The following is a 57,671-nucleotide window of genomic DNA, read 5'->3' as shown; positions in this document are numbered from 1 at the left end:
TCAGTGGCGCTGGCCCTGTCGCTACCGGTAGGGCCGGAACGGGACCTGATCCTGACCATCACCTATATACTGGTGTTGTTCTCCATCCTCATGCAGGGCCTGACCATCGGCCGAGTCGTACGTCGCGTGACGGGTAACGCTCCCTCGGAGCCTGATCAGCACGGGCACTAAGCGTTACCGGTGCTACGGCCGTCCTGACCGTAGCACCGCCCGGGTGGCCTTTCGTCGGTCACCCAGCCATTCCTCCCGCCTATTGAGCCAGGTCAGTATGCACTGACGGCTACCTGTCTATCCTTGCGCTAATCAAGGCGTACTCCGCGCCCGCACTGACTGTCAGGGAGGTGTTATGACAGACCTCAGCGCCCGCGTGACCATCAACGGCCACAGTATTGAGACTTCAATCAGCCGCTCGCTTCTAGAGGCGGTGATCGACTCCGGACAGCCGCTCACCGATGGTGTCGGCTGCATGGGCCAAGGTGTATGCGGCTCCTGCCGCGTGCTGCTGCGCCGCAAGGATTCACGTGAAGTCACGACGGCCCTGGCTTGTGAAACCGCCGTGGAGGACGGCATGCAGGTCAGCTTTCTGGATCATCTGCCGATGAACCGCCATCACACCTACACCACCAACGACTGGGACGATACCTGGAACCTGCTGGATCGCATCAACAGCGCCTTTCCCGAAGCCAGCCACTGTCGGCACTGCGGCGGATGCGACCGTGCCTGTCCCAAGCACCTTGAGGTCCAGAAAGGCGTAAACCTGGCCGCGTCGGGCGATTTGAGCGCAGCCAAGGTGTTCGATGAATGCATCATGTGCAACCTCTGCACCATTGCCTGCCCGGAACACATCTCGCCCAACCACCTGGGGCTGTACATTCGCCGGATGACGGCATCCGTGATGTTGCGTCCTTCCGACCTACTGCTGCGACTACGTCAGATCGACCTGGGCGTCATGCCGGTCGATCCAAACGTCGAGCTCACCTGAGGATTTGGCCATGAGCGGAATTGCCTACGAACTTGCCCTGGCGAACCTGAGCCGGTGCGACGGCATGGCGCCCCCGGCAGTGGACAAAACACCATTGTTGCAACGCTATCACCCGGACTACCAGGAGGGCACTCGTATTCGCCTGAGCATCGGGGCCAACCGCGGTGATGAATGCCCCTCCCGGCTGGCCGCTCTACTGCAGAGCAATGCGCAGATCAGTGATGCCGATCTGGCAGGTGCACCGGTCATCAATACCGAAGTACTGGTCATCGGAGGCGGCGGTGCAGGCTGTGCGGCCGCGCTGACAGCCGCCGAACAGGGGCGACGCGTCATCCTGGCGACCAAGCTACGCCTGGGTGACAGCAATACCGTCATGGCGGAAGGCGGGATCCAGGCCGCTGTCGGTGAAGAGGACAGCCTGCAGCGTCACTTCGAGGATACTCTACGCGCCGGCCACCTGTGTGCCGACCGTACGCTGGTGGCTCGCCTGGCAGAGTCGGGACCTGATTGCATTCGTTGGCTGATTAGCCGCGGCATGCTGTTCGACCTGGCCGAAGGCAGCCCGGTAGGTGGCAAACTCTTGCGCAAGAAACCCGGCGGTGCAACATGCGCCCGCATCCTTTCCTACCGCGACTATACCGGCCTTGAGCTGATGCGCGTCCTGCGTGAGGCCGTGGAGCTGGATGACCGTATCTCGCTGTGGAATCGCTGCCCGCTGGTAGAGCTGCTCTCCGACGAGAGCGGCCAATGCGTAGGAGCCGTGCTGTACAACCTCGACTGGCATGGGTTCATTCTGGTACGCGCCAGCCGGGTAATCCTGGCGACAGGCGGCGCGGGACGGCTGCACCTGAACGACTTCCCAACATCCAACCACTACGGTGCAACCGCAGACGGACTGGTGCTCGCGTATCGGATGGGTGCTCGACTGCGGGAGCTGGATTCGTTCCAGTACCACCCGACCGGCCTAGCCTGGCCTTCGCACCTGGTTGGCGGCTTGATTTCCGAGGCGGCGCGCTCTGCTGGCGCCTGGCTGATCAATGGTGAAGGCAGGCGCTTTGTTGATGAGCTGCAACCACGCGATGTAGTGGCCGCTGCCATTCTCAAGGAGTGCGCAGAGGGCCGTGGGGTGGAGCGTGACGGTAATCTGGGCGTCTTCCTGGATACCCCCGGTCTTGAGCGCAGGCATCCGGGCATCCTGGAAGAGCGACTGGTCAGTCTGGGGCATCTGGCCCATCGCTGCGGAATCGATCCCAAGGTCAAGCCCATGATGGTACGGCCTACCCTGCACTACCAGAACGGCGGTGTGGAAATCGACGAACACGGCGCGACAGCCATACCCGGCCTGTATTGCGCAGGCGAAATCAGCGGTGGCATCCACGGCCGTAACCGCATGATGGGCAATGCCTTGCTGGAAATCATCGCGTTCGGCCGCCGGGCGGGGCAGCATGCAGGCGCGACAGCCAGTCCGAAACCCGCCCCCAAGGTAGGTCTTTATCACCTGTACGACTGGCAGCGGCAAATCACATTGGCAGGGCTGCCCACCCATGTCTGCGGCCCCTGTCTGTTTCCTGATTACGGCAATTTCGATCTGCGCCGCGATGTGGCCCTGCGTGCCAGCGCACCCGGTGCCGTTCAGGCCATGCTGGCCGGCATGACGCCGTCCTGAGGAGTACCGTCATGAGTTTCACACCTGTTCTGCTCTCACCCTCAGCCCAGGTCGGAGCCAATCTGCAAGCCTGGTTCGCTCAGGGCGGCGGCCAGGGATTACGTCAGGCACTGGCCGCGCCGCACGCCATCATCCCCCTTCTGGAGGAAGCCGGCCTAAGGGGTATGGGAGGTGCCGGCTTTCCTACCCATCGCAAATGGGCACCTGCGGCTGCGCAACCGTCATACCTGGATAAATACGTCGTCTGCAACGGCAATGAAGATGAACCCGGTACCTTCAAGGATCGCGTACTGCTGGAAAAATCCCCACATCAGGTCATCGAAGGTGCACTGATTGCCGCCACGGCCATTGGGGCCAACCATGTACTGCTCTATGTGAATCCCCATCAGCACGCGTCCGTCGTGTCATTGGGACAGGCCGTACAGCAATGGCAGACAGAGCCGCTCTTTCAGGAGCTGGCAGCTCTGCAGGGTCGACCAATTGACCTGCGCGTAGTGGAAAGCTCGGGGCTGTACATTGGGGGCGAAGAAACAGCCGTTATTGCCACCCTCGACGGAGGCTTTCCCTTCCCCCATCGCAAGCCGCCTTACCCGGCCGAGTGCGGGATGGATAACAAGCCTACCCTTATCAACAACACCGAGACGCTGGCCAACGTCTCGCATATCCTGCGGCACGGTGCAGACTGGTATCGCCATCTGGGTATGGGCAGCGCTGCAGGTACCAAGCTCTACTCGCTTTCCGGCGATGTGCTCAAGCCGGGGCTGTACGAACTGCCGATGGGTACGTCGCTGCGCGCGCTCATTTTCGAGCACGGCGGCGGCATGCTGCAGGGCCGCGCCTTCAAGGCCGTCTTTACCGGCGGCCCATCTAATACACTGTTAACCGAACAGCACCTTGATGTAGCGCTGGATTTCGATTCTGTGAAGGCACGCGGGTCCAGCCTGGGGACCGGGGCCATGATTGTGATCTCCGAAGGCACCAGCATCGTACGCAAGGTGGCCGAGTATGTGGACTTCTTTGCTGCAGGTTCCTGCGGGCAATGTCCACCTTGTAAAACAGGTACTTATCAGCTGTCTCGCCTGCTGCGACGGATCGATACCGGTGGCGGCCTGCACAGTGATCTGCGTGCCCTGGAAAGCTTGTGCGAGTTACTGCCCGGCAGCGGGCGCTGCGGCTTGATCGACGGCGCAGTAACAGTCGTGCGTAGCTCACTGATGCAGTTCAGGGAAGATTATCAGCGGCAACTGATCGACTAATCTGCGACAATTGGCCGCTCTAGCGCGCTTATCAATGGGGCAGAATACGACCTATTGATTAGGGCGCTAACGTTAGTTTTGGTCTACGGTGCCCGCAGCTCCGCCCCGTCATGACAATGATAAGACTGGAAAGCGGGCATGCTTCTATCCTTGCTGTGAGGTTCCACTGATGAGTGATCGCATCCGCCACCCCGCGTTCGCTGCCCTACGCATGTCTGCCGAGCAGGCAGCTCGCCATATTCGCCATGGCATGACCGTTGGCATGAGCGGTTTTACCGGCGCAGGTTACCCCAAGGCCGTTCCTGGTGCCCTGGCCCAGCACATTACCGAAGTCCATGGCCGAGGCGAGCCGTTTCGTATTCGTGTCCTGACGGGCGCATCCACTGCACCTGAACTGGACGGTGCGCTGGCCCGCGTCGACGGTATCGAGTTGCGTGTACCGTTCCAGTCCGACCCCGAGCTGCGCAGCCGCATCAATGCCGGCCAGCTGGATTACATGGATATTCATCTGGGGCAACTGGCCGAAAAGGTTCGCTACGGCTTTTTCGGCAAGGTTGACATTGCCGTGGTGGAAGTAACCGCCATTCGTGAAGACGGCAGCCTGGTGCCCTCCTCCTCGGTCGGCAACAACAAGACCTGGCTGGACATGGCCGATGCCGTGATTCTGGAGGTGAACCGCTGGCAGCCGGATGCGCTCGACGGTATGCACGACATCTTCTATGACACCGCCTTGCCGCCCAACCGTACCCCTATCCCACTGACCCATCCGGGTGAGCGTGTAGGTGAGCCTTATTTGCAGGTGCCGTTGGAGAAAGTAGTGGCCGTGGTCGAGACCGACGCGCCAGACCGCAACAGCCCGTTCAAGGCACCGGATGCTGCCTCCAAAGCCATTGCCGAGCATATGATCGATTTCCTGCGCTTCGAAGTGCGTCAGGGTCGTATTCCGGCCAACCTGCTACCGATCCAGTCCGGGGTCGGCAACATCGCCAATGCCTTCATGCAGGGGCTGGGCGAAAGCGAATTCGCGGGCCTGACCGCCTTTACCGAAGTAATCCAGGACGGCATGCTCGAACTCCTGATCAGCGGCAAGATGGACCTGGCGGCCGCTACCTCGTTCTCCCTGAGCCCCGCCGGTATCGACCGCTTCCTCGAACACTCGGAGATGCTGCGCAAGAAAATCATCCTGCGCCAGCAAGGCGTGAGCAACCACCCCGAGCTGGTGCGTCGCCTGGGCTGTATCGCACTCAACGGAATGATCGAGGCCGACATTTACGGCAACGTGAACTCCACGCACCTCATGGGCACCCAGATGATGAACGGCATCGGTGGCTCGGGCGACTTTGCCCGTAATGCCTACCTGTCTGTCTTTATGGCGCCGAGCACGGCAAAGAATGGCCTGATCTCCACGATTGTGCCGATGGTGAGTCACGTCGATCACACTGAGCACGATGTCAGTGTCATCGTGACCGATCAGGGTCTGGCTGATCTGCGCATGCTCAGTCCTAAGCAGCGGGCCAAGGTCATCCTGGAAAAATGCGTTCACCCCAGCTACCGCGACATGCTGGCGGACTACATCGATCGGGCCAACAGTGGCAGCTATGGCAAACATACGCCTCACCTGTTGCCGGAAGCCCTCTCCTGGCATGAGCGCTATCTGGTGACGGGTAGCATGTTCCGCCCGGAAGCCAATCAGGCACAGGATTGATTCTGCCCTGACGAAAAAGCCCCAGCGTCTATTAGGCGCTGGGGCTTTTTATACGCTCAAAGTGGGGCAGGGTCACCTAATGCGCCAGCTGCTCCCGCACAGACCACATACCTACGGTATGCAGAAGAGGTCTGTGTAACTCGAAATCGGGTTGGTCAGCTCAGGGCCTTGATCAACTCGTCTTTCTTCATGCGCGAGCGACCGGTAACGCCTTGCTCTGCGGCTTTCTTCATTAGTTCATCACGTGTCATGTCACTCAGCGATGTACTGCCGCGACGTCCGCGCGTCGACGCGCTACGACTGGGTGAGCGTCCTGAATTCGGCGAATGCCCATGCTTGGTTGCGACCGCACGGCGAGCAGAGTCCTTACGATCGGCGCGCTTGGCCGTCTCGCTTTTCTGTTTGCCGGAGCCACTCTTGTTGCCGCCACCAGACTGCTTGTTGACGGTAGCCCAGGCACGCGCCTCCGCCTGATCTTCCGACATGCCCTTGGCTTCGTAGCTTTCCTCAATGTGCTCGGCCTTGCGCTTTTGTTTATCGCTGTAGGTTGACTTGTCGCCGCGTGGCATAGGTGCCTCCTATTCAGACGGATCAGTCTTCGGCTTTGATCGTTGCTACGTCATCAGCCCGGACGCGAATCTGGCGGCCGGAAACGTCTTTGAATTCATAGAAACCATCGGCAGTTTTAGTGTTGGGTTTGTCCTGGGTGATGTACTCGGTACCATCCTGCAGGGTCACAACCGTGGCGGTGGAACAACCGCCCAAAACAACAGCGCTCAACAGCAGTAATACACCCGCAAAACTCTGTGTCAGGTTTTCCCTGAATGCGCGAATCATTGCGCTACTCCATCATCCAGTCGGTGGATCGAAACATCACTGATGCCCACGATAGGCAAGCCCGGTTCGAGATCGAACAGCAGGTACTGTGCATCGTTGACAGCAATCAGATGCTTGACGGCCAGCTCACGAACCACATCGGTGACCGGTACGTTCAGGTCGGCAATGCGGTCGGTGTGGGGCTCGCCCAGCAATTTGTAGTGAATTTCATACTCCTGGCCCATATCGCTCATGGCTTCGGTCTCCCTGAGTGAGATACACCTGTTTTGAGAGGTATAACCCTTCACTTGTTCTGTCACGCCCGCTGAACGGTCGCTTCGTTGCGGCCTGACAGATAAACGGTAAAGCCTGATTAGTTCCCTCTTCTCATCTGCTGAAGCAGAGCTTTGCACTGGTTGTCCTGACTGTTATTGCTCGGGGCCACAAGTGCCAGCAGGCCCGCAGCCGGGGCGGCAAATGTGGCAAGCAGTGCGGCAGCGGCGCCCCGTGCAGCCAAGGGCAAGGGTTTGACGCCTGGCGAAGGATTCTTCAATGTTCCCCGCACATACAAAGGCGAGCGGAGCGAGAAGATGCGATAGCCCTTGCTGTGCGGCTCAATGGACAGGTCAATCTGCTCGTTAGCAAAGTTGACGGTGCCGTCGATGTTGATCAAAGCGTTTTCCGTATCGAATACGAAGACACGCGTCTTCATCAGTCCATTCGTGACCTGCAGATCCGACGCAGCGCAATTGATCGCCACCTCATCGTCACCAAACAGGCGGCTGACCAGATAGTTGCCCACATTAAGGCCAGCGATTTCCATCAGACTACGACTGATGGAGCCATCATTCATCAGCACCTTGAGTTCACCATTGCTGCTGCCCAGCAGTGCTGCGACCGAGTTACCCGTTCCCGTCAGGGTGGCATCACCGTTGAGTTCGCCAAAGCTGTCACGCATAGCTTCAACCGTAGGGAACAGCTGCTTGAGTTTGACGCCCCGTATGTGCAGATCCATCCGGGCGGGCATGGGGCTCTTGTCTCCTTCCAGGCGAACCGTGCTATTCAGCGCACCGCCTGCGGCGCCAAAGCGCAGTGGATCGATGAGCAGGACGCCATCGGTCAGCTTCAGATGCAGATACAGATCAGACAGCGGCAATGAGGCATTCTGAACGATGCGCTGGCCGGTAAACTTCACGTCGGCATCCATGGCGCGCCACCGTTCGGTACGAAACTCGGAAACAGGTAGCGCCTTGTTTGCGGGCTGCTTATTCTCTTCACCGCGGGCCTGCTTCTGCTCGGCAGAGTCGGCGCCGATAAGAGGCGCCAGATCAGCAAAAAGCAGCTGATTTGAGGTCAGTTCGCCGGTCAGTTTTGGCCGTGGCTTGCCCCCTGTATATTGCAGATCTCCATGAAGATCGCTCTGCCCTACCTTTCCAGAAAAGTCCTCGTATTGGAAACGTGGCCCCGCCGGGTCGTTGAGGACAACGGTAAGGTGTCCATCAGTCGAGTACGGCGCCGTTTCCGGGAGCGTTACGCCCGTCAGGCGATAGAGCTGCCCCAGGCTCTGTCCGGACAGTTTGAGCCGCAGATCCAGAGCCCCCAACTTGAGCGGTTCGGTCAGCGTTCCGAAGACATTCAGGTGCGTGGCACCCGCGCGGACATCGGCCTGAATGGGAAAGGGTGCGTCCGGATCATGCAATGCCAGTAGCCCACCGATCTTGCCGCTGCCCTCCACGGCTTGCTCCTTGTACCGGCCCTTCACGGTCCAGCCAAATTGCAGTGCCTGGGTCTGTTTGACATTGGCCCGCTGCCGCTGAGTCCCGGCCTGCCCAACGATGTCGGCATAGGCAATGGGAGCATCCAGTGAGGTGATCATGGTTTTGACGTGGGCCTGTACGATGTCATCGTCATAGGCGACCTGGCCTGCATCAAAACCAATGGTGCCGATGTCCACGGTCCAGGCTGAGGATGCTTCGTTCGGATTCTTTTCCTGTTTGTCGCCTTGGTCAAAGGTCCAGGTATTACGGCCATCGGCCAGGCGTTGCAGGTTGGCTTCCGGCTTGGTCACGTCGATACGTGGGATATAGACCTGCTTGCTCAAAAGCGCCAGAGGCGAGATCCGCAACTGTACCCGGTCCAGGTGTACGAAGCGTGGATTGCTTGCCCAGGAAGGATTGCCGATCTCGATGTTTTCCGCCGAGATGTGCGGCCACGGGACCCAGGCCCGCCAGCCGCCCTGATCCGTTTCGCGGCGCCAGTCCACACCCAGGTTGCCATTGATGGCAAACGAACGGTTGAGCGCGGCTGACGCTTTGTCGTTGATGGTAGGCTTGAGCCGGTTCCAGTCGAACGTCGAGACGAAGACGATCATTACGACGATTAACGCCACCAGGATGCCTAGCGTCCAGACGATGATTTTCCGGGTCCGTGTCACGCCTTTTCTCCGTTTCGCCAGCCATCAGAAGGTCACGGCGTTATGCCATGTACCTACTACGTCAACGACGAACGGCAGTGGTTCAACCGCTCGCTCAGCGACCTCCAGAAATGTCGAGTATCGCACCGCTGGCATAAGAGGCCTCATCCGACAGCAACCAGATGATTCCGGCGGCAATCTCTTGCGGCTCACCTGCCCGGCCCATGGGCGTCGTGACACCAAGCCGCAAACCGCGGTCAGGATCGCCGCCACTGGCATGAATCTCGGTCAGGGTCAGACCAGGACGTACCGCGTTGACGCGCACGCCCTGCGATCCCAGCTCTTTGGAAAGCCCTAGCGTCATGGTGTCGATTGCGCCCTTGGATGCAGCATAATCGACGTATTCATTGGGTGAACCCAGCCGCGAGGCAACCGAAGACACATTTACGATCACCCCGCCTCGGCCGCCTCGCTCGGTAGACATGCGCCGTGCAGCCTCACGCGCGCACAGGAAGGCGCCCAGGATGTTCACCTCGAACATGCGCCGCATACGGTCGATGGGCATATCGGCAAGCTGCAGGGACTGCGCCGTGATACCGGCGTTGTTGACCAACCCGTCCAGCCCGCCAAACTTGTGTTGAATGGTATCGAACATGGCCAGAACGTCCGCCTCGACGGACACATCGCCACGAATGGCAATCGCCTCGCCACCAGCCTGCTCTACCAGCGCCACACATTCATTAGCCGCCGTCTCGTCAGCCGTGTAGTTCACACCCACACGCCAGCCGCGTGCACCGGCCAGTCGCGCTGCTTCACGACCGATACCCCGGCTGGCGCCGGTAATCAGAATAATCTTGCTCATGGAGGCCTCTCTTATTCGGAAAGTCCGCTCAGCTTAGGCAGGAATTGGTGAGGGTGCGAGCGGCAAGGCGAATAGGACAGGTGCTGTTACATATCGCGAATGACCTTGAGCCCCTCGTGATCGGTGTGCGGGGAGCCAAACAGGTCGGCATAGCGCATTGTCGCGTTGGCATGCTCGCGCATGAGAGCTTCTGCACGCGCGCCCTGTCTGTTTACCAGGGCATCGACGATGGCATGGTGCTGCATGTGCGCAAAGTTGAAGCGCCGATATTCTCGGGCCATGTCGTTGCGATCCACTGCCAGCGAGCTGACCGAGGCAAACGGCAAGTGATCGTTACGCGCCAAGGCATGACTGATCGCAGGATTACCGCTGGCCTCAATAATGACCTGATGAAAGCGCCGGTTGAAATCATGGTAAACCTCCATGTCTTCCTCGGTGACATAACCTTTGGCAAACAGGACATCTCCCGTGGCAAGGCACTGCTGCAAGGCTTCCTGAGTCGTTGGATCCAAACCGCGTTCTGCCGCCTGTCGCGCCGCCAGCCCCTCCAATACACCCCGGACTTCCACCGCACCTGCAATCTCTTCGCCAGTCACCGTCCGCACGGTATAACCACGGCCTTCGTTCTTGGACAGCAATCCTTCCTGCTCCAGCGTCCGAAAGGCCATACGCACCGGCATGCGCGAAACCCCCAGCCGCTCGGCGGTAGGAATTTCCACCAGCCGCTCACCGGCCGGTAATTCACCGGACACGATCATTTTCCGTAATGTGACCAACACCCGTTGTCCTGGCTTGCTCATGAGGTCCTCTCGGCGCTGTAATCAATTCATCTTAGCGCAGGCAGCTTCCGGCTGGGCACGACACCTGCGGCAGCTATCGTCAGGGAGCAACCCGGCGTTCGTCGAACCCAATGGCCGTTAATCGCACCAAAAATGGATCCAATAGTGACTTATAGATTGACTCAGGATCTGTATAGCGCGAAGTATTGGATCCAATAAAAACAAAACAGCCCTGCGAGGAGCCCACCATGTTCCCGAAAAATACGTGGTATGTAGCCTGTACGCCTGACGAGATCGCCGATAAACCGCTCGGCCGTCAGATTTGTGGTGAAAAGATCGTTTTCTACCGTGGTCCGGAAGGCAAGGTCGCGGCCCTGGAGGATTTCTGCCCTCACCGTGGCGCCCCCCTCTCGCTGGGCTTTGTACGTGACGGCGCCCTTGTATGCGGCTATCACGGCCTGGAGATGGGCTGCGATGGCAAGACCGTTGCCATGCCAGGCCAACGCGTTCGTGGTTTCCCCTGTATCCGTCAATATCCGGTCGAAGAGCGCTACGGCTTCATCTGGGTCTGGACCGGCGAGGCCGAAAAAGCCGATCCTGCCCTGATTCATCATCTGGAATGGGCCGACAACCCCGAGTGGGCATATGGCGGCGGCCTGTATCACATCAACTGTGACTATCGCTTGATGATCGACAACCTCATGGACCTGACCCATGAGACCTATGTCCATGCCAGCAGCATCGGGCAGAAGGAGATCGATGAAGCCGCACCCATCACGAAAGTGGAAGGCGATACCGTCATCACTAGCCGCCATATGGAAAACATCATGGCCCCGCCCTTCTGGCGCATGGCCTTGCGCGGCAACAACCTGGCGGATGACGTCCCCGTGGATCGCTGGCAGATCTGCCGCTTCACGCCACCAAGCCATGTTCTGATTGAAGTGGGTGTGGCCCATGCCGGGCATGGCGGTTACGAGGCCGATCCCAAATACAAGGCCTCCAGCATTGTGGTCGACTTCATTACACCGGAGACCGAGACCTCTATCTGGTACTTCTGGGGCATGGCGCGCAATTTCAGACCTGAAGACGAGGCGCTGACGGCGACCATCCGTGAAGGCCAGGGCAAGATCTTCTCCGAAGACCTGGAAATGCTGGAACGTCAGCAACAGAACCTGCTGGCCTATCCCGAACGGCAACTGCTGAAGCTGAACATCGACGCGGGCGGCGTACAGTCGCGCCGGATTCTGGATCGCCTCATCGAAAGCGAGCGTAGCGCAGCTGCCCCGCTGGGCATGATTGCTACCGCCTGATGCCCCTGGCGCCTCCTTCGTACAGAGGCGCCTGCTATTGAGGTGGCTTGCATGGCAGGCCACTCAGCCGAGGACTTTATCGTGATCGACGTTCTGATCGTTTCGAAGAAAACCGAAGCCACGGACATCTGCAGCCTCGAGCTGGCCAGTGTCGATGGCTCACCCTTGCCGGAATTCAGTGCCGGCTCGCATATCGATGTGCACTTGCCGGATGGCATCGTTCGGCAATATTCGCTCTGCAACCCGCCAAGCGAGCGCCATCGCTATCAGATTGCCGTTCTCAAGGACCCCGCCTCCCGTGGCGGCTCGCTCGGTGTTCATCAGCTCAAGGAAGGTACACACCTCACTATCAGCGAGCCGCGCAATCTGTTTCCCCTGGCGCATGGCGCCAAACGCAGCCTGCTGTTTGCTGGCGGTATCGGCGTGACGCCCATTCTGTGCATGGCCGAGCGTCTGTCGAATATGGCCGCAGACTTCGAGATGCATTACTGCACCCGCTCCGCCGATCGCACGGCATTCGTCGAGCGAATCAGCACCTCACCGTTTGCCGGTCAGGTACATTTTCACCATGACGATGGCCCCGCGCAGCAGAAGCTGGACGCCACTCAAGTGCTGGGCCAGCCGGAGCCGGATGTACACGTGTACGTGTGCGGCCCGACAGGCTTCATGGAGTACGTTCTCAGCACAGCCAAAGCCAACGGTTGGCCGGAGGAGCAACTGCATCGTGAATATTTTGCGGCAGCACCCACCGATACCTCCAACGATGGCAGCTTCGACCTCAGGATTGCCAGCACCGGACAGACCCTGCATGTTCCCGCTGAACGTACCGCACTCGACGTTCTGCTGGAGGCGGGGTTCGACATTCCGATGTCCTGTGAGCAAGGTATCTGCGGCACCTGTCTGACCCGCGTGCTGGACGGTACGCCAGAACACCGGGACATGTTCATGACAGAGGATGAACAGGCCGCGAACGATCAATTCACGCCCTGTTGCTCACGCGCCAAGAGCGCTGTGCTGGTCCTGGATATCTGATAGGCCTGATGGACGCCCGTCAGGTCATCAGATCGCCATCAAAAGCTGTTCGTTAAGCGGCCACTCTTCTACGTCGAGAGGGCCGCGGTGTCGTATAAGTACTGCATCCGGTCTGCCTCGAATATCGCGATCAAGGCTTGAACGCTTCGAGCAGACTTTCAGTACTACAACAATAACAAGAGGCACCCCCATGCTCATGACACCGCTATCTCTGCTCTGTTATGCACGTCACTTGCGCGCCACCACTATTCGGGAGGCGGGCCATGCATAACGACCTTCGCCGGGCTGTCGATGAAGGCCGCATGAATGGTTTTCAATGGACCGCCATTATCATTTGTATCGCGTTAAACATGATCGACGGCTTCGACGTACTGGTCATGGCCTTTACCGCCGCGTCCGTTTCCGCTGAATGGAAGCTCTCTGGCGCTCAGCTGGGCGTACTGCTCAGCGCGGGACTGTTTGGCATGGCTGCGGGCTCGCTATTTATTGCTCCCTGGGCGGATCGCTTTGGCCGTCGCCCGCTCATTCTGGCGTGCGTAACCGTTGCAGGCCTTGGCATGTTGCTGTCTGCATTCAGTCAGTCAGCTACTCAGCTGGCTGTATTGCGGGCCATCACTGGGCTTGGCATTGGTGGCATCCTGGCCAGCAGTAATGTGATTGCCAGCGAGTACTCATCCAAGCGGTGGCGTGGGCTTGCAGTGACCCTGCAATCCACCGGCTATGCCCTCGGGGCCACCATTGGCGGGCTTATTGCCGTGGCATTGCTGTCTGCCTGGGGCTGGCGCTCGGTCTTCGTCTTTGGTGGTCTGGTGACGTTCGCTATCATTCCCTTCGTACTGTGGCGTCTGCCCGAATCGTTGGATTTTCTACTGGCCAAGCGCCCGGACAATGCCCTGGTGCGGGTCAATCGCCTGGCCCAGAAATTGGGCTATGCACCGCTTACCGAGTTGCCTCCGCAGCCCATGCGCGAAGCGCACAAGGGCAGCAGCTTCAAACAGCTATTTTCACCCGCGCTGCTACGCACCACCCTGTTGATCTGGGGCTCATTCTTCCTGACGATGTTCGGTTTCTACTTCATCATGAGCTGGACGCCCAAGCTGCTGGTGTCGGCCGGTCTTTCTGCACAGCAGGGCGTGACGGGTGGAGTATTGCTGAGCATTGGCGGCATCTTTGGTGCAGCCTTGATCGGTATGCTCGCTGCACGCTTTAAGATCAGCCACCTGCTGGCCGTTTTCATGGCCTGCACAGCCGTGCTGCTCAGCCTGTTCGTTTCCTCCACCTCCTCACTGACCACGGCCTTTACCCTGGGTCTGCTCATTGGCCTCTTCAGTAACGGCTGCATTGCCGGGTTGTATGCCTTGGCCTCCATGGCATATGACGCCTCGGTACGCGCAACGGGTATGGGCTGGGGTATTGGCATTGGCCGCTTCGGGGCTATTCTCTCGCCACTGGTGGCCGGTGGGCTGATTGACCTGCAATGGGGTCCGGCTCAGCTGTATCAGGGCTACGCCGTGGTGTTTGTACTGGCAGCGGCTACGGTGCTTCTGCTCAAACTGTCTGCCCCTGTTCGTACCGTGGGCGCACCTTCACAGGCTCATTGAGTGAGTAGACTAGAGGCCGCTCCGGCTGCCTCTAGTCTGATCCGATCACTCCGGTAGCGTGACCTTGACCGGCCCCGGATGCGCCTTGATGGTCTTGTAGGGAATCACCGTATCGCCTGGCTCATCGCAGCTTCTGGCTGCCCGGGCAAAAGTAGGCCCCAGGTAAATTCCACGAGGCTCGAAATACCACACCGAAAACTGCCAGACAGAAGGGTCCTGGTAATTGCATTCGTTCGGGTCGTCGTTCATCAGCTCGGGATACAGACGCTTGAACTGGTCAACCACCCACGGGGCAAACAACTGCTCGCGGTAGTTGGAGTACGCCTCCAGATTATCCATGCCCCGCTCGTAATGGATGGACGGCCCCTTACCCAGCCAGAACACATCTTCCAACTCTAGAATCTTGCCGGTGGCCAACTCCATGTTGAGCGGCGCATCACCAAAGTCTGGATGCGCACCGCCGCAGTCGTAGCTGGTGAACAGACTGACGCTCAGTACAGAGTCATTGATAAATACCGGTTTGACCGTCTGATCGAACTCTGTCTCACGATCACGTGCCCCGGACAGACATCCAAAATAGCTGTTCACCTCCTGCCACTGCCGATTCTGCAGCGTCCTGTTGGCAGCGCTAAGATCCATCGCTGTAGGGGATGAAACCAGCTGGAACAGGCGAATGCGGGAAACGGGCTCCACCCACCACTGCAAACCATACCCCATAAAGGTGTCCTGCCTGTCTTTCTTCAGGCTCAGCCCTTTCAGGCGCAGATACTCATAGGGTGATGTACGCCGCAGCTCGTCCAGAGCGGGTAAATCGTCAGGACGTGCCGGCGGCAGCGCTACAGGGGAAAGACTGATATCGAGCGTCTTGCCTTTGCTGGCCCAGCGGCCGGTCCAGCGACCATTGGCGCCCTGTTTGAGCGTCCACTGCATGGGCACGCTTTTCGTGCTGAAAAAAGGACGATTCTCACTCAGACGCAGGGTATGCTGCTTGTCCAACGCTCCGTCGAGCGCAATATCGGTGTGGTACTTCTGGTAGAAATAGCGCCCGGTCACCTCGTCGGGTTTAGCCAGATCCAGTTCAACCAGCACCTTGGCCTGCCCGACAGTGCCCTGCAGCAGCTCCGGCTCTGCCATGGCCGAACCGGCAGCCAGCAACAGTGCCACGCCACAGCACTGCAGCACAGAAACGATACCTCTCATGGACTCTTATCCTCGACCCTTTCTTGTACGAACCGACACAGCCTAATCGACCCATGTATCAGCCCATACTCTACGAGGAATAAGCGGCTCAGCACATCCCTACCATCGTTATCCGCAGGGAGCGGATGTCAGCAGGTCCTGATAACTCCGGTTGAAGTAGACCAGCCCATCTACATCGTCCTGGCGCTCGATAGCGACCACTTCGCACAGGAGTACGTCGTGAGTGCCTACGGTATTGATCGAAACGATTCGACAATCAAATGAGACTACCGCTCCTTCCAGCGCTGGCGAGCCGGTGATCAGGGTATTCCAGCACGCCGCGGCAAATCGATCCTGCATACCGGTTTTACCGCCAAACAGATTGGAGAGTGCCTTGTGCTCACTGCTCAGAGTATTCACGCACAAAGTGCCGTTGGCCTTGAAAATCGGATAGACCGAGGCTGAACGGTTCAGGCAGACCAGCAAGGTAGGCGGCTCGTCGGTCACGCTGCACACGGCTGTTGCCGTGAAGCCGGCACGGCCTTGGGGACCATCAGTCGTCACGATATTGACCGCCGCGCCCAGCCGGGCCATGGCATCGCGATAGTCCTGCTTGGGTACACGCAGAGGTTGTACGGGCGAAACGATATTCAGGTTGGCAAGTGACATGGCATAGCCTCACTGCAGGAGCGACGCTCCTGTCATCGGATTCAGGTCAGGTAGTCGAGCATTAAAGCGTTAAAGGTATCGGGGTCCGTCACGCTGGAGGCATGCCCGCCGTAGCTGAGCAGCTCGAACTGCGCATCGGGCAGGTGTTTGGCCAGATGCTCGGAACACACCCACGGCACTAGCAGATCGTCCTGGTTGGCGACGATCAGGGTGGGTGTTCTGATCTGCGCCAGCTGGGTATCCACATCGAATGCCTGCAATGCAGCGATACGTCGGCGCACATTCTCGCTATCGGGAAAATACGCCAGGGCATGGGCTTCGTCGGCCTCGAGGCGTTTAGTGTTTTGCAGCATCCAGTCGGCGGGATACAAAAACAGGGGCTGGGCCTGTATGTAGGCGGCCGGACCTGTATTGTTCAACAGCGCGAGTCGTACAGCAAAACAGCGGGCGCTGTGCGGATTAGGCTTGCTCCAGGCGTTGACCAGAATCTGGCTGATCAAGAGTTCGGGCCGCATCAAGCCGATCTGAAGCCCTACAAGACCGCCCAGGGCGTGCCCCATGAAATGGCAACGCGTGATACCCAGCGCATCGACCATATCCAGTACATCCTGCGCCATGGCCTCGATGGTATAGCCCTCAGGGATAACCGCCGGGCTCTTGCCTGTGCCGGTCTGGTCGTAAGTCACCACGCGGAAGTACTCGCCCAGCGCCGCGAGCTGCGGCGTCCAGAATGCCCCCGCACCGCCAAGACCGGATGACAGTACGATGGTATCAGCCTCGGCATCCTGCCGGCCATGGATCTCGTAGTGCATGCAAGGCTCCCCTGTATACCGTTGGATAACGCGCATGGGTTGTTTCATGAGGTGCGTGACGGGGAATCCCCTGGTAGCAGGTATCGCCTGACGGCTCGACCCAACCTACAGACTCATAAGATGGGTTGAGCGAAGCGATACCCACCACTTCACTTGCTCACTTACGCTCCCACATGGGCGATACTGGCGATCTCGATCAACGCATCCGGCTTTACCAGGCCGCACTGGATGCAATAACGCGCGGGCTTCTCGCCTGGAAAATACTCGGCGTACACCGCGTTGATCGCCCCGTAGTTCGCCCAGTCGGTGATCATGATCATGTTGAAGGTCACGTCATCCATCGTTCCGCCGGCCTCCTCCACGACCCCCTTGATGGTTTCCAGCACATGCCGCGCCTGTGCAGCGGCATCGCCTACGTGTACAACGTTGTTGTCCTTGTCAAACGGCAGGGTGCCGGAAACATACAGAACTCCATCAGCCAGTGAGCCTGGAACAAAGGGCGCAAGGGGTTTTCCGGTTCCGGCAGGAATTACGCTTTGCTTGGGCATGGTCAGTCCTTTTTGAACGCTGCGTGAAAGTCGGCAACCGTCGAAACCCAACCAAAAAAGGTCTCGATATTGAACAATGCTGCGTCATGTGCCGAACGCGGCCCGGCCTGATGGCAGGCATCACCCAGGCAGACGCCAAAGTATTCGAGAAAGAACCCGTCTCGCAGCGTGGACTCCACGCAGACATTGGTGGCGATCCCTACGAACACGAGGTTACGAATGCCGCGGGCACGCAGGAGGCTATCGAGAGGCGTATTGTAGAAACCGCTGTAGCGGGTTTTGGGTACGACCAGATCCCCCTCCCGCGGCTGAAGCTGATCCACCAGCGCATAATCCCAACCGCCTTTGGCAAGCAGCTTGCCTTGCAAGTCCGGGCGTTTACGCATGGTCTTGAGCGCGTTGGACTTGTGCCAGTTGGGCGAACCAGGTCCACCGGCTTCCTGATAGGCCGGGTCCCAGCCATTCTGAAACCAGACAACCTGGATACCGGTCGCACGCGCGGTTTCCACCACCCCGGCAATGTTTTCGATTACCGGGCCGGTTGCGTCTACATCAAAGCCAGCAAGGTCCAGATAGCCGCCCTTGCTTGCATAGGCGTTCTGCATATCGACGACTATGACTGCCGTCTCGCTGGCCTTCAGCCACAGGGGCTCAGGGCGTGCAGGTAGCGTGACCGCGTCCTGGCTGCCTGTCGGCACGGCATACCCTGCCACGGATTCAAGCGCGTTCATCAGGCACTCTCCTGCAGCCGAGTGACATGGCGGCGGCTTTGCATCAAGGGCTGGATTTTTTCACCAAATTCGGTGACGCCCTGCATGAAGTCGTCAAAGGTCAGCAATACGCCACTGGCCCCGGGTACCTCGGCGATCTCATCCAGCATGCGGGCCACGTTGGCGTAGGAGCCCACTAGCGTACCCATGTTGATGTTGACCGCGGACGTCGGGTCCGACATCTGTCGTACATTCGTATCGCCGCCTGACTTGGTATCAGCTGCCGCCTGGGCCCCCAGCCATTTGATGGCCTCTTCGTCGGCGCCGGCCTTGTAGTGTTCCCACTTGGCACGTGCCGCTTCATCGGTTTCGCCGGCAATCACCATGAACAGCACGATGGAGCTTACGTCGCGGCCTGTCTTGGCGGTGGCAGCCATAAGACGCTCGGAGGTCGGCGCAAAAGCCTTGGGCGTGTTCACACCTTTGCCAAAGACAAAATTGTAATCGGCGTACCGTGCCGAGAACGCCATGCCGGCGTCGCTGGAGCCAGCACACACGATCTGCATATCAGCTTGCGGTTGCGGGCTGACACGGCAGTCTTCCATCTGGAAATGTTCGCCCTTGAAGTCGGAGCGACCGGTTCCCCACAAGTCTCGCAGGATCTGGGCGTACTCACCCAGGTAGTTGTAGCGGGTAGCAAAAAACTCATCGCCCGGCCAGAGGCCCATCTGGCTGTATTCAGGCTTTTGCCAACCGGTCACAAGGTTCACGCCGAAGCGGCCACCGGAAATAGAGTCAATGGTAGAGGCCATCCGCGCCACGATGGCAGGCGGCAGGGTCAATGTAGCGGCAGTAGCAAACAGCCTGATGCGGGAGGTAACGGCGGCAAGGCCTGCCATCAAGGTGAAGGATTCCAGGTTGTGATCCCAGAACTCGGTCTTGCCACCAAAACCACGCAACTTGATCATCGACAGGGCAAAGTCGAAGCCATAGTGCTCGGCGCGCTGCACAATGTTCTTATTCAGCTCGAAGGTAGGTTTGTACTGCGGTGCGTTCTCGGAGAGGAGCCAGCCGTTGTTGCCGATCGGGATGAATACGCCAATGTCTAGAGTCATGCTCAGCCTCGGATTCGCTCGTGGGTCGAAGTGATTTCCCGCCCGTACCGCAAGCCAGGAATACCAGGGACAGAGCACAAACTCTGCCAGCTTTAGGTTTCTGCTGGGCAAACAAGGAGTTAGGTCAAAACCTGCTTCTTAGCGTGGACCATTTGGTCCAAACAAGAGCACCTGGTTTGTGCAGCCCGCACGATGATGGGGCGAAAACCGCAGGCGACCTGCTACTCTGGCGAGCATGAGATTCGACTGACGGTACTCACTCAAGGCCGCTCGCGGTAAAGTGCAGTTCGTGCTGTAGAGGCAGGAGTCGTTGTGAGTCAGGACCGTTCATCCACACCCAGCAAGCCCACTCGCAAGCCCAGTGCTGCGACACTGGAGCGCCGCCAACGGCAGATCGAGGAAAAGCGCGGCATCATCCTTGAGGCAGCGCTGGACTTGTTTTCCCGGTACGGCCTGCATGGCACCAGTCTTGACCAGATAGCCGCCCAGGCAGAGGTTTCCAAGACCAATCTGCTGTACTACTTTGGCAGCAAGGAAGACCTCTACCTCAACGTGCTACGCCAGCTGTTGGTGATCTGGCTGGCCCCCTTGAAAACCTTTAGCACAGAGCAGGACCCGATCGACGCCATCAAGGGCTACATCAGGCACAAGCTGGAAATCTCTCGTGACTACCCAGCCGAATCCCGCCTGTTCTGCATGGAAATCCTGCAAGGCGCGCCGCTGCTCCTGAGCGAACTGGAAGTGCCCCTGCGGGAGACGGTCGAGGCCAAAGCTGCAGTAATCCGCGCCTGGATCGACACCGGTCAACTGGCTCCGGTCGACCCGCATCACCTGATCTTTACGCTCTGGGCAACCACCCAGCACTACGCCGACTTTCGTGTCCAAGTTCAGGCCATCCTGGGCAAGACCCTCGATGACCCTGTGTTTTTCGAAGAGGTGCTGAGCAGTGTACAGGCACTGATTCTGGACGGTTTGAAGCCCCGTTAGCCTGAAATGCAAAAGCCCGGTCAATGCCGGGCTTTCTATCGGTCTTTCGACATTCAGTCGTCGATCGTGAGCGTGCCCTTCATGATGGCCGCATGACCGGGGAAGGAGCAGAAATATTCATAGTCCTCTCCCTTCTTCAATTTGGAGGTATCAAACGTCACGGACGTCTTTTCGCCACCCCCAATCACCTTGGTATGGGCGATCACGCGGGAATCGTTTTCCTTGAGGTAATCCTTGTCCATGCCAGCCGCGATACCGTCAGTGGCAACACCCTGGACATCATCCTTTGTGGTCAAGACCCAGTTATGCCCCATCACATTCTTGGGAAGCGTGCCGGGATGGATCAGGTTGACCGTGAATTGCTTGCAGTCCTCATTGACCCTGATCTTGTCCGTGCTGAAGGTCATCTGATCAGTTCCCTGAATATCGACCGAGCACTGGTCGGCTGCCCATACGGATGAGCTGGCCAGAGCAAGCAGAGAGACAGCGAAAAGCGAACGTTTCATGAAATCTCCTAACGCATGTATTCACTTAGTGAAGACTGGCATGTTTGAAAGCGAGTTCCAATCGCTAAAACGTCTGGAACATGGTTTGCAACGAAACGGCTATGGCTGCCATCGAAACTTTTGAGCGGCAAGGCCAGCCTGATATTGAGAGGATGCCCCTGTCACTTGCCGTCTTGAGGAGTACCCACCATGAAATTCCCGGACTACATCAACCAGCTTTTCATCGCCTACGCTCTGGGTGCCAGCGGCACCTGTCCTGAACAGGTCTCTGCCTGATGCTCCCTCCAGCCTGAAGTAATCGGCACGCGCGCACCCGCGATCAGCCGATTGCTTCATGGCCACCTCTCCCGCATGCACTACGGCACTGATCATGACAAGGCTTGGTTAACCTTGGCGTGAGGATTACGCTTACGCCTCCTACCAGCCAAGGATCAGCAATGTCGTTGAAAGCCGTTTGTGTATTTTGTGGCGCCAAGACAGGCGCCGACCCAATCTACCGTGAAGCTGCCGAAGCCTTGGGTCGCGCCCTGGCCAAGCGCGGTCTTACGCTCGTCTATGGTGGCGGTGCCGTGGGCCTGATGGGCATCGTGGCCGACGCGACCCTCGCAGCCGGAGGCGAGGTGATAGGCATCATCCCCAAAAGCCTCCAGGATGCCGAAGTCGGCCACAAGGGACTGACCCGTCTTGAAGTAGTCGATGGCATGCATGCCCGTAAGGCACGGATGTCAGAACTGGCCGATGCGTTTGTAGCTCTGCCGGGGGGATTGGGCACACTGGAAGAGCTATTTGAAGTCTGGACCTGGGGTCAGCTCGGCTATCACGCAAAGCCGCTGGGCCTTCTGGAAGTAAATAACTTCTACGCGCCCCTTGCACAGTTCCTGGATCATGCAGTAAGTCAGGGCTTCGTGGCCGGCCCTCATCGCGAGATGCTTCAGGTGAGCCAGTCGCCGGATGAACTGCTCAATGCGCTTGAACAATGGACGCCCACCGTAGCGCCTCGCTGGCACGCCAACGCGCCCAAGTAGATCACTTCAGTCGATAAAGCGAGGCGTATGGCCTCGTTTTATCGTTTCAGCACCATTCATCTCTTTTGGTGAACCCGCTCAACGTATGGCATGTCGCATTTTTACATCGCCCTAACACGTTTGGAGGAATTCATCATGACCGATTACCCACGCCCGCCTTTCCCCGAACAACCCCAAGAGCCGCCAGCACTTCAATCCAAAATGACACCCGTTCCGGACTGTGGCGAGCAGAGCTACAAGGGATCTGGTCGTCTGGCTGGTAAGGTTGCGCTCATCACCGGGGGAGACAGCGGCATCGGTCGTGCAGTAGCTATTGCCTTCGCTCGGGAAGGTGCCGATGTTGCCATTTCCTACCTGAACGAACATGAAGATGCCGAGGATACTGCGCGCTACGTGAAAGAAGCCGGACGCAAGGTTCTGCTACTGCCAGGCGATATCAGCAAGCGCCAGCAATGCCTGGATATCGTTCAGAAGACCGTGTCCGAGTTCGGCCGCATCGATGTACTCGTCAATAACGCCGCATTCCAGATGTCCCACGAGTCGCTGGAAGAGATTCCGGACGAAGAATGGGTGTACACGTTCGATACGAACATCACGGCCATGTTTCGTATCACCCAGGCAGCCGTCAAACACATGGGCAAAGGTGGTTCGATCATCAATACCACCTCTGTGAATTCGGACATGCCCAAGGCCACTCTGCTGCCCTATGCCACCACGAAGGGAGCGATTGCCAACTTCACGGCAGGTCTGGCTCAGCTCCTGGCCGAAAAAGGCATCCGCGCGAACAGCGTGGCACCCGGCCCGATCTGGACACCGCTGATTCCGTCCACCATGCCGCCTGAACAGGCCTCGCAGTTCGGTAGCCAGGTTCCACTGGGACGAGCAGGTCAACCGGCTGAACTTGCGCCTGTATATGTCATGCTGGCCTCTGATGAAGCCAGCTATGTGTCCGGCGCTCGCGTTGCGGTCACTGGCGGCAAGCCGATTCTGTAAAACCTACTGCGCCATGGTCGGCTACAAACCGGCCGACCGTGGCCAGACCCAAACATCTACATGCTCTTAATGACTCATGCGCCCTTGTGAGCGTACGGGATTGTTTTGCCTGCCTGTTCCTCATCTGTACTAAGGAGCACACATGGACTGGTACCCTCTTCGGTTATCTACCCCTATCCGTAGCCACATGTTCGGCGGTCACGCCATTGCTGAAATACTGGGTCGCCGCGGGCTGCCTGCCGGCCGTATTGCCGAGACATGGGAAGTCAGCGATGTCGAAGGCAGCATTGCAAATGTCACCGAGGGCTCGCTTGCCGGTCAATCGCTTCGTGATCTGGTGAAGCGTTATCCCACCGAGCTGGTGGGCCCGGGGTTTGACGGTCCCTATTTCCCCCTGCTCAGCAAGTTTATCGATGGCTGCGGCATGTTGCCGGTGCATTTGCATGCTGATGACGAAACCGCTCGCCGTCTCGAATGCCAGCCCAACGGCAAGACCGAAGCTTGGCATATCCTTTGGGCCGAGCCCGGTGCCACCGCACTGGTCGGAATCAAGCCGGGAATTGATCGCGATACCTTGCGCAGCGCCCTGATTGCCCAGGATTACGACGCCGTCATGCGGCGTCTGCCGGTCCGTGCAGGCGAAACCATCTATGTGCCTGGAGGCACGCTGCACAGCTTTGGCCCCGGTACGCTGATCTATGAGATCGAGCAGACTTCGGACATCCAACAACAGGCAATGCCCTGGCAAATGTCCGACGGCTCGCCGCTCAGCCATCAGGACTGGATTGCTGGTATCGATCAGCTGCTCGAAGAGTGCTATCTCGAACCCCAACCCGAATTCACACCCGGCTTCCGGCTGCCCCAAGGCAATGACATTGATCGCTTAATCTGTACTGCTAGCCCTTACTTTGCCTTGGAGCGCTGGCGTGTAGCCGGTGCGGGCGCCAAGCCCCTTACCTACCGTTTCAACAAGGCCACGCTGCTCAGCAACGTCGGCACACCCATCCGCATTCAGGCCGGTAACTGGTCTGGCGTCCTGGGTGCTGCCGAAACCCTTCTGCTGCCTGCCGCGCTAGGAGAAATTCAGTTAGCCGGACCGGCTGACGTCCTGTTCGGCTACGTACCTGACCTTGAGCAAGACATTCGGACGCCCTTGCGCGCTGCAGGCTACGGTGATCAAGCCTTTGCAGTGCTGGGCGCCACGCATTAACCCTTTTTCTAACCACTTGAAAGGAGGTCTTTATGTCCGACTATCCAACACCCCCCATGCCAGCCGAAACCCAGCCCTATCCGGGCTATGAAAGCCAGATGAATCCGCGTCCGGACTTTGGCGAACAGAGCTACAAAGGCTCCGGCCGCCTGAAAGGCAAAGCCGCACTCATTACCGGCGGTGACAGCGGTATCGGCCGCGCGGTGGCCCTGGCCTTTGCTCGCGAAGGTGCGGACGTTGCCATCTCCTACCTGAGCGAAGACGAGGACGCCCGTGAAACCGCCCGTCTCGTGACCGAAGCAGGCCGCAAGGCAATCCTGATTCCAGGAGACTTAAGCAAGCGTGAAAATTGCCTGGCCGTCGTGCAGAAAACCGTTGAAGCGTTTGGCCGTATCGACGTGCTGGTCAACAACGCCGCGTTCCAGATGACCCGCCAGTCGCTGGAAGAAATTCCGGATGAAGAGTGGGTGCAAACGTTCGATGTGAACATCACCGCCATGTTCCGCATTACCCAGGCGGCTGTGAAGCACATGCCCAAGGGCGGCTCCATCATCAATACCTCCTCGATCAATGCGGACATCGCGCCTCCTTCACTGCTGGCTTACTCCGCCACCAAAGGAGCAATCGCCAACTTCACGGCAGGTCTGGCGCAACTTCTGGCCGAAAAAGGTATTCGCGCAAACAGCGTGGCACCCGGACCGATCTGGACGCCGCTGATCCCCTGCACCATGCCAGCCGAACAGGTGGAAAGCTTCGGCAAGATGGCGCCGCTGGGTCGTCCTGGCCAGCCTGTCGAACTGGCGCCAGTCTATGTAATGCTGGCCTCGGATGAATCCAGCTACGTCTCCGGTGCCATGGTGCCTGTCACTGGCGGCTCGCCCGTGCTCTGATCGATCACGGCTGGGCTGTCTAACGGCCCAGCCGGCCTCTTACGCTGTTCTGTCATCTCTCCGCTTCATACTGCGCCTACCGTTTCGTTGAAAGCATGCTATTGCTTAAAGGATGAAGCGATCCGCTTGGTATGCCTCTCTGGCATGCATATCCCTCTGCACCTGGAAGCGCTAGATGATGCCTGTTCGCTCTTATGCTGCCCTGGGCCCTGTGGCCTTGTCCCTCCTGCTGACGGCCTGCTCTTCGGCCCCGACCCAACCGTTAGAGATCAACCTGGCCGTATTCAATGACTTTCACGGCTACCTGCAACCCGCCAGACTGACCTACCCTGACTCCACCGCACCCGACGGCAAACGCACAATCGAAGCGGGTGGTATAGAGGTGCTGGGTGGCGTTATCAACTATCTGCGTCAACAGGATCCAGAGCTACTGGTCGTTGCCAGCGGTGACCTCATCGGTGGCAGCCCACCCATCTCATCGCTCTGGGCGGACGAGCCCACCATCGAAGCCATGAACCTATTGGGGCTGCAACTCTCGGCGGTAGGTAATCATGAGCTGGACAACGGAAAGGATGAACTGCTGCGTATCATCAATGGCGGCTGCGCTTCCAACCGACCCCAGAAAGCCTGCCAGCTGCACAAAAACTATCAGGGGGCGCACTTTACCTACCTGGCTGCAAACCTGATCGATAACCAGACGGGTAAACCCGTGTTTCCGGCCTACCAGATCCTGGAAGCCCACGGACAAAAAATCGCATTCGTGGGTGCCGTGCTGAAAGACGTAGCCCGGATCGTCTCGCCGGCTGGCATGAACGGACTGAGCGCTCAGGACGAAGCCGATGCCATCAACGCCCAGATCCCTGCCCTCAAGGCCCAGGGTGTAGAGGCCATCATCGCAGTGATTCACCAGGGCGGAGGCACGAATGAATCCTACAACGCGCCAGACTGCACCCGCCTGCGCGGCCCTATCGTCGAGATTACCAAGCGCCTTGATCCGGCAGTCGATGTCGTTGCCAGTGCCCACACGCATCAGTCTTATACCTGTCACGTGGACAATCGCCTTGTCTTTCAGGGCGGCTCCTACGGGCAGTTCGTCAGCCATGTACGGCTCGGCATTAACCCCAAGACCCACGACATCGTCTCGGCCAGCAGCGAAAACCTGACCGTGGACGCCCATCGCTACACCCCCGATCCAGCGCTCGCCGCGCTGCGTCAGGAAGTTGAAAAGCGTAGCCAGCATGTGCTTCAGCGGCCTATCGCACGTATTGCTGTCCCCCAGATCACCCGCATGACCGATGCCAATGGCGAATCGACGCTAGGCGATCTCATTGCCGATGCCCAACTTCAGGCGACACGCAAGCTGGGCGCCCAGATTGCCCTCATGAACGCAGGCGGCATCCGCAGCAATCTGACTCTGGAGCCTGGCCAATCCAGGTTGACCTACGCCCAACTGGCCGCCAATCAGCCATTCGGCAATACCCTGACCTTGCTGACCTTGAGCGGTGCCCAGCTCTATCAGCTCATGGAGGAGCAATGGAGCAGTGACGACAGCGCCAGTCTGATGCAGGTTTCGGAAGGCTTCAGCTACCGCTGGAATCCGGCAGGCAAACCGGGCCAGAAAGTGGTTTCCGGAAGCATGAAGCTGAACGGACAGCCGATCCGGCTCGACCGGGATTACCGCATTACAGTGAACAACTTCATGGCCCAAGGAGGAGATGGACTCGAGACCCTCAAGCACGCCCGCCACGTACAGGAGACCGGCATTCTTGATGTCGATGCGCTTGAACACTATCTCGTTGAACGGGACACGTCCGGCAAGCCGGCCGGCCAAGCTAAACCTGCCGGACGTATTCAACGCTTGTAAGCGTGGCTGATATGACCCTTCTTAGCGCCATGCTATGTAACATGGCGCTTCATCTACGGACTGCAGCGGTAGTCCGCCTGCCCTTACTGGCTCGCATGCTCTCAGTGATAAAACTGATCAGCCAGCGCCTGCAAAAAAGTTAGCTAGGCATACAAATAACTGACTTAATAAGAACGTATCGCTCGAAAATCTGAAATATTTTGTTACTACTGTAGAGGCCAGCTCCGTTACTGAGGTTTCCTCCGATGAAAGATGACGACCGTAATAAGCCCGATTCCACCCTCGAGAAATCAAGACGCCGCTTCCTGATCGGAGCAGGTGTCGTCGGGTTAGGGCTAGGTTTGCCCGGTCTTGACCGCATGGGAATGGCTGAAGCTGCCGAGCGCAAGGCATTCGACCATTCACTGAAACGGCAAATCAAAAATGTCGTTGTGATCTACGCGGAAAACCGCAGCTTCAATAACCTGTTTGGCAATTTTCCTGGCGTCTCGAAGCCACTGTCTGCGGTCAACGCCAAGCATTTCCAGCAGAAGGACCGTAACGGACAGCCGCTACCGCACTTACCCAAGATCTGGGGTGGCCTGGTGCCTATGGCTCAGACCATTGACGGTCAGCAATACCTGATTACTGAAGATCAGATCAGTGGGCTTTCCAATGCACCCTTTCCTCTGAAGGATACTCAAGGCAAGCCGCTTAACCCGGGCTTGATCACTCGTGATCTCGTACATGCGTTCTACCAGAACCAGATGCAGATCAACGGCGGACGCAATGACGGCTTTGTCGCCTGGGGTGACTCCGGCGCACTGGTCATGGGTTACTACAGCCAGCCCGAGAAGTTGCGCTTGTGGAAACTGGCCCAGGAATTCACCCTCTGCGACAACTTCTTCATGGCTGCTTTTGGTGGCTCTTTCCTGAACCATCAGTTCCTGATCTCGGGTCGCGCGCCGTTCTACCCCAACCACACCACCAGCCCGGCAAAGGACAAGGTGGCGGTGCTTAAAGGGAAGAATCCGCTGGGCTATGAGTTGGCTCTGGCGGACAACTCTCCTGCTTCGGCCCTGGATGGACGTCCGGTATTCGTCAATCCGGGCGCGCTTAGCCCTGACGGCTATGCCATCAACACCATGCTGCCGCCCTATCAGCCCAGCCAGATTCCGCCGCCGGCAGGAGGCGACCCGGCCTTGTCCGACCCGACCAACCCGAGCGTACTGCCACCACAGACCCATGCCACCATTGGCGACCTGCTGTCAGCCAAGGGCGTGGACTGGGCTTGGTACTCGGGAGGCTGGCAGGCAGCGCTGGAGGGCAATGGCGCCGATACCCGGCTCCAGGCGCACCACCAGCCATTCAACTACTTCAAGCGCTTCGCTCCGGGCACGGCAGCACGCGAGCAGCACATCCGCGACGGCGGGATTGGCGATGATCCGAGCACCAACCGCTTTCTGGCAGACATTGATGCCGGTCGCCTGCCGCCTGTAACCTTCTACAAGCCCCAGGGCAGCCTCAACCTGCATGCCGGTTATGCCGATGTCGCTTCAGGCGATCAGCACATTGCCAAGGTTATCGAACATCTGCAGAAAGGCCCGCAATGGGAAAACACCGTAGTCGTCATTACGTTCGATGAGAACGGCGGCTGGTGGGATCACGTAGCACCGCCCAAGGGTGATCGCTGGGGTCCAGGCACACGTATTCCGGCCCTTGTCGTGTCACCTTTCGCACGCAAAGGACATGTCGATCACGACCTGTACGACACCACCTCAATCCTGCGCCTGATCACCCGGCTTCACGGCTTGCCGCCGCTCAAGGGTCTGGTGGAGCGCGACATCGCACGCGTCACCCACGGTCTCTCCCCCTTGGGCGATCTTACCGGCGCGTTGACGATCCGCTGATAGCAAAACGGCGAGCCCGAGGCTCGCCGTTTCATCAACGCGGAATATTGGGTTCTCGCCGGGGCTTTTTCTTGCCTTTGGCAAACGCCACCGCCTGACCTTCCTGCTTCTTGTCCCATCCCTTGCTGCCATCCGCTGCCCGCGGCGGTAAGCCAGTATGCTGAGTCAGCAGCGGCTTGCCTGCTTTTTTGCTACCCAGTGGCGTCGAATTCTTACGACGTGCACTTTGATAAGTACCATCCACAGCGGGCTGGAACGTGGGAATCAGGTGATGCTTGCCGTTACCGATCAAGTCGGCACGCCCCATATCCTTGAGCGCTTCACGCAGCATCGGCCAGTTGTTTGGGTCGTGATAGCGCAGGAACGCCTTGTGCAGGCGGCGCTGACGCTCCCCCTTCACGATCGGTACGCCATCGCTCTTGTAAGTTACCTTGCGCAGCGGATTCTTGCCCGAATGGTACATCGCAGTCGCGGTTGCCATTGGCGACGGATAGAACGCCTGTACCTGATCCGCCCGGAAGCCGTTACGCTTGAGCCAGAGCGCCAGGTTCATCATGTCTTCATCAGTCGTACCCGGATGCGCAGCGATGAAGTAAGGAATCAGGTACTGTTCCTTACCGGCTTCCTTCGTATACTTCTCGAACATCTGCTTGAAGCGATCGTAACTGCCGATGCCCGGTTTCATCATCTTGGAAAGCGGACCTTCCTCGGTGTGCTCCGGCGCAATCTTCAGGTAGCCCCCCACGTGATGGGTTACCAGCTCCTTTACGTACTCCGGCGACTCTACTGCCAGGTCATATCGCAAGCCCGACGCAATCAGGATCTTCTTCACACCCGGCAGGGCACGCGCAGAGCGATACAACTGGATCAGCGCCGAGTGGTCGGTATTCAGGTTTTCGCAGATACCCGGCCACACGCAGGACGGCTTGCGGCAATGCTTCTCGATTTCCGGGTCCTTGCACGCAATCCGGTACATGTTGGCCGTCGGGCCACCCAAGTCGGAAATAACCCCGGTAAACCCTGGCACTTTGTCGCGAATTTCCTCAATCTCTCGAATAATGGACTCTTCCGAACGGTTCTGGATAATGCGGCCTTCGTGCTCGGTAATGGAGCAGAAAGTGCAGCCGCCAAAACAGCCGCGCATGATGTTGACCGAGAAGCGGATCATCTCGTACGCAGGAATCCGCTCGCCTTTATAAGCAGGATGCGGAACACGGGCATAGGTCAGCCCGAAGACGTAGTCCATCTCTTCAGTGGTCAGCGGAATCGGCGGCGCATTGAGCCATACGTCCTGATCGCCATGACGCTGAACCAGCGCGCGGGCATTGCCCGGGTTGGTCTCCAGGTGCAGCACGCGGTTGGCGTGGGCATACAGGACCGGATCGCCCTTTACTTTCTCGAACGACGGCAGCCGAATGACCGTCTTGTCACGGGTAAGCTTCGGGCTGGGCAGCAGCTGAACAACCTTCGCTTCCTCAGGATCTTCCTGCGGCCCCTTGGACTGCTCAATGGCACACGCCTGCAAATCCTGTGTATTGACGTAGGGGTTGATGATCTTGTCGACCTTCCCCGGACGGTCAATACGCGTCGAGTCCAGCTCGAACCAACCTTCCGGCGTGTCCTTGCGGATAAACGCAGTGCCGCGAATATCGGTGATCGCCTGGATGGGTTCACCCGCAGCCAAGCGGTGAGCAATCTCCACGACTGCACGTTCGGCATTGCCGTATAGCAGAATATCCGCCTTTGCATCCATCAGGATGGAATGGCGTACCTTGTCCTGCCAGTAGTCGTAGTGAGCAATCCGGCGCAGTGATGCCTCGATACCGCCCAGGACAATCGGCACCCCCTTATAGGCTTCACGGCAACGCTGGCTGTAGACCATGCTGGCACGATCGGGACGCTTGCCGGCCAAACCGCCTGGTGTATAGGCGTCGTCGGAGCGAATCTTGCGATCGGCTGTATAGCGGTTGATCATCGAATCCATGTTGCCTGCCGCCACGCCAAAAAACAGGTTCGGCTTGCCAAGCTTCATAAAGTCGTCTTTGGACTGCCAGTCTGGCTGGGAGATAATCCCTACCCGAAAGCCTTGCGCTTCCAGAAGACGTCCAATGATAGCCATGCCAAAGGATGGATGATCCACATAGGCATCGCCTGTCACGACAATGATGTCGCAACTGTCCCAGCCGAGCAGGTCCATCTCCTCCCTGCTCATCGGCAGGAAAGGCGCAGGTCCAAAACACTCAGCCCAATATTTGGGATAGTCGAACAACGGCTTGGCAGCGAGCATGAAGGCTTCCGGGGATTAAAAGTGGTGCGGGAGGAGGTGCAAGAATAGCACAAAAAATAGCCAGTTAAGAGAGGCGAACCGCTATCCGTCGCCTGACAGCCGCATGGTTACTGGACTGCTGAGCTTGCCGAACGCGCGCATCCACGCCTGGATTACCACATGCAAGGCCAAGGCGCTTATAAAAAAGCCGCACAGGTGTGCGGCTTTTTTGCGCCCCCGACAACTTAGTCGTCGTCGAAGTTATAACTGCCGGGCGCCAAGTTCTCGAAACGGGTGTACTTGCCGATAAAGGCGAGTCGCACCGTACCGATAGGACCGTTACGCTGTTTACCGATAATGATTTCGGCTACACCCTTGTACTCGGTTTCAGGGTGATACACCTCATCCCGGTACACAAACATGATTACGTCGGCGTCCTGCTCGATCGCTCCGGATTCACGCAAGTCGGAGTTCACCGGGCGCTTGTTCGGCCGCTGTTCCAGCGAGCGGTTAAGCTGGGACAACGCAACCACCGGACAGTTGAACTCCTTGGCCAGCGCTTTGAGCGAGCGCGAAATTTCGGAAATCTCATTGGTCCGGTTTTCGCTGGCTGCCCCGCCAATCCGCATCAATTGCAGGTAGTCGACCATGATCAGCGCCAAGTCACCGTGTTCACGCACCAAACGCCGCGTACGTGCACGCATTTCCGACGGGCTGATACCTGCCGTGTCGTCGATAAACAGCTTGCGGTCATTTAGGAGGTTGACCGCTGAGGTCAGCCTTGGCCAGTCATCGTCCTCCAGCTTACCCGAGCGGACCTTGGTCTGATCGATTCGCCCAAGGGACGACAACATACGCATCACGATCGAATCAGCTGGCATTTCCAGTGAAAATACAAGCACGGCCTTGTCAGTACGCAGTACCGCATTTTCGACCAGGTTCATGGCAAAGGTCGTCTTACCCATCGAGGGACGTCCCGCCACGATAACCAGGTCCGACGGTTGAAGGCCGCTGGTTTTATCATCCAGATCCACGAATCCTGTGGAAACACCCGTAATGGCATTATCCGAGTTGAACAGGGTATCGATTCGATCAATGGCCTTGGTCAGGATGTCATTAACGCCAATCGGACCTCCTGTCTTGGGGCGGGCCTCGGCAATTTCGAAAATCTTGCGCTCCGCCTCATCAAGAAGCTCATTGGCGCCCCGACCTTCAGGGTTATAGGCACTGTCGGCAATGTCATTGCTGATGCCGATCAGCTGGCGCAGCGTGGCGCGCTCGCGCACGATCTGGCCATAGGCCTTGATGTTTGCAACAGAGGGGGTGTTTTTTGCCAGCTCACCCAGATAAGCCAGCCCCCCTACCTGGGGTAGTTGTCCTTCCTTGTCGAGCTGCTCGGATAACGTAACCACATCGAAAGGCTGGTTGCTTTCAGCCAGACGAGCAATGGCACGAAAGATCAGGCGATGGTCATGGCGATAGAAGTCGCCGTCCGATACCTGGTCCGAGACGCGTTCCCACGCATTGTTATCCAGCATCAAGCCACCCAGCACGGCCTGCTCGGCCTCGATGGAGTGCGGTGGCACCTTCAGCGCGGCAGTTTGCAAATCGTATTGTTCAGCGATGGCGATCTCATTCATGGCGTAGCGATTGGCACCGAAAGTTCGATCAGAGAAGACAGGCCTTCATGGCCTGAAAAAAAACGGGCACGTCATTACGAGAATGACGTGCCCGATTGTCGGCAGGCTTGCAGGTTCGTGCAAGCCCGCCAGTCAGTTGTCATGACCGCTTATTCAGCAACCACGACCACCTTGACGGTAGTTTCAACGTCGGTGTGCAGCTGCACATCTACGTCGAACTCGCCAACGTTACGCAGAGCGCCGTTGGGCAGACGAACTTCGCTCTTGTCCAGCTCAACGCCAGCAGCAGAAACAGCCTCGGCGATGTCGCGAGTACCGATAGAGCCGAACAGCTTGCCTTCGTCGCCAGAGTTGGCAGCGATGGTAACGGTCAGTTCGTTCAGCTTGGCAGCACGAGCTTCAGCAGAAGCCTTCTTATCGGCAGCCTGCTTCTCGAGCTCTGCACGACGTGCTTCGAACGCAGCAACGTTGTCAGCAGTAGCGGCAGTTGCCTTGCCCTGCGGCAGCAGGAAGTTACGAGCGTAACCGCCCTTGACGTTCACTTTATCGCCCAGGTTGCCCAGGTTGGCGATCTTTTCCAGCAGGATGACTTCCATTTGAGTCTTACCTCTTAACTTTTAACCTTCACCGTTCGTGGAGTCCTTGGGCGTATTGCCCAGGCGCCCACGAAAATCAAACAGACTGTCGACCACGGCTACGATCACCAACAACGGATAGATCAACTGCCCAAAGATCAGCAGTGTCACGTACAACCCCACCAGCCAGAACGTGGCCATGTGCTTCTGTCTTACCAGTCCGTGAATCAGGGCAACGCCAGCTATCGCCAGGGGTACACTGCACAGCGGTGTCAACATCCCAAGTCCCAGGTTGATGTTGGGTGCCAGTAGCATGACCAACAGCATTCCCAGTGCCAGGGCGGGCGGCAATCTCAGCACATGAAACTCACGCGCGAAACCGCCTGGGTTATACAGCGCAGCTTGCCAATAACGTCCCAACATCAGGCACAGCAGACAGACAATCTGGAAAAGACTCGCCATCAGACCGGTCAACACAGGCACCAGCATGTCATGCAGCTGGGCCTGCTTGGCTTCCGGCAAAGCATCCGGTGACTGACCCGCCATCTGAGGCAGAAGCTTTTGAATTTCCTCTGCCAAGAGGTTGATGGGCTCTGCGTAGACATGACCAATGGTCACAGCAAACGCCAGACCGACCAGGATGCTGGCGAGCAGGACACGCGGCCAGGAAACACTGCTGCGTAAAACCAGCGCCAGCGCCAGGGTACCGACGAATACGAGCGCAATGCTCGGATCCCCCAGATACCACCAGAACGCGGCCGGCAGCAATGCCCAGACCACTACACCTGCAGCGTCACTTGCGCCACGGCGCAGGACGACCAGACTCCCTGCTGCAGCGCTGAGCCAGTACAGAAATGGCACAACCGCTGCAATCACCACCGTAAGGGTGGCTTGCATGCGACCGCGCATGATGAAATCAGCAAGGGCTCGCATGCGAATTATCCGTTAGTTCGTGTCGATGCCCGGTCTCAACGGCCGTGGCTGTCGGTGTAGGGCAACAGGGCCAGATAACGAGCACGCTTGATGGCAGTACCCAGCTGACGCTGGTACTTGGCCTTGGTGCCAGTGATACGGCTCGGAACGATCTTGCCGGTTTCGGAGACGTAGGCTTTCAGGGTGTTCAGATCTTTGTAATCGATCTCTTTCACGCCTTCAGCGGTGAAACGGCAGAATTTACGACGACGGAAGAAACGTGCCATAACAATGATTCCTCAATAATCCAGGCTTACTCGGCGCTATCGTCGCCATCGACGTCAGCATTGTCGCTGCCATCGGCGGACTCGGACTCGGCAGGACGCTCGCGACGCTCACGGCGCTCGCTACGGTTCTCTTCGGCCTTGAGCATTTCAGACTGGCCGGTAACGGCTTCATCGCGACGGAGGATCATGTTACGGATCACGGCGTCGTTGTAACGGAAGTTGTCTTCCAGTTCAGCCAGTGCTTTGGCGCTGCACTCAATGTTCATCAGAACATAGTGAGCCTTGTGCACGTTGTCGATAGCGTAAGCCAGCTGACGACGGCCCCAATCTTCCAGACGATGAACCTTGCCACCGTCTTCTTCAATCGCTTTGGTGTAGCGCTCAACCATGCCGCCCACCTGTTCGCTCTGGTCAGGATGAACCAGAAACACAACTTCGTAATGACGCATAAATGCTCCTTACGGGTTATAGCCTGCCACATGATGCGGTCAGACAAGGAGTGAATGTTTCGTTTTGACTTGCCTGCAAGCGGAGGCCCGCTACAGGCAAGGGGCGGTATTCTAGAGAAGGGCACCGGGTGGCGCAAGGAAGATCACGAGCTAACCGGCTCGCCGGTACAACTATCTGACGGACAGATCATCGAGCAGCTGCCGGATCTTGAAAAGATCGTATGGCTTGAGCAGCGCCTTTACGTGTTTGAGTTCGTCGTCCTTGTCAAAGGCATAACCGGAAGCCACTACGACATGCAATCCGGGATAACGCTTGAGCGCCTGACGGCTCAGGTCCAGCCCTGACATGCCTCCAAGCCCGATATCTGTGAAAAGGACATCAAAGGTACTGCTCTGCAGCGCGTCCAGTGCCTCTTCGGCAGAAGCCACGGCCGTAACCTGATAGCCCAGCTCTTCCATCACCTCGCTAGTCAGGCTACGTAGCGTCAGGTCATCCTCGACCAGCAGAATATTCAATACCTTGTTACTTGCGGTTTCCTCCAACGCCATGTCCTCTTCTGTTACAGCTGTAGTAGGGGTGTGCTGTCTGTGCATACCGAGCATCATACGCACCTTTTGGGCTAACTCATCCCGACGATAGGGTTTACTGAGCAGGTTGCCTCCTGCCTCGAGCCGTCCACCCTGTATTACAGCGTCCTGTGTATAGCCCGAGGTAAACAGTACCTTCAAGGAAGGCCTGAGCGCCCCTGCTCTGCGTGCCAGCTCGGTGCTGCGTACCGGGCCCGGCATCACAATGTCTGTAAACAATAAATCTACAGGCGCCCCCTGCTCAAGCATTGTCAGGGCAGCCTGCCCATCACCGGCTTCCAGCACGTCATAGCCTAGCTCACTCAGCATATCCACCACGATGTGACGAACATCGGGGTCGTCTTCCACTACAAGGATACATTCGCTCCCACCTTCCTCAACCGACGGCAAGACCATAGAGCTATCGGCTGTATCGGTATTCGGTAGCGAGCGTGGCAGATAAAGAATGATCGATGTTCCCTTGCCCAAGGTACTGTTGATCAAGATATGTCCGCCACTCTGCTTCACGAAACCATAGACCATGGACAGGCCAAGCCCGGTGCCATGCTCTTCACGCTTGGTCGAGAAAAAGGGCTCGAAGGCTTGCGCCTTGACCTCTTCGGACATTCCGCGCCCGGTATCCGTGATGATCAGCTGCACGTACTCGCCTGGAATCAACTCGTCAGCGGCCTGCCACTGGTCCTGGGAAAGCAACACGTTGTGTAGCTCAACAGTGACATGCCCTTCATTAGCCATTGCTTCGCGGGCATTGAGTAACAGACTGACCAGCACGTTTTCCAGCTGACCTGCATCGACAAATATCGACCAGACATCAGGGTCAGCAAGCACAGTCAGCGTGATGGACTCGCCCAACGCCTGATGCAGCAAATCACTCATGCCATCCAGGAGACTCTTCGTATCGACTGACATTGGCTGCAGGGGCTGCCGCCGCGCAAAGGACAAGAGCTGAGAAGCAAGGCTTGCACCCCGCTCTACGGCTGTATTGGCCGCCTGTAGCCGACGCTGGCCAACCTCATCGCCTGCCAGTCGGGTTTTCAGCAACTGCAGGTTGCCTCCGATGATCTGTAGGACGTTATTGAAATCATGGGCAACGCCCCCCGTCAGTTTGGCAACGGCTTCCAGCTTTTGCGCCTGAACCATAGCGGCCTGTCGCTCATCTTCACTGCGTTTGAGCTCGCGCGTCCGCGCCTGCACCAGATCTTCAAGGTGCAGCCGGTAATTGGCCAGCTCGGTTTCCGCCCGCTTCTGCTGGGTGACATCGTTACCCTGGATAAAAAGCCCTGCCACCTGCCCGTTATCAATAATCGGCTGCAGGATGAAATCTACATAGATTTCGTTAGAAGGCCCCAAGGCGGTACGTTGAATATCCAGGCGAACGCCGCGTCCGGAAAACGTTTTGAGAGAGACCAGAGCCTCATCAAATAACCTGAGAGCACCTTGCTCTACCAATTCGGGAAAGACAGTACGAAGAGGATGACCGACAACGTCTCCTCGCGCTACAAGGTGCAGAAACGCATCGTTAGCCAGCTCAAACACATGGTCAGGCCCGCTCAAGACACAGATGAAACCCGGCGCCTGCTGAAACAGCCGTCTCAGCTGGGCCCCTTCATCCTGCAAGGCTTTCGCTCGATTGATCAGTCGCTGCCCCAGTTGAATGTTCGTCGATGTCAGGCTGGGAGAACGAACTACATCGGCACGCATGGCCTGGAGTTCACTGATATCCGTAGCGTGCTGGAGGATATGCTGCAATCGACCTTCAGCATCGAAGAGTGGCGTATGCGTAACACTCCAGACATGGTCTTCAAACACTACCCCCCTGGCACTGCTACGCGGTATCGCGTAACGAATGACAGGGAGGGCATCTTCCTGCCTGAGCGTAACAGCTCGCTCGATGGAAGCTTTCAGGGCCTGCTGCGATGGCACATTGCCCTGCAACGGATCGACAGGAAAGGCCTCGAACAAATGGACCCCAAGCAACTCCTGACGCTGCCGCCCCACGGCCCTTAGGTACGCCTCGTTGGCGTCCACGACGGTCAAAGCGCTGTTCAGCAGAACATACGAATTCGGCGAAGCCCTGAAAATGCTTTCAAAATCGAGCATGTAACCTAACTACTTTCAGCGGGCGAGCCGATCCCTCTAGCGAGAACGACGTTGACGAACGGCTTCGAACAGGCAAACCCCTGTCGCTACGGAGACGTTCAAACTGCTGACACTACCGGACATAGGCAAACGCACCAGAAAATCGCACAGCTCACGTGTCAATCGGCGCATTCCCTTGCCCTCTGCACCCATGACGAGAACGGTCGGCCCGGTCATGTCTACATCATAGACATCCTGCTCTGCTTCTCCTGCCGTACCCACAACCCACAGCCCTCGCTTCTTGAGCTTTTCCAGCGTACGCGCCAGATTGGTAACCGCTACCAATGGAATAACCTCAGCGGCACCACACGCTACCTTACGAACCGTAGCATTCAGACTGGCTGACTTGTCCTTGGGTATGATGACCGCCTGAACACCTGCCGCGTCGGCTGTACGCAGGCAGGCCCCCAGGTTATGCGGATCCGTCACCCCATCCAGCATCAGAAGCAGTGGCGGGCCTTCGGCTCTATCCAAAAGTTCTTCAAGCATCGCCTCGCCCCAGATCTGGCTCGGACTTACATGCGCCACGATCCCCTGATGCACACCGTCCACCTGCTCGTCGAGCGATTGACGGCTATGGGTCTGCACCGGCACACGTGCAGCATCGGCCAATGTGACCACTGCCTGTATGCGCGGTTCCTGACGACCTTCGGCTATCCATAGTTGCTTCACCCGCTTTGGATGATGACGCAACAACGCTTCTACGGCATGGATGCCATAGACCATTTCCCACTGACTCATGACTTGACCTTACGTTTACGGACTTCACCAGAAGCCGCCTGTGTCTTGGCCTTGGAAGGCCCCTTGCGATGTTTGCTCGGCTTCGTTGCCTTGGCCGATTTAGCTGGCTTGCCGGGTTTAGCGCTGTCTGCTTTTTTGCCTTTCTTTGCTGGCGTGCGCGCCGGGGCGGCCTCCTGTCTGGCAGGTTGCGCCCTGGCGGGCTTTTCTCCACCGGTCTTGGCCTCATCCAGCAGGGCGCGCTTGACTGCACGACTGCGCTTGACATCCGTATTGCCCAGCAACACTTCTGCCTGCTTGAGCAATTCAGGCGAGACCTCGATCCCTACTGCTGAATTCTGGGCAGGTACCTGGGTTTTCTCGCGCTTTCGAGACTTATCTCTTGAGGACTTGGCATCGCCTCGCTGGCGACGACCTGCCGGAGCCGATTGTGCCGTCTCGGACAGCTCGAAGTCGATCTTGCGCTCATCCAGATCCACACGCGCCACCACGATTTCGACCAAGTCACCCAGCCGATAACTGCGCCCGCTACGCTCACCTGAAAGCCGATGGTGTACGGCATCGAAATGATAATAGTCGCTTGGCAGCGCCGTGACGTGAACAAGCCCCTCGACGTAGATATCGCTCAGCTCGACAAACACGCCAAATCCCGTCACAGCGGTGATGACACCCGGGTACGTCTCGCCGACCCGATCACGCATGTACTCGCACTTGAGCCAGTTCGCAACGTCTCGCGTAGCTTCGTCGGCACGGCGTTCGGTCATGGAGCACTGCTCACCCAGCTGATCCAGCTGCGCCTCATCATACGGATAGATACGCGACTTGGGCATGGCAGCGGCGCCGGCACGCTTCACATGCCGTGTTTCAAGCTTGGAACGAATGACGCTGCGAATTGCACGGTGAACCAATAGGTCCGGATAACGCCGAATGGGCGATGTGAAGTGTGTATAGGCTTCGTAATTGAGACCAAAATGTCCCTCATTGTCCGGGCTGTAAACCGCTTGGCTCAGTGAGCGCAGCATTACCGTCTGGATCAGACGGTAATCGGGACGGTCATGAACGGCTTTGAGTAGCGCCTGGTAGTCTTTGGGCGTCGGTGTAGCCTTGCCCTTCGTCAAAGTCAGGCCGATCTCACCCAGGAACTGCCGCAACTTGGTCTGTTTCTCAAGCGGCGGCGCATCGTGAACCCGGTACAGGGCTGGAATGCTGTGCTTCTCGAGAAACTTGGCTGTCGCTACGTTCGCGCACAGCATGCATTCTTCGATCAGCTTGTGGGCGTCGTTACGCTGAGTAGGCCGGATTTCCGAAATCTTCTTGTCGGCACCAAAGACGATTCGCGTCTCCTGTGTCTCGAAATCGATAGCACCCCGCTCCTGCCGGGTAATCACGAGCACCTTATATAAGGCATACAGTTCCTGGATATGCGGCACCAGCTGCGGCAGCTGCTCACGGAACTGCTGCGCCTCAGTGCTTTCCGGCGTTTCCAGTAACTGACTGACCCGGGTATAGGTCAGGCGCGCATGGGAGTGGATCACCGCCTCGTAGAACTGATAGCCCGTAAGCTTGCCCGTAGCCGAGATGGTCATCTCGCATACCATGGCCAGGCGATCCACCAAGGGGTTCAGGGAGCACAGCCCATTGGACAATATCTCAGGCAGCATGGGCACTACGCGCCCCGGGAAATATACCGAGTTGCCCCGGCGTGCGGCCTCGGTGTCTAGCGCAGAGCCGACCTTCACATAATGAGACACGTCTGCAATCGCGACGAAGAGCCGCCAGCCTCCGGACTTTTTCTTCTCGGCATAGACCGCGTCATCAAAGTCACGCGCATCTTCACCGTCAATTGTCACGAACGGTACGTTGCGCAGATCGACCCGCTTTTCCTTATCTTTCTCAGAGACTTCAGGCTTGAGCTTGGCCGCCTCTTTCTCTACATCGGCCGGCCACTCATGGGGAATATCGTAGCTGCGCAATGCCACTTCGATTTCCATCCCCGGCGCGAGGTAATCACCCAGCACCTCAACCACCTCGCCCTGAGCCTGGCGATGAGTGGTAGGCCAGTCGGTGATATGAACCTGAACAAACTGCCCATGCTGCGCTCCGCCATGCTTGCCGGCGGGGACCAGCACCTGCTGTTGGATCCTGGGGCTGTCCGCCACTACATACGCGATGCCGCTCTCTTCAAAGAACCGGCCGACCACGCTCTCATGGGCACGGTGTACGACTTCGACCAGAGCACCTTCACGGCGGCCTCGACGATCCAGACCGGACACACGCGCCAGCGCCTTGTCACCATCGAACACGAGCCGCATTTGCGCAGGGCTCAGGAAAAGGTCATCACTGCCGTCGTCCGGGATAAGAAAGCCAAAGCCGTCACGGTGACCGCTGACTCGCCCACAGACAAGATCGAGCTTATCAACGGGGGCGTAAGCTCCGCGACGCGTATAAAGAAGCTGCCCGTCCCGCTCCATGGCGCGAAGGCGACGACGCAATGCTTCAAACTGATCCTCTTCCGTCAAGCCGAACTCTTCTATCAGCTGCGTGCGCGAGGCAGGACCGCCCCGCTGCGCCAGATGCGACAGGATAAGCTCGCGACTTGGAACAGGGTTTTCGTATTTTTCCGCTTCTCTAGCGGCCTCGGGATCGAGGGATTGCCAATCGGCCATCAGTTTAGAGTTACCTTTTGTCTGGTTAAGAGCTCTCTATATATTGAAGCTCGAAAATGCCTTAAAGGTTAGTCTTCGAAAAATAATAAAAATTTTCCACTTCAAGGGTTTACAGGTTTAAAAAAGCCTCGTATAGTTCGCGCCACAGCAACGGCAACAACGTTGCTAACGCGAAATACGATGAGATCATCGCATATCGCAGAGTGCCCAGGTGGCGGAATTGGTAGACGCACTAGGTTCAGGTCCTAGCGGTGGCAACACCGTGGAAGTTCGAGTCTTCTCCTGGGCACCACTTTACAGACAACCGAGCTAAATAGCTCGGTTTTGTCGTTTCTGGGGTTATGCTTTTTAATTCCCTCCCCTTCTCAGTTGCTTTTACTGGCGCCTATAAAAAAGGGCCGCCTAAGCGACCCTCCCTTCTATCTACCCGATCAGATCAGGCAAACGGATGACGAAGCGTAATCGTTTCGTTGCGGTCAGGGCCTGTCGAGATAATATCGATAGGCGCACCAACCAGCTCTTGAATACGCGCAATATAAGCACGCGCATTTGCAGGCAGCTCATCCATGCTGCGAGCACCTACGGTAGACTCGGACCAGCCTGGCATTTCCTCATAGATAGGCTCCAAACCGATATAGCTATCAGCATCGGTCGGCGCTTCGGTCAGCTCACCTTCGGCATTACGATAACCTACACAGATACGCACGGTTTCCAGACCATCGAGAACGTCCAGCTTGGTCAGGCATAGACCAGAAATGCTGTTTACCTCGATAGAGCGACGCAGGATGACTGCATCGAACCAACCACAACGACGCGGACGACCTGTTACCGAACCAAACTCATGACCTTTCTTGGCCAGATAAGCGCCAGTCTCGTCAAACAGTTCCGTTGGGAACGGACCGGAACCTACACGCGTGGTATAGGCCTTGGTGATTCCAAGGATGTAATCCAGGTACAAAGGCCCTACGCCAGAACCCGTCGCTACACCGCCTGCCGTGGTGTTAGAACTGGTAACAAATGGATAAGTACCGTGATCGATATCCAGCAGCGTACCCTGAGCCCCTTCGAACATGATGTTCTCGCCGGCTCTACGCAGCTCGTGCAAACGCGACACTACATCCAACATCAGCGGCTTGAGTACCTTGGCGTGCTCCATTGCATCATCATAGGTCTTCTGGAAATCAACAGGCTGCTCGTTGAAGAAGTTCTGCAGCACAAAGTTATGATACTCCAGCACTTCACGCAGCTTTTGAGCGAAGCGCTCAGGATGGAACAGATCACCTACGCGCAAGCCGCGACGGGCAATCTTGTCTTCATAAGCCGGGCCGATTCCACGACCGGTCGTTCCGATCTTGGCATCACCTCGGGCCTTTTCGCGCGCCTGATCAAGCGCCACGTGATAAGGCAGAATCAATTGGCAGGCCGAACTGATACGCAGTCGCTCACGAACCGGAACGCCTCTCGCCTCAAGCTCGGCAACTTCCTTGAACAAGGCGTCCGGCGCCAGCACCACGCCGTTACCGATCAGGCACTGCGTGTCGGCACGCAAAATACCGGACGGAATCAATCGCAGAATGGTTTTTTCACCATCGATAACCAATGTATGCCCAGCATTGTGGCCACCTTGGTAACGAACAACCGCTGCCGCCTGATCAGTCAACAGATCGACAATTTTGCCTTTGCCCTCATCACCCCATTGGGTGCCCAGGACGACGACATTCTTACCCATAACCTTTCCCCTATAGGAATCTCTGGAGCCGGCTAACCCGGCGAACTCTCACGACGCCAGGGGCGCCACCTGCCAACTTCCATCCTGCCACGTCAGCTGTCGGTCACAGCCCGACTCGCGCGCATCCGAATCCGCCTGGCCAGGCAACGCCTGCACCACGCGCTCACCGCCTGAACGTAACTGGCGAATCGCATTCCATAGCTGAGCATCCTCGCCATGAGGTGCCCAGATACCTGTTAGCGGCTCGGTCATTTCCGCCTGACCCAGCATAACCAATGTTTTCAGATCGGTAGAAAAGCCTGTTGCCGGGCGTGCCCGGCCAAAATTCGCGCCGATATTGTCGTAGCGCCCCCCTTGAGCAATAGCCTGACCGCTACCTGGGACAAACGCCGCGAAAACAACGCCGGTGTGATAGTGATACCCACGCAGCTCGCCCAGATCAAAATACAGCGGAACATCTGGAAACCGTTGAGCTAACGTATCAGCCAGGGAGCACAGCGCCTCCAGGGCAGAGACAACGGCAGGCGGCGCTTCCGCCAGGCGCTGACGCGCAGCCTCCAGGGCCTGACGCCCACCGCACAGCTCAACCAGGCTACGCAACATGTCGCCATAAGGCGCAGAAAGCTCTTGGGTCAGGGTAATAACTTCATCTACCGCCTTGCGCTGCAGCGCATCAAAAAGCGCCTCTTCTGCTGCGCCGGATAGGCCTGCCACTTCGCACAAACCACGATAGATTCCGACATGTCCAAGGTCCATGTGCACATCCGGGATTTGAGCCAGTTCAAGCACACCCAGCATCAGGCTGATGATTTCAAGATCACCGGCCGTGTCCTTGGCACCATATAACTCAGCCCCGATCTGAATCGGACTGCGCGACGTAGACAGCGCGCGCGGACGGGAATGCAGGACACTGCCGGCATAGCACAGGCGACTCGGGCCTTCCCTATGCAACGCATGGGCATCCATTCGAGCGACCTGGGGTGTGATATCGGCGCGGAATCCCATCAGGCGCCCCGACAGCGGATCGGTTACCTTGAAGGTGCGCAGCTCCAGATCCTGGCCCGCCGCCGTCAGCAACGACTCCAGAAACTCGACATGGGGCGTTACGACAAATTCGTATCCCCACTGTTGAAACAACTCCAACACCCGTCGACGCGCGATCTCGATGCTGGCAGCCTCGGGAGGCAGGATTTCTTCAATTCCGTCAGGCAGCAGCCAGCGGTCTACCGTTGCCATTTAGCCTTTCTCCATCATGCGAGCAGCAGCCTGTCATGAAGACCTTATGCACGCGCAGGCAAAACCTGCCGCACAGAGCACGGTACAGTAGCGAGCAAAGCGCGCAGCGACGGTAGATCGCCTAAGCCATCCCCGTGATACAACCTCGCCGCCATGCAATGGTTCATGCAGACGCAAAAAAGCCGGGATGTTCCCGGCTGACTCATGATACCACGAAATACAAAAAGGTCAGCGGCGGGCGACGAGCGCCCGCCAACCTTTTTACGGGGTTGGATCACCCAAGTATTTGAAGAACTCGTTCTTCGGATCCATCACTAAGATGTCGCTCTTATTAGAGAAACTGTTGCGATAAGCCTGCAAGCTACGCGTAAAAGAGTAGAACTCAGGGTTTTTTGTATAAGCCTGGGCATAGATCGCAGCAGCACGAGCATCACCATCGCCTCGTGTTTCTTCTGCCTCGCGATAGGCTTCCGCCAGAATGACGCGACGCTGACGATCCGCATCTGCACGAATACCTTCAGCCAGCTCACGCCCCTTGGCACGGTGCTCACGCGCTTCACGCTCACGCTCAGTGCCCATACGCTCATAGACGCTACGGCTCACCTCTTTCGGCAGATCAATAGCCTTGACTCGGACATCCAATACTTCGATGCCCAGCTCTGCATTAGCCATTTTGTTAAGTGAACCTGTTAACTCGGCCACCATGGCATCACGCTCGCCAGAAACCACTTCATGCAAAGTGCGCTTACCAAACTGATCACGCAGTCCGGCTTCTAAACGACGCATCAGACGCTCATCGGCAATCTGCTTCATACCTGAGGTTGCCGTATAGAAACGCTCAGCATTAAAGACACGCCATTTGGCATAGGCATCAACCATCACAGCTTTCTTTTCCAAGGTCAAAAACCGCTGTGTTGGAGAGTCTAGCGTCATAAGACGGGCATCGAACTTACGCACCTTATTTACAAAGGGCAGCTTGAAGTGCAAACCAGGCTTAAGGTCAGCATCTACTACACGACCAAACTGCAACATAACTGCACGTTCGGTCTGCTGAACGATAAACAGGCTGCTCCAGGCAAATAGTCCTAGAATGACCACTACAACCAGAGCGGCGATAGACTTGTTACTCATCAGCGGCTCTCCCTTGTCCGTACTTCAGGCAGCTGCGGCAAAGCCCTTACCGATGGCGAAGGATTATTCGAGCTGTTATTGCCTGAAGAAGGCGAGGTCGATGAATCACTCGATTCGGCAGGACGGTTTTGCACCATCTTATCTAGCGGCAGATAGAGCATATTATTCTGACCGCCCTGTGCTGTGATCAGAACCTTGCTCGATTGGCTCAGCATATCTTGCATAGCCTCAAGATACAGACGCTCGCGCGTTACCTGAGGTGCTTTCTCATACTCGGCTACCAAGTTATTAAAGCGATCCGCTTCACCCTGAGCGCGTGCAATGACCTCCTCACGGTAACCATTGGCATCTTCAATCAAACGCTGAGCCTGACCACGCGCCTCGGGAATCACGCCGTTAGCATAAGCTTCGGCTTGGTTACGCTCACGCTGCTCGTCTTCACGTGCACGAATAACATCATCAAATGCTTCCTGAACCTCGCGAGGTGCAGCAGCACTTTGGATGTTTACCTGAGTTACCGTAATACCTGTTTTGTAGGTATCCAGGAAACGCTGTAAGCGCTCACGCACCTCACCTGCGACCTGCTCACGGCCAGATGTCAGCAGCTGATCCATGGTCGAAGAGCCAGCCACATGACGCAGAGCACTATCAGTAGCATGCTGAAGACTGAGTTCCGGCTGATCCACGTTTAATACAAAAGACTCCAAATCGGTAATCTTGTACTGAACGGTCAGCGGTACCTCGACGATATTCTCGTCCTGAGTCAGCATTTGCCCCTGCTTGCTATACGCACGTTCACGCGTCACGTTTTCCTGGAACTTGCGATCCATTGGGGGGAAATAAATATTCAGGCCAGGACCTACCGTTTCGTAATACTTGCCGAAGCGCAGCACAACTGCTTGCTCCTGCTCGTCAACGACATAAATAGCGTTGTATAGCCACAAGCCAAACAGCAAGGCCAAGCCAATTAAAATCAGACCCGCACTGCTGCCCGCCTGACGGTTACCTCCGCTGGAATCCGGGCGCTTTTTACCGCCAAACAAGCGATTCAGCTTGTTCTGCAGCTTACGAAGCGCTTCATCCAAGTCCGGTGGACCTTGACGGCCGCCACCATTACCATTACCACCGCCACGGCGATCGCCCCAGGGGTCTTGATTATTTGAGTTGCCACCCGGCTCGTTCCAAGCCATAGCGCTCTCCCTACTGACTAAAGCGAAAACGCGCCGGTTGGCGCGCCGACCAATGCTACCGGATGCCGGGCACCCGGACCAAAAACGTCGATAAAGGCTTTATTGCAAAGTATGTTGCGCCACGAAGTCATCCGGCTTGAAACCTTCACGACTGACGAGACGATTAAGTTCTGCACGAGGCAAACGTACTGACAACACCGTATACCCTTCTTCGTCATGCGATTCTTCCTGTACAGCACCTTGACTGAACAATAGCGCACGCAGACGTCCCATAGCCTGAGGCAGCCGCAATTTACCTACGAACAGGTCGTCGCCCAACAATTCGGCCACAGCTTGACGAATCAGTTCCAAGCCCCGGTTTTCCCGAGCAGAAGCCCAAACTCTGATCGGACGACCAGTTTCCTCGTCGCGCTGGATGTGCGGCTCGACATTCTCAAGCAGGTCGATCTTGTTATAGACCTCCAGCATGGGAATCTCGTTAGCACCGATCTCTTCCAGCACGACGTTCACCTGCTCGATTTGCAGCATGCGATCCTCTTCGTGAGAGTCGATCACATGCAGTAGCAGATCCGCGTTGCTTGATTCTTCCAGCGTGGCGCGAAACGCCTCAACCAGCTTGTGTGGCAGATGTCGAATGAAACCCACAGTATCAGCCAGTACCACCGGTCCCAGGTCAGCCAGTTCCAGACGACGCAATGTAGGATCCAGCGTCGCGAACAACTGATTCGCTGCATAGACCTCGGAAGAGGTCAGGGTGTTGAATAGCGTAGACTTGCCAGCGTTGGTATAGCCAACAAGCGATACCGCTGGAACTTCGGCACGTCGCCGCCCTCTTCGGGCCTGCTCACGTTGACTGCGTACCTTTTCAAGGCGCTGTTTGATCTGACGGATACGAACACGCAACAGGCGACGGTCCGTCTCGAGCTGTGTTTCGCCCGGCCCTCGAAGACCGATACCACCTTTTTGTCGCTCAAGGTGGGTCCAGCCACGCACCAGACGAGTACTCATGTGCTCAAGCTGTGCCAGCTCAACCTGAAGCTTACCTTCATGGGTTCGAGCACGCTGGGCAAAGATATCGAGAATCAACCCAGTACGATCAAGCACCCGGCACTCCAGGGCGCGCTCGAGGTTGCGCTCCTGACTGGGCGTAAGGGTATGGTTGAAGATGACCAGTTCGGCTTCATCGGCCTTCACCAAGTCATGAAGTTCATCGACCTTGCCGGTACCGATGAGAAAACGTGCAGAAGGCTGATGTCGCGACACGGTAACCATCGCCACCGTGTCAGCGCCAGCAGAGCGCGCAAGTTCTTGGAACTCCTGAGGATCCTCGCGGGATTCAGGATCTTGGCCTTCGAGATGGACCAGAATGGCCCGTTCACCACCACCCGGGCGTTCAAAGAACAAAGGCGACTCCTATTTACATGTTACCGGGTTCAGCCGGCTGATCACTGCTAGGCAGACGAACAGGACGACTAGGAACTACCGTTGAGATTGCGTGCTTGTAAACCATCTGGCTGACAGTGTTTTTCAACAGGATGACGAACTGATCAAAGGACTCGATCTGACCTTGCAACTTGATGCCATTGACCAGGTAAATGGAAACTGGAACGCGTTCCTTACGCAAAGTATTCAGGTAAGGGTCTTGTAGCGAATGCCCTTTTGACATTGTGCCGCTCTCCTCAAAGGTAAAAGATTCGTTTGTTGCAAGGTCAGAAGGTTCGCCATCACCGGCGTGGTTCTTCTTGAGACTCAACTGCATATGGAGACCGCCTTAAGGCTTTTCAAGACACGCGACACATTGTCACGGGCCATACTGTCCAACCACTGTAGCTGGCCCCAGCTGCGTAGCCAGGTAAGCTGCCGTTTAGCCAGCTGACGCGTAGCGATAATGCCGCGCTCTGTCATTTCGTCGTAACTCATTCCGCCGTCCAGATACTCCCATACTTGACGGTAGCCTACGGCACGCATGGAGGGTAGTTCAGGCTGCAAATCACCTCGCGCCCGTAGACGTGAGACCTCATCGACAAAGCCCTGTTCCAGCATGTGGCGGAAACGCTGGGCTATTCGCGCATGCAATAGCGCACGCTCTTGAGGAGCAATAGCCAGATGAACGGCAGTATACGGGAAATGTGCGACAAGCGGCGCGTCGGAATCTGCATTTCCTTGTCTTTGACGCTCCCGATGCTCGGTCATCGTCATTCCACTGACGCGATGGACTTCCAGTGCACGGGTCAGGCGCTGGGGGTCATTGGGATGGATGCGCGCCGCTGACTCAGGATCGACCTCTGCCAGTTGCCGATGAACCTCACCCCACCCCTGCTCTGCCGCAACGGCTTCGATTTCGGCACGAATGGTTGGATCGGCGCTGGGCATGTCCGCTAACCCCTCAAGGAGCGCCTTGAAATACAGCATGGTGCCGCCTACCAGCAGAGGAATACGTCCTGCCGCCGTGATGTCTGCCATTGCCTGACGGGCATCGGCACAGAAATCAGCCGCCGAATAGGTCTCGCTGGGCTCGCGGATGTCGATCAGACGATGGGGAAAAGCCTCCAGAAGTGCTTTCGAGGGCTTGGCCGTACCGATATCCATCTCGCGATACACCAGCGCCGAGTCGACACTGATCAAGTCGCACGGCAGAACCTTGGCAAGCTCAAGGGCTAGATCGGTCTTGCCGGAGGCTGTAGGTCCCATCAGAAAAATGGCAGGTGGAAAAGACATGGAAACTCTCATGAAAGTCGACGCCGCGTCATGCGACATCGATTACCTGCCACGCAGGAATAATTTATCGAGATCATCAAGGCCCATCTGCGTCCATGTGGGTCGACCATGATTGCATTGGCCGCTTCGCTCGGTGATCTCCATATCCCGTAGCAAAGCGTTCATTTCAGGCACTGTCAAACGCCGGTTGGCTCTGACGGAGCCGTGACAGGCCATGGTGCCCAGCAGTTCGTTGATATGCGCCTGGATACGATCACTCGTGCCGTACTCTAAGAGATCTGTTAGAACATCTCGAACCAGATCACCTGCTTCGGCTTGTTTCAGCAGCGCAGGTATTTGTCGGATAGCCAGGGTTTCCGGCCCTAGCCGCTGCAGCTCAAAACCCAGCTTGGAAAACCATTGGGCATGCTCTTCTGCACAATCGGCCTCCCGCTCGCTGACCGCCAATGACTCAGGCACCAGAAGTGGCTGTCCACGCAGGCCTTCGCTGGCCATGGCAACCTTTAGACGCTCATAGGTAATACGCTCATGGGCGGCGTGCATGTCGACCAGCACCAGACCGTGAGCATTTTCCGCCAGGATATAAATGCCCTTGAGTTGAGCCAGTGCATAGCCCAATGGAGGAATATCACCCTGGCTTTCCGGCAAGGCAGCTGGCGCAGCTCCTGTGCTACTGACTGTAGAAGGCAACGGAGCAAAAAAGGTCTGGTAGGCTCCCTGCAGCTCGGCCACACTCTGGGTAGGGTATGCCGGCTTGGGCGAATAGCTGCCGGAGCCGCCGTAGCTTCCACCAGAACCACCGCCAGCAACTGGCCGTGGCGATGTTTCCGGCATGGCCGGTTCGATGCGATACGATGCAGGCGCAGGCTGGCTACTTTCCAGTGCATGCGCCGCCAGGCTCATCTCACCTTGGGGACCAAATTCCCCTGCAGCGGAGCCTGTGGCGCGAGGCGGCACGGTAACAGCCGATGCCGGTGCCGTCACCTGATCGTCCGGACGCACATCGGCCAGCGCACGGTGCAAGGTGCCGTAAAGGAAATCATGCACCATCCGCGTATCCCGGAACCGAACTTCATGCTTGGTGGGATGTACGTTCACATCCACCACGCCTGGGTCGAGTTCGAGAAACAACACGAATGCAGGGTGCCGCCCGTTATAGAGCACATCACGATAGGCCTGCCGGATAGCATGCGCGACCAGCTTGTCGCGCACCATGCGACCATTCACATAGAAGTACTGCAGGTCCGCCTGGCTGCGAGAGAAGGTCGGCATGCCGACCCAGCCCCACAGGCGCAGCTCGCCGCGTTCATTCTGAATAGGCAGGGCCTGCTCCAGAAAATTCGGCCCACAGACCGCCGCGACACGGCGGGCCTGGGTAAGGTCATCCGTAGCCTCACGCAGGGCTAGAATGCTCTTGCCGTTGTGGCGAAGATTGAACCCTACATCGAAGCGGGCCAGGGCCAGGCGCTTGATAACCTCCTGCAGATGGTCGAATTCGGTTTTTTCCGAACGCAAGAATTTACGACGCGCCGGTGTATTGAAGAAAAGGTCGCGCACTTCGACCGTGGTGCCTTGCGGATGCGCGGCCGGTTTGACTGATGAGTGCATTTCTCGCCCTTCGGTCTCGACCTGCCACGCCTGATCGGCATCCTGGTGGCGTGATGTAAGGGTCAGGCGCGAGACCGAGCTGATCGAGGCAAGCGCTTCTCCTCGAAAGCCCAGGCTAATGACATGCTCAAGTTCATCCAGGTTATAAATCTTGCTGGTCGCATGGCGCTCCAGCGCCAGAGGCAGGTCGTCAGAAGGAATACCGCTACCATCGTCCCTGATTCGCAGCAGCTTGACACCGCCCTGCTCGACATCGATGTCGATACGGCGTGCCCCGGCATCCAGACTGTTTTCCAACAGTTCCTTGGCTACCGAGGCCGGGCGCTCAACCACCTCGCCGGCGGCAATCTGGTTGGCCAGACGTGGGCTGAGCAGTTGAATACGACGAAGTTCAGTCATGGAATTAGCCAGGCTGGTCTGAGAGTCGAATGGAAAGCAGTGCCAAAACGAAACCGGCCGCGCTGCCCGAGGCAGTGGCAGCTGGCCGATTCGAGCCGCTATGGCGAAGGCATCTCGCTATTTTAGCGCGAGCCGGTTGCCACTTGCTGTGCTTTTTGGTCACGCAGCCAGGCCAGGTATGTACCTGGCGGCGGACTCTTCTGGAAGTACGTGGAAATACCGCTGCGGATCTGCCGTGCCAGCAATTCCTGATGTGAGGCCGCTGCAAGCTTGACGGACTCGGTCGGGTTCGAGATGAACCCGGTTTCAACCAGGATCGAAGGAATATCCGGCGATTTCAACACCACGAAGGCAGCCTGCTCCACGCGATTATGCAGGAGCTTGGTCTGTTGCCCGATGTTGGCCAGAACCTTCTGCCCGACATCCAGACTTGCGGACATGGTAGAGGTCATGGACAGATCCAGCAAAACACCGGCAAGCATCTGATCCTTGTTGTCCAGAGCACTGCCCACCCCGCCTACAAGGTCCGAGCTGTTTTCAGTATCTGCCAGCCAGCGCGCTGTTTCAGACGTGGCGCCCCGCTGAGAAAGCGCAAATACCGATACACCCGAGGCGGTTCGGTTGGGCGCTGCGTCGGCATGAATGGACACAAACAGATCAGCCCCTTTCTTACGCGCTATCTCGGTACGCTTGCGCAAGGGGATGTAATAGTCACCCGTACGAGTCAGCTCGGCCTTGAAGCCCTTCATGCTGTTGATCTGGGCTTGCAGTTTTCGCCCGATGGCCAACGTGATGTTCTTTTCATAAAGGCCGCCACCCTTGGCAATTGCACCAGGGTCTTCACCGCCATGACCAGGGTCGATCACTACAATGATGTCGCGCTTGCCAGAGGGACCAGCCGGCACGGTGACCTTGGGCTGCGCAGGGGTTACCGGCGCAGATGGCTCACCCGGCGTAGGCGTCGCGGGAATATCGGATGATAGGTCCGCGCCCTGATCGAACAGATCGACTACCAGACGATTTCCGTACTGCTGATTAGGCGCAAGCGTAAAGCTCTTGGGCGTAACCTGCTGAGACACATCGAGCACCATGCGCAGCTCGTCGGCTGAGCGTTGGGCCGAGCGCAGTCCGGTAATCGGCGTACCCTTCAGGCGAGCCTCGTTGAGCTTGGTCGCCAGTTTGGCTCCGCTGATATCAATGACGATCCGGTTGGGCGACGTCAGAGTAAAGACATTGGCTTTGACCGGCCCTGACAGATCGAATACCAGGCGCGTATTGTCCGGTGCACGCCAGACACGCATATCCTTGATATCTGACGCTGCCAACACTTGGCTGGCCAGACAACACAAAATAACTCCCAACGTTGCCCATCCCAGGCGTACACGCTTCCCCCACCCCATTTGCATCAAACTCCTGTGGATAGGGCGGCACGCCAGGCATCACCATGTGAGCCTTGAAAAACCAACTGCACGTTACGGCCGCCCGCATGCGGCGTAATGGTAATGTCCAGGTCTGGCTTTGGCAAAAGCCCCATGCCCCGCTCAGGCCATTCGATCAGACAAAGGGCATCACCGGTGAAGTAATCCCGGATTCCCATGAACTCGAGTTCTTCCGGATCAGCCAGACGATACAGATCGAAATGGTAGACCCGGATCTCACCGATTTCGTACGGCTCGACCAGCGTAAAGGTAGGGCTCTTGACCGCACCTGTATGGCCTAGACCCCGCACGATGCCGCGTGACAAGGTCGTCTTGCCGGCTCCGAGGTCTCCGTGAAGATAAAGCGTTCCACGGCCGCCGCTGGCCAGGGCTATTGTGCTGCCCAAGGCTGTCATGGCGTCCTCGTCAGGCGCGAACAGGGTTATCGTCTCGGACGAAGGCGTTACTGCAGACATGGATTGTAACTCTCTAAAAGCTGACGAACGGTATCGGGTAAATCACTGGCAGCCAGTCCTCGACCATGCTGTCCCAGCAGCTCTCCTGCACGGCCATGTAGCCAGGCGCCCAGGCAGGCAGCATCGAACACCGAGAGGTGTTGTGCCAGTAAGGCAGCAATAATGCCTGTGAGCACATCGCCTGCGCCACCAGTAGACATCGCCGGGTGACCACGCCCACAAAGCGCCATGCGGCCATCCGGTGCAGCAATAAGGGTCCCGAGGCCTTTGAGCAACACCACTGCGCCATAGTGCTCCGCCAGCTTTCGGGCTGCGGCCGGGCGTCGACTCTGAATCGTGGCAATATCGCTGCGCAACAGGCGCGCAGCCTCACCTGGGTGAGGGGTCATGATCCACTCGCCCCTGGGCTTGGTGACCGCCTGGCTGGCCAGCAGGTTGAGCGCATCGGCATCCCATACCTGAGGTACTTCTCGGGACGCCGCCACGCTGATCACACTGCGGCTCCAGGCGCCCTGCCCCAGACCAGGCCCGACGGCCAGGACATCGGCTTTTTCTGCCAGGGCAATGACTTTACCCGCGGACTCGACACCTGCCACCATCACTTCAGGTCGACGTGCCAGCACAGGCGCCACATTCGAAGGTCGCGTAGCCAGGGAAATCATGCCGGCGCCGCAGCGGAGCGCTGCCTCGGAGGTCATGAGCGCAGCGCCGCCAGTGCCTTCGTCCCCTCCGATGACCAACACATGGCCGAAGTTGCCCTTGTGCGAGCCGCGCTTACGCGGCTTAAGCTTGGGCAGATTGCGGGGCGCCAGCCGTTGCGCCATGGCATCGGCAGGGTTCTGTGGTTCCTCGACCAGGGCGGCAAACTCGATATCGCCACAGTAGTCCGGCCCATTGCCTGTCAACAGGCCAAGCTTGAGACCGATGAAGGTAATGGTAAGATTGGCTTTGACGGCTTGATCCCTGACAAAGCCTGTATCAGCGTTGAGCCCCGAGGGAATATCGACGGCCACGACCGGAAGGTCGCAGCTATTGATCTGCTCGATGGCCTTGGCATACGGCTCACGTACTTCGCCGGAAAAGCCGGTACCCAGCATGGCGTCCACTACAACGCCTGTCAGCTTTACGCCCGCTCGCCAAGGCTCCGGGTTGATACCGGTACCCTTGGCCTCCATATATGCCTTGGCCGCATCGCCTTCGAGCTTTTCAGGGTCGCTCAGGTAATACACGTTTACCGGCCAGCCACTCCGCTGAGCAAGCGAGGCGATTAGATAACCGTCTGCGCCATTATTACCGCCCCCGGCAAAAACAGTCAGTGCACCGGCATCGGGCCAGCGTTGACGCAGGGACCGCCAGGCGGCTCGCGCGGCACGGTGCATAAGTTCGAAACCGGAAGTACCCGATTCGATCAGACGCGCGTCGAGCGCTCGTACCTGCGCAGCGCTATAGAGGGAAAGCGGCAGTTCGTCGTGCATGCGATACCAAGCTCCAAGGTCTGGCAAAATAGGTTCTCGTCAGTAACTTAAACACGTCATGTCTTCTTACGCACTCGATCTCGATACGCTAGCAGCCTCCATCAAGGAATGGGGTCGCGAGCTGGGTTTTCAGCAGACCGGCATTACCGGTGTAGCGCTGGGCGACCACGAAGCGTACCTCGAGCGCTGGCTGGCCGCGGGCTATCACGGCGAGATGGACTATATGGCCGCACACGGACAAAAACGTTCGCGCCCGGACGAACTGGTGCCAGGCACGCTACGGATCGTTTCGCTTCGCATGGATTATCTGCCGGGCGATACCGACATGGCGAAGCGACTGGCGGACCCTGCACACGCCTATATCTCTCGCTATGCCCTGGGCCGCGATTATCACAAACTGATCCGCAAACGGCTGCAACAGCTGGCCGAACGTATTCAAGCCACGATTGGCCCGTTCGGCTACCGTGCATTCGTCGACAGCGCCCCTGTGCTTGAGAAAGCGCTGGCGGAAAAGGCCGGCCTGGGCTGGATCGGCAAGAACACGCTGGTGCTCAACCGCAAGGCAGGCAGTTATTTCTTTCTGGGAGAACTCTTTACCGACCTACCCTTACCTGTCGATGAGCCTCATCCCAGCAATCACTGTGGCCGATGCAGCGCCTGCATGGATATCTGTCCGACACAGGCGTTCGTTGCCCCCTATGTACTGGATGCGCGGCGCTGCATTTCCTACCTGACGATCGAGTTCAAGGGCTCGATTCCCGAGGAACTGCGCCCGTTGATCGGCAACCGGGTCTTTGGCTGCGATGACTGCCAGATTGTCTGCCCCTGGAACCGATTCGCCAAACCCACCGCGCAACCGGACTTCCAGCCACGGCATAACCTGGACAACAGTGATCTGGTGACGCTATTTCGTTGGACGGAAGACGAATTTCTAAGCCGTACGGAGGGTTCGTCCTTGCGCCGGGCAGGCTACGAGCGCTGGCTGCGCAACCTGGCGGTGGCGCTGGGCAACGCGCCTACCAGCATTCCGGTGGTCGAAGCATTGAAGGCGCACCAGCAACACCCATCTCCACTTGTGCGCGAACATGTGGAGTGGGCGCTGGGGCGTCACGGCTATGCCTAGACCTTGATGAAGTGCTTGCGGTAGTAGCGCAGCTCCTCAATGGAGTCACGGATATCGTCCAGCGCCAGATGACTGCCGGTCTTCTTCACGCCATCACGGACATGAGGTGCCCACCGCGCCGCCAGTTCCTTGAGGGTTGAAACATCCAGGTTGCGATAGTGGAAGTAGGCTTCCAGCTGCGGCATGTGCCGATAAAGAAAGCGACGGTCCTGGCAAATGCTGTTTCCGCAAATGGGCGACTTGCGCGCCGGCACCCACTGCTCGAGGAAGGCCAGGGTCTGGCGCTCGGCCTCCGCCATGCTGATGGTGCTTTCGCGGACCCGCTGGGTCAGGCCTGACTGGCCGTGCTGACGTGTGTTCCACTCGTCCATGCCGTTCAGAATCTCGTCCGGCTGATGAATCGCGATGACCGGACCTTCGGCCAAGGTGTTCAGCTCACTGTCCGTCACGATGGTGGCCATTTCTATGATCACATCGTTATCCGGATCCAGGCCGGTCATTTCGAGGTCGATCCAGATCAGGTTCTGGTCATTCTGCATGGCAATACTCCTTAAGCAATGCAGGCAGTTTAGCGGAATAAATACAGCTCGGCTGGCCTTGCGCCACGCCGTCAGCGTTGCCAGATGAGAATTTTCGACTGCCGCCAGTCATTCAGCTCGATGACCTGCCGGGGAGGTACACCCGGAATCTCGAACGTGTTGCTGATAAACAGCGCACCCGGACGCATTTCGGCCTGCGCTTTTTTCCATAGGTCAGGCATAGGGGCGGGCGAGAGAAAACAGTAGACGACATCGTATTCAGCCAGATCGACTTTCCAGAGGCTCTGATAACGAATCCGACAGTTACGCCGCGGTAGGCAGCGCAGCCAGGAGAGCAGAAAACTCATCGGCGCGGTCTCGACGCCCGTAAAATGGCTCTTAGGGTGTAAACGCGACAGATAGACGAGCGTTCCGGCCAGACCGCTTCCCAGGTCGATGAAAGACACCTTGTCTGATCGTTCAGCTATCAGCTCACTGAGCTTTCGCTGTGTCTCATGCCCGGTCAGATAGAGCGGAACCCGTTCGGTCAGGCTGTTCCAGTTCAAGAGCAGAATAACGAAAAATCCTGCGAGAAAGACCCAACCGGGAATGGCATAACCGGCGAAGGCAACCAGGGCTGGTACGAAAGCCAGATTGATGAAGAGCCACCAGCGGTGCAGGCCCATCCACTGCCCAAGCGCTGCGGCCAGGACCCCTTGCAGGCACGCCGCACCGATCAACGGTGCGCGGTAATGGAGCGTAACCAGACCAACCTGTAGAACAATCCAGGTAACAAGCAGTGCAAGCACCTGCACCAGTAATGCAAGGATAGCGGGATATCGGCGGCGTAAGGTGTCGAGCATATGGCCAAGTCATAACAGCGGATAATGCTGTGCAGTCTAGCCAAGATCCGACCGCTGGACGATCTCTGCCCCGGCAGACGAACCGCCTGTTAGACTTTATCTTTACTTCAGGTTTATCGAGCTACTTAATGGCCAAACGCCACCTCACTCGCCGGCAAAGCTGGCGTATTGAAAAGATTCAGACCGAACGTGCGGCTCGCGCCGAGCGTCGGGAGTCCCGGTTGATCGAAGAGCTTGAGGGTGGCGACCTGGGCCCGGAGTTGACGGGTCGGATCATTGCCCACTTTGGTGTACAGGTAGAGGTGGAGGGCGAAGACGGCCAGCTCCAGCGCTGCCACTTGCGCGCCAACCTGCCAGCTCTGGTGACGGGAGACCGGGTAGTCTGGCGGACGGGTAATCAGGGCATTGGCGTTATCGTCGCCCAACTGCCTCGAATTTCGGAGCTGTGTCGTCCCGACATGCGGGGTGTCCTGAAGCCAGTTGCGGCCAACGTCGATCGATTGATCATTGTATTTGCGCCGATTCCCGAGCCCCACAGCAACCTGATCGACCGCTATCTGGTCGCAGCCGAGCATGCCAGCATTCAGCCTATTCTACTGTTGAACAAGGCTGATCTGATCGATGAAAGTAATGCCGAGCGGATGGATAACCTGCTGGGCATCTACAACAACCTGGGCTACCCCTTGCTCGAAGTATCGGCGTTGAACG

At 57.7% G+C, this 57,671-nt stretch carries 53 protein-coding genes and 1 tRNA gene (2 of these 54 only partly in view); 18 read left to right on the top strand and 36 right to left on the bottom strand.

The window, feature by feature from the left end; translation table 11 throughout:
- The 5 genes from B3729_RS15105 to B3729_RS15085 form a co-directional block, all read left to right on the top strand.
- A protein-coding gene (locus B3729_RS15105) for a cation:proton antiporter (RefSeq protein WP_286788286.1) crosses the window boundary here: on the top strand, positions 1–171 show its end. The gene continues 1,092 nt to the left of window position 1, outside the view; only the last 171 of its 1,263 coding nucleotides appear in the window; its start codon lies beyond the left edge, outside the window; the stop codon is at positions 169–171.
- Between the two features lie 175 nt (positions 172–346).
- Complete coding sequence (locus B3729_RS15100) at positions 347–982, top strand: 4Fe-4S dicluster domain-containing protein (protein ID WP_286788285.1); 636 nt, start codon at positions 347–349, stop codon at positions 980–982.
- Positions 983–992: 10 nt separating this feature from the next.
- Complete coding sequence (locus B3729_RS15095; protein ID WP_286788284.1) at positions 993–2,648, top strand: FAD-binding protein; 1,656 nt, start codon at positions 993–995, stop codon at positions 2,646–2,648.
- An 11-nt stretch (positions 2,649–2,659) separates the two neighbouring features.
- On the top strand, positions 2,660–3,904 hold the full coding sequence (locus B3729_RS15090; RefSeq protein WP_286788283.1) for a complex I 51 kDa subunit family protein: 1,245 nt from the start codon (positions 2,660–2,662) through the stop codon (positions 3,902–3,904).
- A gap of 169 nt (positions 3,905–4,073) precedes the next feature.
- Entirely contained in the window at positions 4,074–5,609 is a 1,536-nt protein-coding gene (locus tag B3729_RS15085) for an acetyl-CoA hydrolase/transferase family protein (RefSeq protein ID WP_404625299.1), read from the top strand.
- Positions 5,610–5,764: 155 nt separating this feature from the next.
- Here B3729_RS15085 and B3729_RS15080 read toward each other — a convergent pair whose 3' ends face one another.
- The 6 genes from B3729_RS15080 to B3729_RS15055 all read right to left on the bottom strand — a co-directional run bounded on the left by B3729_RS15080 (position 5,765) and on the right by B3729_RS15055 (position 10,500).
- Positions 5,765–6,178: a Rho termination factor N-terminal domain-containing protein gene (locus B3729_RS15080; RefSeq protein ID WP_010796959.1), complete on the bottom strand. Its 414-nt coding sequence runs from the start codon at positions 6,176–6,178 to the stop codon at positions 5,765–5,767.
- 22 nt (positions 6,179–6,200) lie between these two features.
- Entirely contained in the window at positions 6,201–6,446 is a 246-nt protein-coding gene (locus B3729_RS15075) for a YgdI/YgdR family lipoprotein (protein ID WP_122043537.1), read from the bottom strand.
- Positions 6,443–6,679 (bottom strand): hypothetical protein, encoded by a 237-nt coding sequence (locus B3729_RS15070; protein ID WP_010796957.1) that lies wholly within the window; start codon positions 6,677–6,679, stop codon positions 6,443–6,445. Before B3729_RS15070 ends, B3729_RS15075 begins: the two co-directional genes overlap by 4 nt.
- A 119-nt stretch (positions 6,680–6,798) precedes the next feature.
- Complete coding sequence (locus tag B3729_RS15065) at positions 6,799–8,859, bottom strand: AsmA family protein (RefSeq protein ID WP_286788282.1); 2,061 nt, start codon at positions 8,857–8,859, stop codon at positions 6,799–6,801.
- Positions 8,860–8,953: 94 nt separating this feature from the next.
- Entirely contained in the window at positions 8,954–9,700 is a 747-nt protein-coding gene (locus B3729_RS15060; protein ID WP_239382029.1) for an SDR family oxidoreductase, read from the bottom strand.
- An 86-nt stretch (positions 9,701–9,786) separates the two neighbouring features.
- Positions 9,787–10,500 (bottom strand): GntR family transcriptional regulator, encoded by a 714-nt coding sequence (locus tag B3729_RS15055; protein WP_074823272.1) that lies wholly within the window; start codon positions 10,498–10,500, stop codon positions 9,787–9,789.
- A 227-nt stretch (positions 10,501–10,727) separates the two neighbouring features.
- Here B3729_RS15055 and B3729_RS15050 point away from each other — a divergent pair, with 227 nt between their 5' ends.
- The 3 genes from B3729_RS15050 to B3729_RS15040 all read left to right on the top strand — a co-directional run bounded on the left by B3729_RS15050 (position 10,728) and on the right by B3729_RS15040 (position 14,422).
- Entirely contained in the window at positions 10,728–11,789 is a 1,062-nt protein-coding gene (locus B3729_RS15050; protein ID WP_010796952.1) for an aromatic ring-hydroxylating oxygenase subunit alpha, read from the top strand.
- A gap of 81 nt (positions 11,790–11,870) precedes the next feature.
- Positions 11,871–12,821, top strand: a complete 951-nt coding sequence (locus tag B3729_RS15045) for a PDR/VanB family oxidoreductase (protein WP_037030731.1) — start codon at positions 11,871–11,873, stop codon at positions 12,819–12,821.
- Positions 12,822–13,084: 263 nt separating this feature from the next.
- Positions 13,085–14,422: an MFS transporter gene (locus B3729_RS15040; protein WP_286788281.1), complete on the top strand. Its 1,338-nt coding sequence runs from the start codon at positions 13,085–13,087 to the stop codon at positions 14,420–14,422.
- 45 nt (positions 14,423–14,467) lie between these two features.
- On the opposite strand, the gene B3729_RS15035 is transcribed toward B3729_RS15040, so the two are convergent.
- The 6 genes from B3729_RS15035 to rutA form a co-directional block, all read right to left on the bottom strand.
- Entirely contained in the window at positions 14,468–15,622 is a 1,155-nt protein-coding gene (locus B3729_RS15035) for a hypothetical protein (RefSeq protein WP_286788280.1), read from the bottom strand.
- 108 nt (positions 15,623–15,730) lie between these two features.
- A complete protein-coding gene (gene rutF / locus B3729_RS15030) occupies positions 15,731–16,270 on the bottom strand; it encodes an NADH-dependent FMN reductase RutF (RefSeq protein WP_286788279.1) in 540 nt (179 codons plus the stop codon).
- 41 nt (positions 16,271–16,311) lie between these two features.
- Positions 16,312–17,082, bottom strand: coding sequence for a pyrimidine utilization protein D (rutD, locus tag B3729_RS15025; RefSeq protein ID WP_286788278.1), 771 nt, complete (start codon positions 17,080–17,082; stop codon positions 16,312–16,314).
- A 161-nt stretch (positions 17,083–17,243) separates the two neighbouring features.
- On the bottom strand, positions 17,244–17,630 hold the full coding sequence (gene rutC, locus B3729_RS15020; RefSeq protein WP_286788277.1) for a pyrimidine utilization protein C: 387 nt from the start codon (positions 17,628–17,630) through the stop codon (positions 17,244–17,246).
- Positions 17,631–17,632: 2 nt separating this feature from the next.
- The gene (gene rutB, locus B3729_RS15015) at positions 17,633–18,361 is read right to left on the bottom strand and encodes a pyrimidine utilization protein B (protein WP_286788276.1); all 729 of its coding nucleotides are present in this window, start codon (positions 18,359–18,361) and stop codon (positions 17,633–17,635) included.
- Positions 18,361–19,455: a pyrimidine utilization protein A gene (rutA, locus tag B3729_RS15010; RefSeq protein ID WP_286788275.1), complete on the bottom strand. Its 1,095-nt coding sequence runs from the start codon at positions 19,453–19,455 to the stop codon at positions 18,361–18,363. The genes rutB and rutA overlap by 1 nt, the downstream gene beginning before the upstream one ends.
- Positions 19,456–19,767: 312 nt before the next feature.
- Between rutA and rutR the strand changes: the two genes are divergently transcribed.
- Complete coding sequence (gene rutR, locus B3729_RS15005) at positions 19,768–20,442, top strand: HTH-type transcriptional regulator RutR (RefSeq protein ID WP_286788274.1); 675 nt, start codon at positions 19,768–19,770, stop codon at positions 20,440–20,442.
- Between the two features lie 53 nt (positions 20,443–20,495).
- Here rutR and azu read toward each other — a convergent pair whose 3' ends face one another.
- Positions 20,496–20,948, bottom strand: coding sequence for an azurin (gene azu / locus B3729_RS15000; protein WP_286788273.1), 453 nt, complete (start codon positions 20,946–20,948; stop codon positions 20,496–20,498).
- Between the two features lie 99 nt (positions 20,949–21,047).
- Entirely contained in the window at positions 21,048–21,284 is a 237-nt protein-coding gene (locus tag B3729_RS14995; protein ID WP_125887308.1) for a hypothetical protein, read from the bottom strand.
- Positions 21,285–21,385: 101 nt separating this feature from the next.
- Here B3729_RS14995 and B3729_RS14990 point away from each other — a divergent pair, with 101 nt between their 5' ends.
- The 6 genes from B3729_RS14990 to B3729_RS14965 all read left to right on the top strand — a co-directional run bounded on the left by B3729_RS14990 (position 21,386) and on the right by B3729_RS14965 (position 28,819).
- Positions 21,386–21,973, top strand: a complete 588-nt coding sequence (locus tag B3729_RS14990) for a TIGR00730 family Rossman fold protein (protein ID WP_074823298.1) — start codon at positions 21,386–21,388, stop codon at positions 21,971–21,973.
- Between the two features lie 132 nt (positions 21,974–22,105).
- Positions 22,106–22,966 (top strand): SDR family oxidoreductase, encoded by an 861-nt coding sequence (locus tag B3729_RS14985; protein ID WP_112297618.1) that lies wholly within the window; start codon positions 22,106–22,108, stop codon positions 22,964–22,966.
- A gap of 142 nt (positions 22,967–23,108) precedes the next feature.
- Positions 23,109–24,176 carry a class I mannose-6-phosphate isomerase gene (locus tag B3729_RS14980; protein WP_150348088.1) on the top strand — a complete coding sequence of 356 codons (1,068 nt, stop codon included), beginning with the start codon at positions 23,109–23,111 and terminating at the stop codon, positions 24,174–24,176.
- Between the two features lie 32 nt (positions 24,177–24,208).
- On the top strand, positions 24,209–25,066 hold the full coding sequence (locus B3729_RS14975; protein ID WP_286788272.1) for an SDR family oxidoreductase: 858 nt from the start codon (positions 24,209–24,211) through the stop codon (positions 25,064–25,066).
- Between the two features lie 175 nt (positions 25,067–25,241).
- Entirely contained in the window at positions 25,242–26,930 is a 1,689-nt protein-coding gene (locus B3729_RS14970; RefSeq protein ID WP_286788271.1) for a bifunctional metallophosphatase/5'-nucleotidase, read from the top strand.
- Positions 26,931–27,175: 245 nt separating this feature from the next.
- Positions 27,176–28,819, top strand: a complete 1,644-nt coding sequence (locus tag B3729_RS14965) for an acid phosphatase (RefSeq protein ID WP_286788270.1) — start codon at positions 27,176–27,178, stop codon at positions 28,817–28,819.
- Between the two features lie 34 nt (positions 28,820–28,853).
- Here the strand turns inward: B3729_RS14965 and B3729_RS14960 are convergent, their stop codons facing one another.
- The 9 genes from B3729_RS14960 to rnr form a co-directional block, all read right to left on the bottom strand.
- Entirely contained in the window at positions 28,854–31,106 is a 2,253-nt protein-coding gene (locus tag B3729_RS14960; protein WP_010796934.1) for a YgiQ family radical SAM protein, read from the bottom strand.
- 224 nt (positions 31,107–31,330) lie between these two features.
- Entirely contained in the window at positions 31,331–32,725 is a 1,395-nt protein-coding gene (dnaB, locus tag B3729_RS14955) for a replicative DNA helicase (RefSeq protein WP_010796933.1), read from the bottom strand.
- Positions 32,726–32,874: 149 nt separating this feature from the next.
- Positions 32,875–33,321 (bottom strand): 50S ribosomal protein L9, encoded by a 447-nt coding sequence (gene rplI / locus B3729_RS14950; protein ID WP_010796932.1) that lies wholly within the window; start codon positions 33,319–33,321, stop codon positions 32,875–32,877.
- Between the two features lie 21 nt (positions 33,322–33,342).
- The gene (locus tag B3729_RS14945; protein ID WP_286788269.1) at positions 33,343–34,233 is read right to left on the bottom strand and encodes a hypothetical protein; all 891 of its coding nucleotides are present in this window, start codon (positions 34,231–34,233) and stop codon (positions 33,343–33,345) included.
- A gap of 35 nt (positions 34,234–34,268) precedes the next feature.
- The gene (gene rpsR, locus B3729_RS14940; protein WP_007161145.1) at positions 34,269–34,499 is read right to left on the bottom strand and encodes a 30S ribosomal protein S18; all 231 of its coding nucleotides are present in this window, start codon (positions 34,497–34,499) and stop codon (positions 34,269–34,271) included.
- 26 nt (positions 34,500–34,525) lie between these two features.
- Positions 34,526–34,948 carry a 30S ribosomal protein S6 gene (gene rpsF, locus B3729_RS14935; RefSeq protein ID WP_010796930.1) on the bottom strand — a complete coding sequence of 141 codons (423 nt, stop codon included), beginning with the start codon at positions 34,946–34,948 and terminating at the stop codon, positions 34,526–34,528.
- A gap of 171 nt (positions 34,949–35,119) precedes the next feature.
- Positions 35,120–37,636 (bottom strand): hybrid sensor histidine kinase/response regulator, encoded by a 2,517-nt coding sequence (locus B3729_RS14930; RefSeq protein WP_286788268.1) that lies wholly within the window; start codon positions 37,634–37,636, stop codon positions 35,120–35,122.
- Between the two features lie 36 nt (positions 37,637–37,672).
- Positions 37,673–38,416, bottom strand: coding sequence for a 23S rRNA (guanosine(2251)-2'-O)-methyltransferase RlmB (gene rlmB, locus B3729_RS14925; RefSeq protein WP_010796928.1), 744 nt, complete (start codon positions 38,414–38,416; stop codon positions 37,673–37,675).
- Entirely contained in the window at positions 38,413–41,079 is a 2,667-nt protein-coding gene (gene rnr / locus B3729_RS14920) for a ribonuclease R (protein ID WP_286788267.1), read from the bottom strand. The genes rlmB and rnr overlap by 4 nt, the downstream gene beginning before the upstream one ends.
- 205 nt (positions 41,080–41,284) lie before the next feature.
- On the opposite strand from rnr, the gene B3729_RS14915 reads away from it, so the two are divergent.
- A tRNA-Leu gene (locus B3729_RS14915) sits at positions 41,285–41,371 on the top strand.
- A 144-nt stretch (positions 41,372–41,515) separates the two neighbouring features.
- Here the strand turns inward: B3729_RS14915 and B3729_RS14910 are convergent.
- The 11 genes from B3729_RS14910 to B3729_RS14860 form a co-directional block, all read right to left on the bottom strand.
- Positions 41,516–42,808, bottom strand: a complete 1,293-nt coding sequence (locus tag B3729_RS14910; RefSeq protein WP_010796926.1) for an adenylosuccinate synthase — start codon at positions 42,806–42,808, stop codon at positions 41,516–41,518.
- Between the two features lie 48 nt (positions 42,809–42,856).
- A complete protein-coding gene (locus tag B3729_RS14905) occupies positions 42,857–44,044 on the bottom strand; it encodes an ATP phosphoribosyltransferase regulatory subunit (protein ID WP_286788266.1) in 1,188 nt (395 codons plus the stop codon).
- Between the two features lie 261 nt (positions 44,045–44,305).
- Complete coding sequence (hflC, locus tag B3729_RS14900; protein ID WP_010796924.1) at positions 44,306–45,175, bottom strand: protease modulator HflC; 870 nt, start codon at positions 45,173–45,175, stop codon at positions 44,306–44,308.
- Entirely contained in the window at positions 45,175–46,365 is a 1,191-nt protein-coding gene (gene hflK / locus B3729_RS14895) for an FtsH protease activity modulator HflK (RefSeq protein ID WP_010796923.1), read from the bottom strand. The genes hflC and hflK overlap by 1 nt, the downstream gene beginning before the upstream one ends.
- Positions 46,366–46,464: 99 nt before the next feature.
- Positions 46,465–47,769, bottom strand: a complete 1,305-nt coding sequence (hflX, locus tag B3729_RS14890; RefSeq protein WP_122043569.1) for a ribosome rescue GTPase HflX — start codon at positions 47,767–47,769, stop codon at positions 46,465–46,467.
- A gap of 13 nt (positions 47,770–47,782) precedes the next feature.
- Positions 47,783–48,031: an RNA chaperone Hfq gene (hfq, locus tag B3729_RS14885; RefSeq protein ID WP_026003896.1), complete on the bottom strand. Its 249-nt coding sequence runs from the start codon at positions 48,029–48,031 to the stop codon at positions 47,783–47,785.
- 83 nt (positions 48,032–48,114) lie between these two features.
- Positions 48,115–49,083, bottom strand: coding sequence for a tRNA (adenosine(37)-N6)-dimethylallyltransferase MiaA (gene miaA, locus B3729_RS14880; protein ID WP_286788265.1), 969 nt, complete (start codon positions 49,081–49,083; stop codon positions 48,115–48,117).
- A gap of 42 nt (positions 49,084–49,125) precedes the next feature.
- Entirely contained in the window at positions 49,126–51,090 is a 1,965-nt protein-coding gene (mutL, locus tag B3729_RS14875) for a DNA mismatch repair endonuclease MutL (protein ID WP_286788264.1), read from the bottom strand.
- A gap of 122 nt (positions 51,091–51,212) precedes the next feature.
- On the bottom strand, positions 51,213–52,490 hold the full coding sequence (locus B3729_RS14870; RefSeq protein ID WP_286788263.1) for an N-acetylmuramoyl-L-alanine amidase: 1,278 nt from the start codon (positions 52,488–52,490) through the stop codon (positions 51,213–51,215).
- Between the two features lie 5 nt (positions 52,491–52,495).
- A complete protein-coding gene (gene tsaE / locus B3729_RS14865) occupies positions 52,496–52,984 on the bottom strand; it encodes a tRNA (adenosine(37)-N6)-threonylcarbamoyltransferase complex ATPase subunit type 1 TsaE (protein WP_286788262.1) in 489 nt (162 codons plus the stop codon).
- Positions 52,972–54,459 carry an NAD(P)H-hydrate dehydratase gene (locus B3729_RS14860; protein WP_286788261.1) on the bottom strand — a complete coding sequence of 496 codons (1,488 nt, stop codon included), beginning with the start codon at positions 54,457–54,459 and terminating at the stop codon, positions 52,972–52,974. The genes tsaE and B3729_RS14860 overlap by 13 nt, the downstream gene beginning before the upstream one ends.
- A 58-nt stretch (positions 54,460–54,517) precedes the next feature.
- On the opposite strand from B3729_RS14860, the gene queG reads away from it, so the two are divergent.
- Positions 54,518–55,582, top strand: a complete 1,065-nt coding sequence (queG, locus tag B3729_RS14855; protein ID WP_286788260.1) for a tRNA epoxyqueuosine(34) reductase QueG — start codon at positions 54,518–54,520, stop codon at positions 55,580–55,582.
- On the opposite strand, the gene orn is transcribed toward queG, so the two are convergent.
- Both orn and B3729_RS14845 read right to left on the bottom strand, forming a co-directional pair.
- Positions 55,579–56,121: an oligoribonuclease gene (gene orn / locus B3729_RS14850; protein WP_010796914.1), complete on the bottom strand. Its 543-nt coding sequence runs from the start codon at positions 56,119–56,121 to the stop codon at positions 55,579–55,581. The two genes, queG and orn, sit on opposite strands and share 4 nt — an antisense overlap.
- A 71-nt stretch (positions 56,122–56,192) precedes the next feature.
- Positions 56,193–56,963 (bottom strand): class I SAM-dependent methyltransferase, encoded by a 771-nt coding sequence (locus B3729_RS14845; RefSeq protein ID WP_122043580.1) that lies wholly within the window; start codon positions 56,961–56,963, stop codon positions 56,193–56,195.
- Positions 56,964–57,091: 128 nt separating this feature from the next.
- Between B3729_RS14845 and rsgA the strand changes: the two genes are divergently transcribed.
- A protein-coding gene (rsgA, locus tag B3729_RS14840) for a small ribosomal subunit biogenesis GTPase RsgA (protein ID WP_286788259.1) crosses the window boundary here: on the top strand, positions 57,092–57,671 show its 5' portion. It continues 440 nt past the right edge of the window; 580 of the gene's 1,020 nt are visible here — the first part of the coding sequence; the start codon lies at positions 57,092–57,094; the stop codon falls past the right edge of the window.

The organism is Pseudomonas sp. UBA3149, assembly GCF_002364655.1.
GTDB lineage: Bacteria > Pseudomonadota > Gammaproteobacteria > Pseudomonadales > Pseudomonadaceae > Chryseomonas > Chryseomonas luteola.
Note: the sequence above shows the minus strand (reverse complement) of the source record. Positions and strands in the feature narration are given on the sequence as shown.

Bases quoted from the DNA above. Each gene is read 5' to 3' on its own strand.
- B3729_RS15100 (WP_286788285.1), top strand. From the start codon at position 347: ATGACAGACCTCAGCGCCCGCGTGACCATCAACGGCCACAGTATTGAG.
- B3729_RS15095 (WP_286788284.1), top strand. From the start codon at position 993: ATGAGCGGAATTGCCTACGAACTTGCCCTGGCGAACCTGAGCCGGTGC.
- B3729_RS15090 (WP_286788283.1), top strand. From the start codon at position 2,660: ATGAGTTTCACACCTGTTCTGCTCTCACCCTCAGCCCAGGTCGGAGCC.
- B3729_RS15085 (WP_404625299.1), top strand. From the start codon at position 4,074: ATGAGTGATCGCATCCGCCACCCCGCGTTCGCTGCCCTACGCATGTCT.
- B3729_RS15080 (WP_010796959.1), bottom strand. From the start codon at position 6,178: ATGCCACGCGGCGACAAGTCAACCTACAGCGATAAACAAAAGCGCAAG.
- B3729_RS15075 (WP_122043537.1), bottom strand. From the start codon at position 6,446: ATGATTCGCGCATTCAGGGAAAACCTGACACAGAGTTTTGCGGGTGTA.
- B3729_RS15070 (WP_010796957.1), bottom strand. From the start codon at position 6,679: ATGAGCGATATGGGCCAGGAGTATGAAATTCACTACAAATTGCTGGGC.
- B3729_RS15060 (WP_239382029.1), bottom strand. From the start codon at position 9,700: ATGAGCAAGATTATTCTGATTACCGGCGCCAGCCGGGGTATCGGTCGT.
- B3729_RS15055 (WP_074823272.1), bottom strand. From the start codon at position 10,500: ATGAGCAAGCCAGGACAACGGGTGTTGGTCACATTACGGAAAATGATC.
- B3729_RS15050 (WP_010796952.1), top strand. From the start codon at position 10,728: ATGTTCCCGAAAAATACGTGGTATGTAGCCTGTACGCCTGACGAGATC.
- B3729_RS15040 (WP_286788281.1), top strand. From the start codon at position 13,085: ATGCATAACGACCTTCGCCGGGCTGTCGATGAAGGCCGCATGAATGGT.
- B3729_RS15035 (WP_286788280.1), bottom strand. From the start codon at position 15,622: ATGAGAGGTATCGTTTCTGTGCTGCAGTGCTGTGGCGTGGCACTGTTG.
- rutF (WP_286788279.1), bottom strand. From the start codon at position 16,270: ATGTCACTTGCCAACCTGAATATCGTTTCGCCCGTACAACCTCTGCGT.
- rutD (WP_286788278.1), bottom strand. From the start codon at position 17,082: ATGCACTACGAGATCCATGGCCGGCAGGATGCCGAGGCTGATACCATC.
- rutC (WP_286788277.1), bottom strand. From the start codon at position 17,630: ATGCCCAAGCAAAGCGTAATTCCTGCCGGAACCGGAAAACCCCTTGCG.
- rutB (WP_286788276.1), bottom strand. From the start codon at position 18,361: ATGAACGCGCTTGAATCCGTGGCAGGGTATGCCGTGCCGACAGGCAGC.
- rutA (WP_286788275.1), bottom strand. From the start codon at position 19,455: ATGACTCTAGACATTGGCGTATTCATCCCGATCGGCAACAACGGCTGG.
- azu (WP_286788273.1), bottom strand. From the start codon at position 20,948: ATGAAACGTTCGCTTTTCGCTGTCTCTCTGCTTGCTCTGGCCAGCTCA.
- B3729_RS14995 (WP_125887308.1), bottom strand. From the start codon at position 21,284: ATGAAGCAATCGGCTGATCGCGGGTGCGCGCGTGCCGATTACTTCAGG.
- B3729_RS14990 (WP_074823298.1), top strand. From the start codon at position 21,386: ATGTCGTTGAAAGCCGTTTGTGTATTTTGTGGCGCCAAGACAGGCGCC.
- B3729_RS14980 (WP_150348088.1), top strand. From the start codon at position 23,109: ATGGACTGGTACCCTCTTCGGTTATCTACCCCTATCCGTAGCCACATG.
- B3729_RS14975 (WP_286788272.1), top strand. From the start codon at position 24,209: ATGTCCGACTATCCAACACCCCCCATGCCAGCCGAAACCCAGCCCTAT.
- B3729_RS14970 (WP_286788271.1), top strand. From the start codon at position 25,242: ATGATGCCTGTTCGCTCTTATGCTGCCCTGGGCCCTGTGGCCTTGTCC.
- B3729_RS14965 (WP_286788270.1), top strand. From the start codon at position 27,176: ATGAAAGATGACGACCGTAATAAGCCCGATTCCACCCTCGAGAAATCA.
- B3729_RS14960 (WP_010796934.1), bottom strand. From the start codon at position 31,106: ATGCTCGCTGCCAAGCCGTTGTTCGACTATCCCAAATATTGGGCTGAG.
- dnaB (WP_010796933.1), bottom strand. From the start codon at position 32,725: ATGAATGAGATCGCCATCGCTGAACAATACGATTTGCAAACTGCCGCG.
- rplI (WP_010796932.1), bottom strand. From the start codon at position 33,321: ATGGAAGTCATCCTGCTGGAAAAGATCGCCAACCTGGGCAACCTGGGC.
- B3729_RS14945 (WP_286788269.1), bottom strand. From the start codon at position 34,233: ATGCGAGCCCTTGCTGATTTCATCATGCGCGGTCGCATGCAAGCCACC.
- rpsR (WP_007161145.1), bottom strand. From the start codon at position 34,499: ATGGCACGTTTCTTCCGTCGTCGTAAATTCTGCCGTTTCACCGCTGAA.
- rpsF (WP_010796930.1), bottom strand. From the start codon at position 34,948: ATGCGTCATTACGAAGTTGTGTTTCTGGTTCATCCTGACCAGAGCGAA.
- B3729_RS14930 (WP_286788268.1), bottom strand. From the start codon at position 37,636: ATGCTCGATTTTGAAAGCATTTTCAGGGCTTCGCCGAATTCGTATGTT.
- rlmB (WP_010796928.1), bottom strand. From the start codon at position 38,416: ATGAGTCAGTGGGAAATGGTCTATGGCATCCATGCCGTAGAAGCGTTG.
- rnr (WP_286788267.1), bottom strand. From the start codon at position 41,079: ATGGCCGATTGGCAATCCCTCGATCCCGAGGCCGCTAGAGAAGCGGAA.
- B3729_RS14910 (WP_010796926.1), bottom strand. From the start codon at position 42,808: ATGGGTAAGAATGTCGTCGTCCTGGGCACCCAATGGGGTGATGAGGGC.
- B3729_RS14905 (WP_286788266.1), bottom strand. From the start codon at position 44,044: ATGGCAACGGTAGACCGCTGGCTGCTGCCTGACGGAATTGAAGAAATC.
- hflC (WP_010796924.1), bottom strand. From the start codon at position 45,175: ATGAGTAACAAGTCTATCGCCGCTCTGGTTGTAGTGGTCATTCTAGGA.
- hflK (WP_010796923.1), bottom strand. From the start codon at position 46,365: ATGGCTTGGAACGAGCCGGGTGGCAACTCAAATAATCAAGACCCCTGG.
- hfq (WP_026003896.1), bottom strand. From the start codon at position 48,031: ATGTCAAAAGGGCATTCGCTACAAGACCCTTACCTGAATACTTTGCGT.
- miaA (WP_286788265.1), bottom strand. From the start codon at position 49,083: ATGTCTTTTCCACCTGCCATTTTTCTGATGGGACCTACAGCCTCCGGC.
- mutL (WP_286788264.1), bottom strand. From the start codon at position 51,090: ATGACTGAACTTCGTCGTATTCAACTGCTCAGCCCACGTCTGGCCAAC.
- B3729_RS14870 (WP_286788263.1), bottom strand. From the start codon at position 52,490: ATGGGGTGGGGGAAGCGTGTACGCCTGGGATGGGCAACGTTGGGAGTT.
- tsaE (WP_286788262.1), bottom strand. From the start codon at position 52,984: ATGTCTGCAGTAACGCCTTCGTCCGAGACGATAACCCTGTTCGCGCCT.
- B3729_RS14860 (WP_286788261.1), bottom strand. From the start codon at position 54,459: ATGCACGACGAACTGCCGCTTTCCCTCTATAGCGCTGCGCAGGTACGA.
- queG (WP_286788260.1), top strand. From the start codon at position 54,518: ATGTCTTCTTACGCACTCGATCTCGATACGCTAGCAGCCTCCATCAAG.
- orn (WP_010796914.1), bottom strand. From the start codon at position 56,121: ATGCAGAATGACCAGAACCTGATCTGGATCGACCTCGAAATGACCGGC.
- B3729_RS14845 (WP_122043580.1), bottom strand. From the start codon at position 56,963: ATGCTCGACACCTTACGCCGCCGATATCCCGCTATCCTTGCATTACTG.